The organism is Streptomyces sp. NPDC093071 (assembly GCF_044754545.1).
Classification (GTDB): Bacteria; Actinomycetota; Actinomycetes; order Streptomycetales; family Streptomycetaceae; genus Streptomyces.
Map to the genome: position 1 here is coordinate 280178 of NZ_JBIVPH010000003.1, position 56991 is coordinate 337168.

Below are 56991 nucleotides of genomic sequence, written 5' to 3' on the forward strand. Positions count from 1 at the left end.
GTTCGGACGCGGCCTGGCAGCTGGTCGGCACCTCGGTGATGATCTCGCCGGTCGCCTTCGGCGCCCTGCCCGCCCACCTCCTGGAGCCGCTCGCGGAGTTGACGGGCCTGCCGAAGGAGGGGCTCGCGGTCAACGTGGACCAGTGGGACGGCTACACGGACGACCGGAGGGAACTGCTGGCGCACCTGACGGCGCGGGGCGTCCGGAACACGGTCTTCCTGACCGGCGACATCCACATGGCCTGGGCCAACGACGTGCCGGTGAAGGCCGCGACGTATCCGCTCTCGGCCTCGGCGGCGACCGAGTTCGTGGTCACCTCGGTGAGCTCGGACAACCTGGACGACCTGCTGCACGTGGCGCCGGGAACGCTCTCGGTGGTGGCGGCGACCGCCGTGAAGGCCGCCAACCGGCACGTGAAGTGGGTGGACATGGACCACCACGGCTACGGCGTGCTGGACGTGACCGCCGCCCGCTCGCAGATGGACTACTACACGGTCTCCGACAAGGCGGACCCGGACGCGACGACGGCCTGGGCGCGCTCGTACCGGACGGCGAGCGGAACGCAGCGTGTCGAGCGGGTGTACCAGCCGGTCCTCTGAGGCCTCCGCGAGGGTCTGTTTTCAGCCATGATCCCTTCTGTTAACGGGAGATCACACGGCTACGGCGGGTGGCGAGCTCCAGCGATCGAATCCGGACACACCACCCGCCTCCCTCCCCTCGACCATTACGTCGACGTCTCAAACTCCGGAAGGCGCAGAAGATTTTCTTCCCGTTGCACCGAATTGCCCGACGGATGATTGGGCCTGATCACTCCTCAACGACGGCTGACATGGACGCGTAATCTCCCCGGCGTGGCGGAGGAAGTTCCTCCACCCACCCCCCACGAGGAGTCACCATGCGTGCTCTTGCCCGTATATCCCCGCGTATGTCACGTCGTGTCATCGGTACCGCCGTCATGGCCGGAACCCTGGCCCTGGCGCCGCTCTCCGCCCCCGTCGCCACCGGCGCGTCCCCCGCCGACCGCGTCTCCGCCGCACCCTCCGCCGAGGAGTGCGAGGACGGTGCCGTCTCCGCCGCCCGCAAGGCGCGCGGCGCCGACCACCACGCCGCCGAGCCCAACGAGGTCTCGGCCGCCCAGGCCAAGGCGATGGACGCCGACCTGAAGAAGAGACTGGCGTCGCTCTCCCCGGCCGCGACCGCCGGCGCCGGCCGCGCCGCCGCCTCGGGCCGGGCCGCCGCGGCGGTCACCATCCCCGTCTACTTCCACGTCATCCACTCCGGGACGACGGGCAAGCTCTCCGCCTCCGCGATCAACAGCCAGATCGCCGTCCTCAACGCGGCCTACGGCGGCCAGGGCACCGGCAACGTGAACACCAACTTCCAGTTCACGCTGGCCGGCACCGACTACACCAACAACTCCAGCTGGTACAACCTGGCCTCCGGCTCCAGCGCCGAGAAGCAGATGAAGCAGACGCTCCGCAAGGGCGGCGCGGGCGCGCTGAACTTCTACACCGCCAAGCTGAGCGGCGGCCTCCTCGGCTGGGCGACCTTCCCGACCTCGTACGCCTCCAACCCGAAGATGGACGGCGTCGTCGTCCTGGACGCCTCGCTCCCGGGCGGCTCGGCGGCCAACTACAACCAGGGCGACACCGGAACGCACGAGGTCGGCCACTGGATGGGGCTGTACCACACCTTCCAGGGCGGCTGCGGCGGCAGCGGCGACTCCGTGGCCGACACCCCGGCCGAGTCGAGCCCGGCGTACGAGTGCCCGACGGGCCGCGACACCTGCACCACGGCGGGGGCCGACCCGATCCACAACTTCATGGACTACACGTACGACTCCTGCATGTACCAGTTCACCGCGGGCCAGGTGTCCCGGATGAGCCAGCACTGGTCCGCGTACCGCGCGGGCTGACCGGCTCCGGGAACACACCGGGGGCGCGGCGGGAAGGGTCCCGCCGCGCCCCCGGCGCACGTCCGAGCGGAGTTACGAGGCGTCCGCCAGCTCCTCCAGGAACGCGAGCGCCACCGCCCAGGTCCGCTCGGCCGCCTCCGCGTCCCAGTCCGGCAGCTCCGGGTCCGTGTACAGGTGCCCGGCGCCCCGGTAGCGGTGGATCTCCACGTCCGCCCCGGCCCGGCCCATCTGGAGGTACCAGGCGGACAGCCAGTCGTCCGTCTCGAAGGGATCGGGCTCGGCCACGTGCAGCTGTACGGGCAGCTCGTCCGCCGACGCGTTCGGCGCCAGGTCCGAGGTGCCGTGCAGCAGCAGAAGGCCGCGCGCCTTCTCGTCGCCGAGGGCCAGGGTCTGCGCGACCGACGCGCCCAGCGAGAAGCCGGCGTAGACGAGACCGCGCTCCGAGTACGGGGCGGCGGCCAGGATCGCACGCTTCAGCAGCTCGTCCTTGCCGATCTCGTCCCGCTTCGCCATGCCCTCCTCCACCGAGTCGGTGGTCCAGCCGTCGAAGAGGTCCGGCGTCCACACCCGGTGCCCGGCGGCCCGCAGCCGGTCGGCCGCGGCCTCCACGGCCGGGCGCGCGCCGTACACCGAGTGGAAAAGCATGATGTCCATGCCCGCCATCCTGCCACCCGCGGCGGCCCGCCCCCGCTCAGCGCATACTGCGCACGTCGAGCTGGCGGAGCACCCGGTCCACCACCTCGGGGTCGGCGCCCGGCTCGCTGCGCGCCGCCAGGACCTCGTGCCGGGCGGCCGACATCAGCTCCCTCTGGATGCGCTGCACCGCCCTGAAGCGGTCCGCCCGCTCCGCGAAGGCGGCCCGCCGCTCGTCGTCCACCATGTCCGGGCTGATCCGCGCCCCGATGTCGAAGGCGCCGCGGTGGAGCCGCTCCTGCACCTCCTCCGGCAGCTCCTCGACCTCCTCGATCTCCTTGAGCCGCCGCTTGGCCGCCTTCGCGGCCCGGACCGCGAGCTCGCGCTCCAGGGCCCGCTCGGCCTCGGCGTCCGCCTTCACCCCGAGCCGCCGGACCAGGGCGGGCAGGGTGAGCCCCTGGAGGACGAGCGTGGTGAGGATCACGCAGAAGGCGATGAAGACGATCTCCGCGCGGCCGGGGAAGGGTTCGCCGTCGTCGGTGGTGAGCGGGACGGCGAGCGCGAGCGCCACCGAGGCCACCCCGCGCATCCCCGCCCACCACATGACGACGGTCTCCCGCCAGCTCACCGGGATCTCCTCGTCCACGTCCCGGAGCGTGTGCATCTTCTGTGCCAGCCAGGTCGCGGGCAGCAGCCACAGCAGCCGCACGACGACGACCGTCCCGGCCACGGCGGCGCCCCAGCCGAGCATCTCCAGGACGTGCCCGTCCGCGTACCCGAAGACGTGGACGACCTCCAGGCCGATGAGGCCGAAGGCGATGCCGGTCACGAGGGTGTCGACGATCTCCCAGAAGGTCTGCCCGGCGAGCCGGCCCATGACGTCGTCGGCGTCGGCCGCGTGCTCGGCCAGGAAGAGCGCGGTGATCAGGACGGAGAGGACGCCGGAGCCGTGCAGCTCCTCGGCGAGCACGTAGCTCACGAAGGGGACGAGGAGAGTGAGCCCGGTCTGCAGGGTGGCGTCGCCGAGGAACCCGATGAGCTTGTTGGAGAGCCAGCCGAGTCCCAGGCCGACGACCACGGCGACGACGGCGGAGAGCACCAGGGCACCGGCCGCCTCGGGCACGGAGAAGGTGCCGCTGACGGCGGCCGCGATCGCCACGTGGTAGAGCACGATCGCGGTGACGTCGTTGAAGAGGCCCTCGCCCTCCAGGATCGACACGAGCCTGCGGGGCAGTCCGAGCGAGCCCGCGACGGCGGTCGCGGCGACCGGGTCCGGCGGGGCGACGAGGGCGCCGAGCGCGATGGCGGCGGCCAGCGGGATGCCGGGCACCAGCGCGTTGGCGACGGCGCCGACGGCCGCCGTCGTGACGAAGACCAGGGCCACCGCGAGCAGGAAGATGGGCCGCTTGTTGGCCGCGAACTGGCGCCAGGAGGTCCGCTGCACGGCCGCGTAGAGGAGCGGCGGCAGCACCAGCGGGAGGATGTACTGCGGCGGGATCTCGACGTTCGGCACGAACGGCAGGAAGGCCAGCACGATCCCGACGAGGGTCATCAGGACGGGCGCGGGCAGCCCCAGCCGCTCGCCGAGCGGGACGGTGAGCAGGGCGCCGAGGAGCAGCAGGAACAGCAGGGCCAATTGATCCACGGGCCCAGCCTGCCACGCGGGCGTCTTTTCACACGTGTTGTCCCCGGGGCGCCGCGGCGGGCGGCCCGGACCGGCCCTACAGCGCCTTCCGCATGGCCCGGTGCGGGATGCCCGCGTCCGGGAACTCGGGGCCGTACGCCTCGTAGCCCAGCCGCTCGTAGAAGCCGAGGGCGTGGGTCTGCGCGTGCAGGTCGACGGCGGTCAGACCGCGCTCGCGCGCCGCCTCCTCGATGCCCCGGACCAGGGCCGCGCCGACCCCGAGGCCGCGGGCCGCCTTGGCGACCGCGAGCCGGCCGAGGGAGCCCACCGAGGCGTCGCCGCCGGTCTTGCCGAGCGCGTCGGCGCCGTGCAGCAGGCGCCCGGTGCCCAGCGGCAGGCCGTCCTCGCGGACCGCGAGGACGTGCACGGCGGTCGCGTCGTACGCGTCGTACTCCAGCTCCCGGGGCACGCCCTGCTCCTCGACGAAGACCTCGCGGCGGACCGCGAAGCAGGCCTCCCGGTCCTCGTCGCCCAGGACCTCGCGGACCTCGTACGCGGTGCTCACCGGCTCTCCGCCTCGATCCGGTCCAGGGCCTTGCGCAGGTCCTCGGGGTAGGTGCTGGCGAACTCGACCCACGAGCCGTCGCCGGGGTGCTCGAAGCCGAGGCGGACGGCGTGCAGCCACTGCCGGGTCAGGCCGAGGCGCTTGGCGATCGTCGGGTCGGCGCCGTAGGTGAGGTCGCCGACGCAGGGGTGGCGGTGGGCGGACATGTGCACCCGGATCTGGTGGGTGCGGCCCGTCTCCAGCTTGATGTCGAGCAGCGAGGCCGAGCGGTACGCCTCGATGAGGTCGTAGTGCGTGACGGAGGGCTTGCCGTCGGCGGTGACCGCCCACTTGTAGTCGTGCTGCGGGTGACGGCCGATGGGGGCGTCGATGGTGCCGCTCATCGGGTCGGGGTGCCCCTGGACCAGCGCGTGGTAGCGCTTGTCGACCGTGCGCTCCTTGAACTGGCGCTTGAGCGAGGTGTACGCGTACTCCGACTTGGCGACCACCATCAGGCCGGAGGTGCCGACGTCGAGGCGGTGCACGATGCCCTGGCGCTCGGCGGCGCCGGAGGTGGAGATGCGGTAGCCGGCGGCGGCGAGGCCGCCGATGACGGTGGTGCCGGTCCAGCCGGGGCTGGGGTGGGCGGCGACGCCGATCGGCTTCATGATGACGACGATGTCGTCGTCGTCGTGGACGATCTCCATGCCCTCGACGGGCTCCGCGACGATCTGCACGGGCGCGGCCGCGCCCGGCATCTCGACCTCCAGCCACGCGCCGCCGCTGACCCGCTCGGACTTGCCGACGACGGAGCCGTCGACCTGGACCTTCCCGGCGGCGGCCAGCTCGGCCGCCTTCGTACGGGAGAACCCGAACATGCGGGCGATGGCGGCGTCGACGCGCTCGCCCTCCAGGCCATCGGGAACGGGCAGGGTGCGGATCTCGGGACTCGTGCTCACCCGTCGAGTATGCCTTGTCAGTCCTTGTGGACGGTCCCGTCGGGGTCCAGGCCCCGGAACGACAGGATCACGATGAGGATGCCGCCGCAGACGATCGCCGAGTCGGCGAGGTTGAAGACGGCGAAGTGCGCGGGGGCGATGAAGTCGACGACCGCGCCCTCGAAGACGCCCGGCGAGCGGAAGATCCGGTCCGTGAGGTTGCCGAGGGCGCCGCCGAGCAGCAGGCCGAGCGCGATGGCCCAGGGCAGGCTGTAGAGCTTCCGGGCGAGCCGGACGATCACGACGATGACGGCGGCGGCGATGCAGGTGAAGATGATCGTGAAGGCCTCGCCCATGCCGAAGGCGGCGCCCGGGTTCCGGATGGCGTCGAAGCGGAGCAGGTCGCCGATCACCCGGATCGGCTCGCGGCCCTCCAGCTTCTCGACCACGAGGATCTTGCTGCCGAGATCGAGCAGGTAGGCCAGGAGGGCCACCACGAACAGGGCGACGACCCTGCGCCTGCCCCGGGGACGCTCCGCGGGGGCGTCCGTGCCGTCGGAGGCCGCCGACTCGTCGGCCCCTGCTGAATCCGGCGTACCGATGATGCGCTCCGCCTCTGCCACGTGAGTGAGTCCCTCGACCTCGATGCCTGACCGTGCACCGAGGGTACGGCACAGACGTACGACCCCGACGCCCGAGACCACGCCCGCGACGCCCGGAGCCCGCCGCGCCTCCACGCCCGGCCCCCGGCCACCGGAGCCGCCCGGGCCCCGGACCGCCGCAGCCGCCGAACCACCCGCCGCCGAAGCCACCCGCGCCCCGGGCCACCGGTGATCCGTCCCGTCACCCGAGGGCCCGGACCGCCGCACCCGCCAGGAGGCCGGGCGCAGCCGCCGGGCCGCCCGCCGCCGAAGCCGCCCGCGCCCCGCGCCACCGCCCGGCGTCCCCGCCGGGTCACCGGTGATCCGCCCCGTCACCCCCGGGCCCGGCCCCGTACCGGCGTCGGCGGCCCGAACGCCGGGCGCACCGCCGGAGGCCGGGTGGCCCCGCCCCGGGGCCGTACCCGGTCCCGTTCCCTCAGCCGCGCCGTTCCTGACGCTGCTTGTCCTCGACGCAGAGGGTGGCTCTCGGGAAGGCCTGCATACGGGCCTTGCCGATCGGCTTGCCGCAGACCTCGCACAGGCCGTAGGTGCCGGCGTCGAGCCGTTCCAGGGCGTGCTCGGACTGCTCCAGCATCTCCCGGGCGTTGGCCGCGAGGGCCAGCTCGTGCTCGCGGGTGATGTTCTTGGTGCCGGTGTCGGCCTGGTCGTCCCCGGCGCCGTCGCCCGAGTCCCGCATGAGGCCGGTGAGCTCCTCCTGGGAGTGGGCGAGCTCGCTGCGCAGCCGCAGCACCTCCGCCTGGAGCCCGTTGCGGGCCTCGGCGACCTCCTCCGGCGTCCAGGGGTCCTCGCCCGGACGGACCGCGAGCTCGCCGGTACGGGCCGGGGGCACCGCCGCCCCGTCCTCGACGGTCGTCACGCCACCCGCGGTCTTCTTCGCTGCCACCGTCCTGGCTCCTGTCTGCTTCCGCGCGGACGCCTTCCTGGCGGGCGCGCCCGGAGCGGCGGTGTCCTCGGCGGAGGCCGCCTCGGCGGGGGCCGCCGCTCCCGTCTTCTCCACGACGGCCTTCTTGGCCGCCGCGGCCTTCTTCGCGACCGTCTTCTTCGCGGCCGCCACCTTCTTCGCGACCGCCTTCTTGGCGCCCGCCCCGCCGGCCCCCTTCTTCTCGGGGGCCGACGGTTCCTCCGCGACCGTGGGGTGCCCGGCGACCGCCGTCCGTTTCCCGGCCGTGGTCTTCTTCGCGGCGGTCTTCTTCGCCACCATGTCGCGGCCCCTTCACATTTTGTGATCTTGCTCGCGAATCGTGCTGGGACGATAAATCGGCCCGAGGCCCGCGGCAACGGGGCACGCCGCCGTTCCCACCCGCCCCCGCTCCCCGCCGGGGCGGCCCGCATCCGTTGTGCCCCGCTCCCCGCCCGGTTATCCGCCCCTCCCCTCCCCCACATGGCCCCACACCGGGTCCGGCGCCCGCCGTGTGGCCATTCGGGTCACGGAAAACCGGTCCGCCCCCGTTCCCGGGGGCCCGTACACTGGGCTCAGCGAAAGGCTTGGATGGGGACGAGTAGCGTCGTACGCAGCCATGAGCGACCCGGGGACGGTGAGAGCCCGGGGGCGAGCCCGATGTGAAGCATCACCCCGGAGCCGCCGGAAGAAAGCCGCACCCCGGGGTGCGGCGACTAGACCCGGCGTCGCGACCCCAATGAGGGGGCTCGGGTCGGTCACGTCCGGAGCCAAGGAGGGTGGTACCGCGGGAGCAGCGCTCTCGTCCCTCCGACGGAAGCAGAACCGTCCGTCCGGAGGAGAGTCCGCCGCATGACAGCGCCGCAGTACCGCCAGGTGCCCGCCCAGGTCGACCTGCCCGCCCTCGAGCACGCCGTGCTCGACTTCTGGCAGGAGAACAAGGTCTTCGCGAAGACCCTGGAGCAGTCCGAGGGCCGCCCCGAGTGGGTGTTCTACGAGGGCCCGCCCACCGCCAACGGAATGCCGGGCGCCCACCACATCGAGGCCCGCGTCTTCAAGGACGTCTTCCCCCGCTTCCGGACCATGCGCGGCTACCACGTGGCCCGCAAGGCCGGCTGGGACTGCCACGGCCTGCCGGTCGAGCTCGCCGTCGAGAAGGAGCTCGGCTTCTCCGGCAAGAAGGACATCGAGGCGTACGGCATCGCCGAGTTCAACGACAAGTGCCGCGCGTCGGTGACCCGCCACACCGACGCCTTCGCCGAGCTGACGACCCGGATGGGCTACTGGGTCGACCTGGACGACGCGTACCGGACCATGGACCCCTCGTACATCGAGTCGGTCTGGTGGTCGCTGAAGCAGATCTTCGACAAGGACCTGCTGGTCCAGGACCACCGGGTCGCCCCCTGGTGTCCCCGCTGCGGCACCGGCCTCTCGGACCACGAGCTGGCGCAGGGGTACGAGACGGTCGTGGACCCCTCGGTCTACGTCCGCTTCCCGCTGACCTCAGGACCGCTGGCCGGCCGGGCGGCGCTCCTGGTCTGGACGACGACCCCGTGGACCCTGGTGTCCAACACGGCGGTCGCCGCCCACCCCGAGGTCACCTACGTGGTCGCCACCGACGGCGACGAGCAGGTCGTCGTCGCCGAGCCGCTGGTCGAGAAGGCGCTCGGCGAGGGCTGGGTCACCACCGGTGAGACCTTCACCGGCAAGGACATGGAGCGCTGGACGTACGAGCGCCCGTTCGAGCTGATCGACTTCCCGGAGCCGGCGCACTACGTCGTCAACGCCGAGTACGTGACGACCGAGGACGGCACGGGTCTGGTCCACCAGTCCCCCGCCTTCGGCGAGGACGACCTCCGGGTCTGCAAGGCGTACGGCCTGCCGGTCGTGAACCCGGTCCGCCCCGACGGCACCTTCGAGGAGGACGTGCCGCTGGTCGGCGGCGTCTTCTTCAAGAAGGCCGACGAGAAGCTGACCGCCGACCTGGACGCGCGCGGCCTGCTCTTCAAGCACATCGCGTACGAGCACAGCTACCCGCACTGCTGGCGCTGCCACACGGCGCTGCTCTACTACGCGCAGCCGTCCTGGTACATCCGCACGACCGCGGTCAAGGACCGGATGCTCGCGGAGAACGAGCGGACCAACTGGTTCCCGGAGTCGGTCAAGCACGGCCGCTTCGGCGACTGGCTGACCAACAACGTCGACTGGGCGCTCTCCCGCAACCGCTACTGGGGCACCCCGCTGCCGATCTGGCGCTGCGAGCACGGGCACCTCACCTGCGTGGGCTCGCGCGCGGAGCTGACCGAGCTGACCGGCACCGACCAGTCGGGCCTGGACCCGCACCGCCCGTACATCGACGCGGTCACGTTCGCCTGCCCCGAGGACGGCTGTTCCCTGGAGTCCGTCCGCGTCCCGGAGGTCATCGACGCCTGGTACGACTCGGGCTCGATGCCGTTCGCGCAGTACGGCTACCCGTACGAGAACAAGGAGCTGTTCGAGAGCCGCTACCCGGCGCAGTTCATCTCCGAGGCGATCGACCAGACCCGCGGCTGGTTCTACACGCTGATGGCCGTCGGCACCCTGGTCTTCGACAAGTCGTCGTACGAGAACGTGGTCTGCCTGGGCCACATCCTCGCCGAGGACGGCCGCAAGATGTCCAAGCACCTGGGGAACATCCTCCAGCCGATCCCGCTGATGGACCAGCACGGCGCCGACGCGGTCCGCTGGTTCATGGCGGCCGGCGGCTCGCCGTGGGCGGCCCGCCGGGTGGGCCACGGCACGATCCAGGAGGTCGTCCGCAAGACCCTCCTGACGTACTGGAACACGGTCGCCTTCCAGGCGCTGTACGCCCGTACGTCCGGCTGGGCGCCGAGCGCGGCGGACCCGGCCCCGGCCGACCGCACGGTCCTCGACAAGTGGCTGTTGTCCGAGCTGAACACGCTGGTGGCCGAGGCGACCGAGGCGATGGAGTCGTACGACACCCAGCGCACCGGCAAGCTCCTGTCGGCGTTCGTCGACGACCTGTCCAACTGGTACGTGCGCCGCTCCCGCCGCCGCTTCTGGCAGGGCGACAAGGCGGCCCTGCGGACCCTGCACGAGGTCGTGGAGACGGTCACGCGCCTGATGGCGCCGCTGACCCCGTTCATCACCGAGCGGGTCTGGCAGGACCTGGTGGTCCCGGTGACCCCGGGCGCCCCGGAGTCGGTCCACCTGGCGACCTGGCCGGAGGCGGACGCGTCCCTGATCGACGGCACGCTCTCCGAGCAGATGCTGCTCGTCCGGCGTCTGGTGGAGCTGGGCCGGGCGACGCGCGCCGAGTCGGGCGTGAAGACCCGTCAGCCGCTCTCCCGCGCCCTGGTGGCGGCCAACGGCTTCGCGGCCCTCTCCCCGGAGCTGCGGGCCCAGATCACGGAGGAGCTGAACGTCTCCTCCCTTGCGTCCCTCTCGGAGGTCGGCGGCTCGCTCGTCGACACGACGGCGAAGGCCAACTTCCGGGCCCTGGGCAAGCGCTTCGGCAAGGGCGTCCAGGACGTGGCGAAGGCGGTGGCGGCGGCGGACGCGGCGGCCCTCTCCCTGGCCCTGCGCTCCGGCGAGGCGCCCCTGGAGGTCAACGGCGAGACGATCACCGTCACCCCTGAGGAGATCATCATCACGGAGACCCCCCGCGAGGGCTGGTCGGTCGCCTCGGACGCGGGCGCGACGGTCGCCCTGGACCTGGAGATCACCCCGGAGCTGCGGCAGGCGGGCCTGGCCCGTGACGCGATCCGGCTCATCCAGGAGGCCCGCAAGAACAGCGGCCTGGACGTCGCCGACCGCATCGCCCTGCGCTGGACCTCCGGCTCCCCGGAGACCACCGACGCCCTGACGGCCCACGCGGCCCTCATCGCGGACGAGGTCCTGGCCACGGACCACGCCAACGGCGAGGCCGACGACACCTACGGCACCCCGTTCACGGACGAGTCCCTGAACCTGACCTTCCGCCTCCGCAAGGCGTAACCGGCACGACGAAGGCCCGGCTCCCCGGTTTCCTGGGAGCAGGGCCTTTCGTTTCCCCCGCCCCGCACCGGACGCCGACCCGGACGCACGGCGCCCCCGCCCCGCACTCACCCTCACCGCACTCACCCCGCCCACGGCAAAGGGCCGGCCCCCGGTTTCCCGGGGGCCGGCCCTTGTAGCCTGCCGACGGCTACGCGCTCGTCGCGCGGTCGCGCGCCGTCAGTTGTCGTCCTCGTCGATCAGGAAGCCCCGCATCGGCGCCGGAGCCTGCTGCATCGGCTGCGGTGCCTGGGGACGGACCGGAGCCATCGGCTGGGTCATCGCCGGGGACATCTGCTGCTGGCCGCCGCCGTAGGACGGGGCGCCGCCCATGGACGGGCCGCCACCCATCGTGCCGCCGCCGTAGGACGGCGCACCGGCACCGGCCGAGGCCATCGACGGGGCCGGCGGCAGCGAGGCCGCGGCCGGGGTGCGCGGCGGAGCCAGCGAGTCGTCGGCCTGGGTCTCCAGCTGGCGCAGCTGCGACTCCAGGTACGACTTCAGACGCGTGCGGTACTCGCGCTCGAAGCCCCGCAGGTCCTCGACCTTGCGCTCGAGGGTGGCGCGGGCGGACTCCAGGGAGCCCATCGCGACGCGGTGCTTCTCCTGCGCGTCCCGCTCCAGGGCGTCGGCCTTGGCGCGGGCGTCCCGCTCCAGGCCCTCGGCGCGCGAGCGCGCCTCGCCGACGATCTTGTTGGCCTCGGAACGGGCCTCCGCGATCGCCTGGTCCGCGGTCTGCTGGGCCAGCGAGAGGACACGCGCGGCGCTGTCGCCGCCGGGACCCTGCGCGGGCTGCTGCTGCATCTGCTGCGGGTGACCCATCGGGCCGCCCTGCATCGGGCCGGGACCCATCGGTCCACCCTGCATGGGCCCGCCCTGCATCGGGCCGGGACCCATGGGCCCGCCCTGCATGGGGCCGCCCTGCATGGGGCCGGCGGGAAGCTGGGGGGCACCGGAAGGCAGCTGCGGCGGGCCCATCTGCGGCGGCTGCTGCTGGACCGGCGGTCCGGATATGGCGGCGGGTACCGGAGCCCCGGGACCGACGGGACGATCCTGCTGCTCCGGGGGCTTGCGCATACCCTGCTGCTGCTGGTTCTGCGCGGCGGCGCGCGTCGCGGCGGCCAGCTTGGCGCGCAGGTCCTCGTTCTCGCGAAGCAGGCGGGTCAGCTCGGCTTCGACCTCGTCGAGGAAGGCATCGACCTCGTCCTCGTCATAGCCTTCTCGAAGGCGGACGGTCGTGAACTGCTTGTTCCGCACGTCCTCGGGAGTCAGCGGCATCTCTTCTTCACCTCTACGTAGTCGTCGGCAGTCGGCAAGACCGTATCGTCCACACGCACCTCACTCACCTCGCGAAACTGCTCACGATGGAGATCAGGATGTACACGATGATCATCAGAACGAAGAAGGACAGGTCGAGTGCCACGCCCCCGAGACGCAGCGGCGGGATGAGCCGCCGCAGAAGCTTGAGCGGTGGATCGGTGACAGTGTAGGTGGCCTCAAGGACGACCACCATCGCCTTACCGGGTTGCCATGAACGGGCGAACTGGAAGACGTAGTCCATGACAAGCCGGACGATCAGGAGGACGAGGAAGCACATCAGCACGATGTAGACCACCTGTAGTGCGACGCCCATCCCGCGTTTCCCTCTCCCCTGGCTTGCGTGCTCTCGCTCGTCCGGCCGCCCTCGCGACCGGTCCGTCCGGTTCCTGTGTTCTCAGCTCTGGTTGAAGAATCCGCCCTCTGCGATCCGGGCCTTGTCCTCCGCCGTGACATCGACGTTAGCAGGCGACAACAGGAACACCTTCTGCGTCACGCGCTCAATGCTGCCATGGAGCCCGAAGACGAGTCCGGCGGCGAAGTCGACAAGTCGCTTCGCGTCCGTGTCGTCCATCTCCGTGAGGTTCATGATCACCGGGGTGCCCTCACGGAAGTGTTCCCCGATGGTACGGGCCTCGTTGTAGGTCCGGGGGTGCAGCGTGGTGATGCGGTAGGGCTCCCGCTCGGACACGACCTTGGGCATGATCACCGGTGCGTTCTTCTCCAGGCTCGGGCGTTCGGGTGTGATGGATGCCACGGGGGCAATTCGGGCCGGACGTCCGCTTTCGGCGAGTACCGGGACGGAATGGGCGACGGGCTCCCGGGGGGCCGGGGGCTTCACCACCCGCACCGGCTCCTCGTGCTCCACCTGGCGCGGGGGGGCGTGACGCCGGTCGCGCTCCGGCTCCGGCTCCAGCTCGGGTTCGAAGTCGTCGTCGGGGTCGAAGCCCCGGCCGTCGTACCCATCGTCCTCCACGAGGCCGAGGTAGACCGCCATCTTGCGCATCGCGCCGGCCATTCTCCGATTCCTCCGCTCTGTGGTGGATCGGCCTTGTCACCAAGTGCCGGCGATCCACGGGCCGTCCCGCCGTTCTGCGGAATGACCATATTTTCTGCTGTGGTCCGACTTGCTTCGCGACGTTACCCGAGCTTCGGGCGGACTCCGAGTACCGCCGTACCGACGCGTACGTGTGTCGCCCCGGCGGCGACGGCCTCTTCGAGGTCTCCGCTCATCCCTGCCGACACCATGTTCGCAGCCGGACGGGTCGCGCGCAGGGCAGTCGACAAATCCATCAGCCGGTCGAAGGCCGTCCGGGGTTCGCCCGCGTACGGCCCGGCGAGCGGGGCGACCGTCATCAGGCCGCCGAGCCGCAGCCCGGGGGCGGCGTCCACGGCCGCCGCCAACTCCTCGATCCCGTCCGGCGCGACGCCGCCGCGGTCGCCCCGCCCGCCGGTCCCGGCGTCGAGCGCGACCTGGATCAGACAGCCGAGTTCGCGCCCCTCCTTCTGCGCGGCGGCGGAGAGGGCGGAGACGAGCTTCGCACGGTCGACGGACTGCACCACATCGGCATAACCCGTCACCGACTTGACCTTGTTCGTCTGCAACTGGCCCACGAAGTGCCAGGTGAGGTCGAGATCGGCACAGGCGGCCGCCTTGGGAGCGGCGTCCTGGTCCCGGTTCTCGGCGACGTGCCGAACGCCCAGGCCGTGGAGGATTCGCACGTCGCTCGCGGGGTAGGTCTTGGTGACCACGATCAGGGTCACCTCCTCGCGCGCGCGTCCTGCGGCGGCGCAGGCGGCGGTGATGCGCGCCTCCACCCGGGCCAGGTTCTCGGCGAGTTCCGCCGTGCGGTCCGTCATCAGCTCTTTCCTGCCGGGGATCCGGAGCCCGCGCCCCGGGAGGACGCGGCGTCCAGCCAGACATATCCCGCGAGTCGCCCCGTGGTGCGGTCGCGGCGGTACGAGTAGTGGTCGCGGGACTCCAGGGTGCAGACCCCGGCGTCCACCACGTCCCGGACCCCGAGCCGTTCGAGCTGCGCGCGCACTCCGGCGGCGACGTCGACGGCGGGGGTCCCCCAGGAGGTCTCCGCGGCGGCGGCCGGTTCGACGGCCGCGACCTCCTCGCGCATCGCCTCCGGCACCTCGTAGCACCGTCCGCAGACGGACGGTCCGGTGCGGGCGACGATCCGGGCGGGGTCGGCGCCGAGACCGGTCATGGCCTCCACGGCGGCCGGGACGACCCCGGCGACCATGCCGGGCCGTCCGGCGTGGGCGGCGGCCGCGACCCCGGCGACGGGGTCGGCGAGCAGGACCGGGACGCAGTCGGCGGTGAGGACGGCGAGGGCGAGCCCGCGCCGGGTGGTGACGAGCGCGTCGACGGAGGGGATCTCCGCGTCCCCCCAGGGGCCTTCGACCTCGGCCACGTCCGCGCCGTGCACCTGGTTCATCCAGACCGTCCGCGCCGGGTCGAGCCCGAGGGCCCCGGCGGCGAGCGCCCGGTTGGCGAGCACGGCCCCGGGGTCGTCGCCCACCGCGCCGCCGAGATTGAGCTCCTCGTACGGAACGGCGCTCACCCCGCCCCACCGGTCGGTGAAGGCGAAGTGCGCGCCGTTCGCGTCGAAGCGCCGTCCTATCACTTCAGGAAGTCCGGGACGTCCAGCTCCTCGGCCTGGCTGTCCGCGTACGGACGGGCCGGGGGGACCACCGGCGGGGCCGGGGTCAGCGGGGTCTCGTTGACGGCCGGGGCGACGGGCTCGGCCGGCGCGGGGGCCGGGTCCTCGCGCGGGGTCACCGTGCCGAGGCCGCCCAGCGGGCGGGAGGTCTCGGTGGCGCGGGGCGCCGGGGCGGGCTCCTCGCGCTTGGCGGAGACCGAGCCGATGATGTTGTCCCGGCGGGCCGGCGGCTGGCCGCCGTCGAAGCCGGCCGCGATGACGGTGACCCGGACCTCGTCGCCGAGGGCGTCGTCGATGACGGCGCCGAAGATGATGTTGGCCTCGGGGTGGGCCGCCTCGCTGACCAGCTGCGCGGCCTCGTTGATCTCGAAGAGGCCGAGGTCGCTGCCGCCGGAGATGGAGAGCAGCACGCCGCGGGCGCCGTCGATGGAGGCCTCCAGGAGCGGCGAGGAGATCGCCATCTCCGCGGCGGCCACCGCGCGGTCGTCGCCGCGGGCGGAGCCGATGCCCATGAGGGCCGAACCGGCCTCGGACATGACCGACTTGACGTCGGCGAAGTCGAGGTTGATCAGACCCGGGGTGGTGATGAGGTCGGTGATGCCCTGGACACCGCTCAGGAGGACCTGGTCGGCCGACTTGAAGGCGTCGAGCACGGAGACCTGGCGGTCCGAGATCGAGAGCAGCCGGTCATTGGGGATGACGATGAGGGTGTCGACCTCTTCGCGGAGCTCGGCGATGCCGTCCTCCGCCTGGTTGGCGCGACGGCGGCCCTCGAAGGTGAACGGCCGGGTGACCACACCGATCGTGAGGGCGCCGAGCGAGCGCGCGATGTTGGCGACGACGGGGGCGCCGCCGGTGCCGGTGCCGCCGCCTTCGCCCGCGGTGACGAAGACCATGTCGGCCCCCTTGAGGACCTCCTCGATCTCCTCACGGTGGTCCTCTGCCGCCTTGCGACCGACGGCCGGGTTCGCCCCGGCCCCGAGGCCGCGGGTGAGTTCACGGCCGACGTCGAGCTTGACGTCGGCGTCGCTCATCAACAGCGCTTGCGCGTCGGTGTTGATCGCGATGAACTCGACGCCCTTGAGACCGACCTCGATCATTCGGTTGATGGCATTGACACCACCGCCGCCGACACCGATGACCTTGATGACTGCGAGGTAGTTCTGCGGTGCTGCCACGTCGAAGGCCTCTCGCCTCGAGTTACGTGTCGCCACCGCGCGGTTGGCCGCGCTGCGACGACGGATGCCGATTGGGACGGTCCGAAACGCCGACCCAAACCCTAACGTTGAAGTTTAGGGTTACCAGTGTCTCTGTTCGCTGGACTCTTCCGAACAGGACACTAAGTCGACAAGCGGCGCACGTTCAACGAACACGCCGAACCTCCCGTTTTTCTTTTCACCCTATGTGATCACCCGTAGCGGTGGCCAACCAGGGTGCTGGCCAGCGACGATGCCCGTCAACTCCCCGACGAGGCGGGGGCCGTGGGAGCACTTACGTCGAAGTGCCCCGCTTTGGGAGCGGCCTTCATCAGGGCGGTGAGGACCCGGGCCTTGGCCGGGCCGTGCTCGCCGCTGCCCCAGAAGACGGTGCGGCCGCCGGTCAGCTCCAGGGTGACGGAGTCGTACGAGGTGACGCGGACGACACGGGTGTTCCGGGCGATTTCCGCCGGGAGTTCACCCCGGACGCGCACCGCCTCCCGGAGCAGCCGGTCCGTGCCGAAGCGGCGGAGGCTCGGGGAGGAGGCGGCGTCGAGGACCAGCAGGGGGACGCCCCGGGGGGCGGTGGCGACGGTGGCGAACCGGGCGCCGGTCATGTCCACTTCGGTGAACTTTCCGCCCTTTTCGATGAGCAGGACCGGCTTCCGTTCCGTCACCTTCAGATCGATTCCGTGCGGCCAGGACCGCTCGACCTCGATCGACTCGATCCGGGGCAGGAGCAGCCGGGCCCGGGCCGCGATCGCGTCGGTGTCGACGGAGGCGAGCGGGGTGCCGGCCGGGACGGCGGCGGCCTTCTCGACCTCGGCCGGGGTCAGGACCCGCGTGCCGGAAGTCTTCACACGTTCCACACGGAACCAGTCCGAGCCGTAGAGCGCCCAGACCGTGCCGGCGGCGGCCGCGGCGAGGCCGAGCGCGGAGAACAGCACCCGGGGCGCGGGCACCCGGAACCTTCGATTCCGGGCGCCCGGCCGGGACGGACCGTCCGGCGACCCCTTCGACCCGCGTGCGCCGCTCTTCTCGGCGGTCGTCGGTGCGGTTGCCACCCGGCGCCTCCTGTCTTCCGTCCGGAGCGCCGCGCTACGCCTGGCGGCGGGCGGCGATCGCCTCGTACACCATGCCGACGAGCAGGTCGTCGGCGTCCCTGCGGCCGAACTCGGCGGCGGCGCGGGACATCTCGTACAACCGGTGCGGATCGGCCAGTACGGGCAGGACGTTGCCCTGCACCCACTGCGGCGTCAGCTCCGCGTCGTCGACGAGGAGCCCGCCGCCGGCCTTGACCACCGGCTGGGCGTTGAGCCGCTGTTCGCCGTTGCCGATGGGCAGCGGGACGTACGCGGCGGGCAGTCCGACGGCGGAGAGCTCGGCGACGGTCATCGCGCCCGCGCGGCAGAGCATCATGTCGGCCGCGGCGTACGCGAGATCCATCCGGTCCACGTACGGTACCGGCACGTAGGGCGGCATACCGGGCATGTTGTCGACGCGCGGCATTTCGTTCTTCGGGCCGACCGCGTGCAGGATCTGGATGCCGGAGCGCTGGAGCACCGGGGCGACCTGCTGGATCACCTCGTTGAGCCGCCGGGCGCCCTGCGAGCCGCCCGAGACGAGCAGCGTCGGCAGGTTCGGGTCGAGCCCGAACGCGGCGCGCGCCTCGGGGCGCACCCGGGCCCGGTCGAGGGTGGCGATGGTGTGCCGCAGCGGGATGCCGATGTAGCGGGCGTTGCGGAGCTTGCTGTCCGGGGTGGCGACGGCGACCCCGGCCGCGTACCGCGAGCCGATCTTGTTGGCCAGGCCGGGCCGGGCGTTGGCCTCGTGGACCACGATGGGCACGCCGAGCCGCTTGGCGGCCAGATAGCCGGGCAGCGCCACGTAGCCGCCGAAGCCGACCACGCAGTCCGCCTTGGTGCGCTCCAGGACCTGCTCGGCCGCCTTGATCGTGCCGCGCAGCCGTCCGGGGACGGTGATCAGCTCGGGGGTGGGCTTGCGGGGCAGCGGTACGGCGGGGATGAGCGCCAGTTCGTAGCCCCGCTCGGGCACGAGCCGGGTCTCCAGACCCTTCTCCGTGCCGAGCGCCGTGATCCCCGTGCTGGGGTCCTGCCTGCGCAGGGCGTCCGCGAGGGCGAGCGCGGGCTCGATGTGGCCGGCGGTCCCCCCACCGGCGAGTACGACATGCACCGAAATTCACCGCTCTCCGGACGGGCGCTTCTTGACGCGCCGTCGCATCGACTTCCATCTCTTCCCGACCCGCTTGCCCCAGCCGGGGCGCCGCATGGCCAGGGCCGCTTTCGCGGCGGGTTCCTGTCGCGCGAAGGCGATGAGGAGCCCGACGGCGAACATGGTCGGCAGCAGGGCCGACCCCCCGTAGGAGAACAGCGGGAGCGGGACACCGGCGATCGGCAGCAGGCCGAGCACCGCACCGATGTTGATCACGGCCTGGGCCGTGATCCAGGTGGTCACACCTCCCGCGGCGAACCTCACGAAGGGGTCCTCCGTGCCTCCGGCCACGCGGATACCCGCATAGCCTAGAGCCGCGAACAGGGCGAGTACCGACAGCGTCCCCGCGAGGCCCAGTTCCTCACCGGTGACCGCGAAGATGAAGTCCGTGTGGGCTTCGGGGAGTTGGCCCCATTTCTCCACGCTCGCACCGAGTCCGGATCCGAACCATCCGCCCGACGCCAGAGCGTAGATTCCGTGCGCGGCCTGGAGGCAGGGGGCTCCCTCGCCGCCCGGGTCGGAGGCGCCGATGCACTGGAAGCGGTCCATCCGGTGCGGGCTGGTCTTGATGAGCAGCGCTCCGAGGGCGCCCGCCACCGCGAGCACGCCGACGAAGAGCCGGGTGGGCGCCCCGGCCGTCCACAGCAGGCCGAAGAGGATCGTCGTGAGGATGATCGCGGTGCCCATGTCCCCGCCGAGCATGATGAGCCCGAGCAGCAGGAAGGCCACCGGGACCAGCGGCACCAGCATGTGCTTCCACTGGGAGAGCAGCTTCACGTCCTGCTTGCGGGCGAGCAGGTCGGCCCCCCACAGGATCAGCGCCAGCTTGCCGAACTCGCTGGGCTGGAGCATGAACGGGCCGCCCAGCGAGATCCAGTTCTGGTTGCCGCCGATGTTGTGCCCTATGCCCGGGATCTGCACGAGGACCATCAGGAAGACCGCGCCGACCAGGATCGGGTAGGCGAGCGCCCGGTGCAGCTTCACCGGCATCCGGGAGGCGGCCAGGAGCAGCCCGGTGCCGAGGAGCGCGGCGAAGAACTGCTTCCGGAAGAAGTACGAGGGCACCAGCTCGTAGCGGAGCGCGGTGATCATCGAGGCGGAGTAGACCATCACGAGCCCGAGGGCGGTGATGAGCATCCCCGCGCCGATGATCACGTAGTACGCCGTGAGAGGGCGGTCCCAGGCCTTCCTGGCCCGCTCGTGGAGTCCTCGGAGCCCGCCGCCGCCGCGCGGTCGCCGCGGGGTCGCGGGAGGCCGCCCCCCGCCGCGTGCGGCGGAGGGCCGGCGCGTCCCGGCGATCTTGCTCGGCATGGTCGCCGTCCCCTCCGGTCGTGTCCGGTGCGGCCGGACCCTCCCACTGGTCGGGTCAGGCGTCCCCGGTGGCGGCGAGGGCGCGGACCGCGTCCGCGAAGGCATCGCCGCGCTCGTTGTAGTTGGTGAACATGTCCATCGAGGCGCAGGCGGGGGCGAGCAGGACCGTGTCCCCCGGGCGGGCGAGCCGGGCCGCCTCGCGGACCGCCTCGGACATCGCCCCAGTGTCGGTCCGGTCGAGGTCGACCACCGGGACCTCCGGGGCGTGTCGCGCCAGGGCTTCCCGGATCAGGGCCCGGTCGGCGCCGATCAGGACGGCCCCGCGCAGCCGCTTGGCGGACTTCTGGACGAGCTCGTCGAAGGTGGCGCCCTTGGCGAGGCCGCCGGCGATCCAGACGATCGGGTCGTAGGCGGCCAACGAGGCCTCCGCCGCGTGGGTGTTGGTGGCCTTGGAGTCGTCCACGTACGTGACTCCCCCGACCTCCTCGACCGGTTCGATGCGGTGCGGGTCGGGCCGGAAGGCCTTCAGTCCGTCCCGTACGGCCTTGGCGTCGACGCCGAAGGCGCGGGCCAGGGCGGCGGCCGCGAGGGCGTTGGCCACGTTGTGCGGGGCCGGGGGCCTCACGTCGGAGACCTCGGCGAGCTCCTGGGCGTTCTCCCGCCGGTTCTCCACGAAGGCCCGGTCGACGAGGAGGCCCTCCACGACGCCGAGTTCGGAGGGGCCGGGGGTGCCGAGGGTGAAGCCGATGGCCCGGCAGCCCTCCTCGACGTCGGCCTCGCGGACCAGGTCCTCGGTCGCCTTGTCGGCGACGTTGTACACGCAGGCGACCCGGTTGCCCTCGTAGATCCGGCCCTTGTCGGCGGCGTACGCCTCCATGGAGCCGTGCCAGTCGAGGTGGTCGGGCGCCAGGTTGAGGACGGCGGCCGAGTGGACGCGGACCGAGGGCGCCCAGTGGAGCTGGTAGCTGGAGAGCTCGACGGCGAGCACGTCGTACTCCCGCTCGCCGAGGACGGCGTCGAGGAGCGAGACGCCGATGTTGCCGACGGCGGCGGTCCGCAGGCCGGCCGCCTCCAGGATCGAGACGAGCATCCGGACGGTCGTGGTCTTGCCGTTGGTGCCGGTGACCGCGAGCCAGGGGGCCGCTCCGGGCCCCCTGAGCCGCCAGGCCAGTTCGACGTCGCCCCAGACCTCCACGCCCGCCTCGGCGGCGGCCGCGAAGAGCGGCTTGTCGGGACGCCAGCCGGGGGCGGTGACGATCAGCTCGGTGCCGGCCGGCAGGGTGTCCCCGTCGCCGAGGCGGACCGTGATGCCCTCGGCCTCCAGCTCGGCGGCCTGGGCCCGGGAGCGCTCGTCGTCGCCGTCGTTGACGACGGTCACGAGGGCGCCGAGGCCGTGCAGGACGCGGGCGGCCGGGATGCCGGAGACGCCGAGTCCCGCGACGGTGACCTTCTTGCCGTTCCAGTCGAGCCGTTCCGTCACTTGTCCGCTGCCCATCCCGCGTAGAAGAGGCCCAGGCCCACGATCACGCACATGCCCTGGATGATCCAGAACCGGACGACGACCAGGACCTCGGACCACCCCTTGAGTTCGAAGTGGTGCTGGAGGGGGGCCATCCGGAAGACGCGCTTGCCGGTGAGCTTGAACGAGCCGACCTGGATGACCACGGACATCGTGATCAGCACGAACAGGCCGCCGAGCAGCGCGAGGAGGAGCTCCGTGCGGGAGCAGATGGCGAGGCCGGCGAGGGCGCCGCCGAGGGCGAGCGAGCCGGTGTCGCCCATGAAGATCTTGGCGGGCGAGGTGTTCCACCACAGGAAGCCGAAGCAGGCTCCCATGAGGGCGGAGGCCACGACCGCGAGGTCCAGCGGGTCGCGGACCTCGAAGCAGGCGTTCGGGTTGGTGAGGGTCAGCGCGTTGGCACAGGACTCCTGGAACTGCCAGAGCCCGATGAAGGTGTACGCGCCGAAGACCATCACGGAGGCGCCGGTGGCCAGGCCGTCCAGACCGTCCGTCAGGTTCACGCCGTTGGACATGGCCAGGATCATGAAGAGCGCCCAGACCACGAAGAGCACCGGGCCGATGGTCCAGCCGAAGTCCGTGATGAAGGAGAGCTTCTCGGAGGCCGGGGTGAGTCCCCGCGAATCGGAGAACTGGAGCGCGAGCACCGCGAAGGCGATGCCCACGATCAGCTGTCCGGCCATCTTCGCCTTCGCCCGCAGACCGAGCGACCGCTGCTTGACGATCTTGATGTAGTCGTCGAGGAAGCCGACCAGGCCCATGCCCGCCATCAGGAAGAGGACGAGCAGGCCGGAGTACGAGACGGGTTCGCCCGTGATGACCTTGGCCAGCGCGTACGCGATGAGCGTGGCCAGGATGAAGGAGATGCCGCCCATGGTGGGCGTGCCCTTCTTCCCGGCGTGGCCGCGCGGGCCGTCGTCCCGGATGAACTGCCCGTACCCCTTGCGCGCGAGCAGCTTGATGAGCAGCGGGGTGCCGATCAGGGTCAGGAAGAGCCCGATGGCCCCCGCGAAGAGGATCTGCCTCATCGGCCGGTGACCTCGCCCTCGGTGTCGAGGAGAGCCAGGGCGACCTGTTCGAGACCGACCGACCTGGAAGCCTTCACAAGGACGACGTCCCCCGGGCGCAGCTCACTGCGCAACAGGTCGACCGCCGCCTGCGCGTCGGACACGTGCACCGACTCCTCACCCCACGAACCCTCGTTATATGCGCCCAGTTGCAGCCAGGACGCTTCCCTGTCCCCGACCGCCACGAGCTTGCTGACGTTGAGCCGGACGGCGAGCCGTCCGACCGCGTCGTGCTCGACGAGCGATGCGTCCCCGAGCTCGGCCATCTTGCCGAGCACCGCCCACGTACGAGCCCCTCGGGCCCGTGCGGCCCTGCCCATGGCCGCGAGCGCGCGCAGGGCGGCTCGCATGGACTCGGGATTCGCGTTGTAGGCGTCGTTGACGATCGTCACGCCGTCCGGACGCTCGGTGACCTCCATGCGCCAGCGCGACAGGGAGCCGGCCTCGGAGAGCGCGGTGGCGATCTCTTCGACAGGCATGCCCAGCTCGTGCGCGACGGCGGCCGCGGCGAGCGCGTTCGACACGTGGTGCTCACCGTACAGGCGCAAGGTCACGTCGCTGCACCCGGTGGGTGTGTGAAGGCGGAAAGAGGGCCTCCCGGTCTCGGTGAGGTGGACGTTCTCGGCACGTACGGCCGCTTCGTCCGCTTCTCCGAACAGGGTCACGCGGGCCTTGGTGCGGTCGGCCATCGCGCGCACGAGGGGGTCGTCGGCGTTGAGGACCGCCACTCCCCCCTCGGCCTCGGTGGGAAGCGACTCGACCATCTCGCCCTTCGCCAGGGCGATCTGCTCCCGGCCGCCGAACTCGCCGATGTGGGCGGAGCCCACGTTGAGGACGAGGCCGATGCGGGGCGGGGTGAGGGTGGTGAGGTAGCGGATGTGGCCGATGCCGCGCGCGCCCATCTCCAGGACCAGGTGCCGGGTCTCGTCGGTCGCGCGGAGCGCCGTGAGGGGCAGGCCGATCTCGTTGTTGAGCGAGCCGGGCGTCCAGACGGTGGGGGCGTGCCGCTCCAGGACCTGGGCGATCAGGTCCTTGGTGGAGGTCTTGCCCGCCGATCCGGTGAGGGCGACGACGTCGGTGCCGAGGCGTTCGACGACGGCGCGGGCGAGGGCCCCGAGGGCGGTCTGGACGTCGTCCACGACGATCGCGGGCACGCCGACGGGGCGGGCGGCGAGCACGGCCGTCGCACCCGCCTCGACGGCGCGCCGCGCGTAGTCGTGGCCGTCGACGCGCTCACCGGCGAAGGCGGCGAAGAGGCTGCCGTCCCGCACCTCGCGGGAGTCGATGACGACGGGCCCGGTGATCCGGGCGGCCGGATCCGGTATGTCGTGCGCCTGCCCGCCGACGATTTCGGCGATCTCGGCGAGGGAGAGGGCGATCACTGCTTCATCCCTGACTGTTCTGGTGGCTGGCTTCGGCACTGCCGCCCGACGGGGCGGTCGCGGCCTGCTGTTCGAGGAGCGCGGCGCGTAGGACCTCGCGGTCGTCGAAGGGGCGGACGGCCCCGGCGATCTCCTGGCCCTGTTCGTGTCCCTTGCCCGCGACCAGGACGGTGTCGCCGGGCCGGGCGCGGGTGACGGCCGCGGTGATGGCGGCGGCGCGGTCGGCGAGGACGAGCACCTCGCCGCGCTCCGCGGCGGGGACGTCGGCGGCGCCCGCGAGCATGGCGGTGAGGATGGCGAGGGGGTCCTCGGAGCGGGGGTTGTCCGAGGTCAGGACGGCGGTGTCGGCGAGCCGGGCGGCGGCGGCGCCCATCGGGCCGCGCTTGGTGACGTCCCGGTCGCCGCCGCAGCCGATGACCACGTGCAGCCGGCCCTCGGTGACCTCGCGCAGGGAGCGCAGGACCGATTCGACGGCGTCCGTCTTGTGCGCGTAGTCGACGACCGCGAGGTACGGCTGGCCGGCGTCGACGCGCTCCAGGCGGCCGGGCACGCCGGGGACGGCGGCGACGCCCTCGGCGGCGGCCTTCGGGTCGAGGCCGGCGGCGGCGAGGGTGACGATCGCGGCGAGGGTGTTGGCGACGTTGAACGGGCCGGGCAGCGGGGCGGTGGCGGCGATCCGCTCGCCCCCGGGGCCGACGGCGGTGAACGTCGAGTCGTGGGAGCCCAGGACGAGGTCCTCGGCACGCCAGTCGGCGTCGGCGCGGCCCTCGGCGGAGAAGGTGACGACCGGGACCCCGGCCTCCTTCGCGAGCCTGCGGCCGTACGCGTCGTCGAGGTTGACCACGCCCAGGCGGCTGCGCTCGGGCGTGAAGAGCCCGGCCTTGGCCCGGAAGTAGTCCTCCATGTCGGAGTGGAACTCCATGTGCTCCGGGCTGAGGTTGTTGAAGACGGCGACGTCGAAGACGCAGCCGTCGACCCGGCCGAGCACGAGGGCGTGGCTGGAGACCTCCATGGCGAGGGCCTCGACGCCCCGCTCGCGCATGACGGCGAAGAGGGCCTGGAGGTCGGTGGCCTCGGGGGTGGTGCGCTCGGACTTGATGCGTTCGTCGCCGATCCGCATCTCGACGGTGCCGACGAGTCCGGTGCGCCGTCCGGCGCCGCGCAGGCCGCCCTCGACCAGGTAGGCGGTGGTGGTCTTGCCGGAGGTGCCGGTGATGCCGATCTTCAGGAGACCGGCGCCGGGCCTTCCGTAGATCTCGGCGGCGAGTTCGCCCATCCGGGCGCGCGGATCGTCGACGACCAGGACCGGCAGTCCGGTGGCGGCGGCGCGTTCGGCGCCCGCCGGGTCGGTGAGGATCGCGGCGGCGCCGAGTCCGGCGGCCTGGGCGACGAAGTCGGCGCCGTGGAGGCGGGCGCCGGGCAGGGCGGCGTACACGTCCCCGGGGCGCACGGCCCGGGAGTCGTGGGTGATGCCCGAGATCTCGGCGTCGCCCGGGGTGTCGGTCCCCAGGTGCGCGGCCAGGTCGCCCAGGGGTGTCGGGCGGACCCGCTCCGGCCGTGGCGGGGTGGTTCGGTACTGATCAGCGTGTGGCACGGCGGTGAGCGTACCGGGCCCACCCTGTGGGGGGCCAAAAGAGCCCGGGGCCTCGCCGGAGTTCGATTTCCGGTTCCCGGAATGGGGGGTGATCGTTGTCACTGGTGCTCCCGGAGTGTCACGGGGTGGGGTCGAAGACGACCGGCAGTCGGGCGGGGTCGCTGCCCGTGGGGGCGATGTGGAGGGTCTTGAGGGCGAACTCCATGACCTTCTTGTAGATGGGTCCGCAGATCTGGCCGCCGAAGTAGCTGCCCTTGGTGGGGTTCTGGATGGCGCAGTAGACGGTGATCCTCGGTTCGTCGGCGGGGGCGAAGCCGGCGAAGGAGGCGGTGTAGCCCTTGTAGCGGCCGAGTTCGGGGTCGACGCGGTTGGCGGTGCCGGTCTTGCCGGCGACGCGGTAGCCGGGGATCGCGGCGCGGGTGCCGGTGCCCTCCTGGTCGTCGACGACGGACTCCAGCATCGTGGCGAGGGTCTTGGCGGTCTTCTCGCTGACGACCCGGGACTCCTCGGGCCGGGGGGCCGGGGCGAAGCGCCCGTCGGGCCCCTTGGTGCCGCGCACGAGGGTGGGGGCGATCCGTACGCCTCCGTTGGCGATGGTCGAGTACACGGAGGCGGCCTGCATGGCGTTGACGGAGAGGCCTTGGCCGAAGGGGATCGTGTACTGCTGCGAGGTGGACCAGTCGCCGGGCTTGGCGAGGATGCCGGGGGTCTCCCCCGGATAGCCGAGGCCGGTGGGGCTGCCGATGCCGAACTTGCGCAGGTAGGAGTGGAGCACCTCGTTGGACTCGGCCTGGGTGGCGCCGAGCCGGCCGGTGGCGAGGATGGTGCCGATGTTGCTGGACTTGGCGAGGACGCCGTTGAGCGTCAGGTACCAGGTCGGGTGGTCGACGTCGTCCTTGAAGAGCCGGTCGCCTCGGTGGAGCCGGTTGGGGACGGTGACGTGGGTGCCGGGGGCGGCCTTGCCCTCCTCCAGGACGGCGGCCATGGACATGACCTTGCTGGTGGAGCCGGGCTCGTAGGCGTCCTGGAGGGCGGCGTTGCCCATGGCGGCGGCGTTGGCGGCGGAGAGGTCGTTGGGGTCGAAGCCGGGGGCGTTGGCCAGGGCGAGGACCTCGCCGGTGCGGGTGTCCTGCACGATGACGTAGCCGCGGTCGGCCTTGGACTTCTTCACCTGTTCGGTGATGGCCTGCTGGGCGGCCCACTGGATGTCCCGGTCGATGGTCAGCTCGATGTTCGAGCCGGGGACGGCGGGGGTGCCCTGGGAGCCCGCGGTGGGCACCTGCCGGCCGCCGGACTGGGTGAAGCGGATCTTGCCGTCCTTGCCGGCCAGCTCCGGGTCCAGCATGGACTCCAGGCCGCCGGCTCCCCGGCCCTCGGCGTTCACGTAGCCCAGTATCCCGGCGGCGAGTTCGCCGTTCGGGTAGACGCGCTTGGTGCTGGGCTCGCTGAGGATGCCGCCGAGGAGGTTGATCCCGTTGCCGCCGGCGGAGGGCTGGGACTTCTGCCCGTAGACCTTCTTGAGGTCCTTGATCTGGTTCCACACCTGCGGGGTCTGCTTGCGGGCGAGCAGGGTGTAGCGGGACTTGGGGGTGCGGAGCTTCTTCGCGAGCTCGGCGGGCTGCTTGCCGAGGATCGGGGCGAGCAGGGCGGCCGCCTGCTCGGGGGCGTCGGCGACCTTGCTCTCCTGCGGGGTGAAGAGCTTGGGGTCGGCGGTGATGTCGTACGCGTCGACGCTGGCGGCGAGCGCGATCCCGTTGCGGTCGGTGATCTCGCCGCGCTCGGCGGAGAGCGTGTACTCCTGGAAGCGGTACTTGTCGGCCTTCGCGGCGTACGCGCTGGCGTCGACGGCCTGGACCTGGAGGAGCCGGACGACGAAGACCAGCATGACGAGGGTCAGGCCGAGGGAGACCAGGCGCAGCCGGGGGCGCGGGTTGCCGAGCCGGATGGTGCGGGGCCGGCGGGCCGGGGGCCGGGGCGCGGTCCGCCGGGGCGCCGGGCGCGGCGCGGGGCGGGCCGGGCGGGTCCCGCCGGAGGCCGCCTGGGCGGGCCGGGGGCGCGCGGGCCGGGCGGGGCCGGGGACGCGGCGGCGCGGGGGCTCCTTGGGGGGCACTGCTCGGTCACCTGCCGGAGGTCGTGGGAGGGGTCGCGGGCGTGGGAGCGGGGGCGGTTGCCGTCGCGGGGGCGGTCCGCGCCGGGGCGGTGCCGGTGGGGTCCGTGGCGGCGGTATTCGTGGCGGCGGGGTCCGTGGCGATGGGGTCCGCGCCGGTGCCGGTCTGTACGTCGGTGCCGGTCGTGCCCGTGTCCGCCGCCGCGCCCGTGGCCGTGCCCGGTGGCGTCGGCGGGACCGTGGAGGCGGGCGGGGTCGTGGAGGCGGGCGGCGGGTCCGCCGGGGCGGAGGCCGTCGGCGTCGGGCTCGGCTTCGGCGGCGCGACCGCGACCGAGGGCTTGCCGAGGACCTTGCCGTCCGGGCCGAGGAAGGCGGGGCTGCCGCCCGGGACCATGCCGAGCTCGCGGGCCCGGCGCTCCAGGGCGTCGGGGGCCGCGTAGTCGTCGACGTCCCGCTGGAGCGCCTGCTCCTCGTCGGTGAGTTCGGTGGTCTCGTTCTTCAGCTCGTTCAGCCGGAAGGAGCCTTGATTGAGCGCCGAGTTCAGCAGGAGCAGGCTGATCAGGCCGCCGCCGAGGAGCACGACCACGAGCAGGACGAAGGGGGTGCGGGCGGCCGTGCTGGGCCCCGACGGCATGAGCCGTCCGAGCCGTGCGGCCCGCCCTTTGAGGGGCCCCTTCGCCGTGCTCACAGGACGTCTTCCCGGATGCGCTCGACGCCCCGCAGCCGGGCCGGGGCGGCGCGCCGGTTCTCGGCGACCTCCTCCTCGGTGGGCAGCTCGGCGCCCCGGGTGAGCAGCTTCAGGCGGGGCTGGTACTTCTCGGGGACGACCGGCAGGCCGGGCGGGGCGGTGGTGGCCGCGCCGGCCGCGAAGACCTGCTTGACGATCCGGTCCTCCAGGGACTGGTACGAGAGCACGGCGACCCGGCCGCCGACGGCGAGGGCCTTCACGGCCGCCGGGATCGCCCTCTCGACGCTGTCGAGCTCGTGGTTGACCTCGATGCGCAGGGCCTGGAAGGTGCGCTTGGCCGGATTGCCGCCGGTCCGCTTGGCGGCCTGGGGCAGGGCGTCCCGGATGAGCTCGACGAGCCGGGCGCTGGTGGTGAACGGCTCCTTCTCGCGCTCGCGCACGATCGCGGAGACGATCCGCTTGGCCTGCTTCTCCTCGCCGTACGCGCGCAGGATCCGGACCAGTTCGCCGGGCGGGTAGGTGTTGAGGACCTCGGCCGCGCCGATGCCGGTCGACTGGTCCATGCGCATGTCGAGCGGGGCGTCCTGGGCGTAGGCGAAGCCTCGGTCGGCCTCGTCCAGCTGCATGGAGGAGACGCCCAGGTCGAAGAGGACGCCGTCCACCGCCGGGATGCCGAGCCGGTCGAGGACCTCGGGCAGCTCGTCGTACACCGCGTGGACGAGGGTGGCCCGGTCGCCGTAGGGGGCGAGCCGTTCGCCGGAGAGCCGCAGGGCCTCCTTGTCCCGGTCGAGGGCGACGAGCCGCACCTCGGGGAACCTCTTGAGCAGGGCCTCGCTGTGGCCGCCGAGCCCCAGGGTGCAGTCGACGACGACCGCGCCGGGGCGCTCCAGGGCGGGGGCCAACATGTCCAGGCACCGCTGGAGCATCACCGGGACGTGTCGGTCGTTGCTCAATGCGCCCTCTCAATTCGGGCGCGGGGGCACGTACCGCCGGGTCCCCGCCCGCTCGCTGGGGAGAAGCGGTCGTCCGGCGCCGGAAGGGCGCGTCGGCCGACCGGCGAGCGGGAGGAGGCCGAGCCGTAGGTACCGCCGCGCACACGGGGGAGAAACCGCGGAAATCGCTCGTTGTCTCCGTGAACTTCGCGTCACTTTAGTCCACCGGACCCGCCGGTCAATCAACCCGCTGGCGCGTCGCACGGCCCCGGCGGTCCCGTCGGACATTCCGGACGGCTCACTCGTTCGGGGCGCGGCTCTCCCTCCTGTGGGTTAGCTCACACCGGGGCTCATTGACGCTCTTTGTCCCGCTCTCACGGCGGTTCGCGGAGAGCCGTGCCCCTTACCGTCTGACCCATGCCGACCTCCGCGCGCCCCTTCCCCGAAGCCGAAGCCGACGCCGAGACCGAAGCCGGTGCCGGTGCCGGTACCGAGACCGGGACCGAGTCCGGGACCGAAGCCGTACGGTCCGGCCCCACGGTCACCGACCGCCTCGTGGCGGCGAACGCGCGCTACGCCTCCGCCTTCGCCGACCCCCGGACGGACGCGCGCCCCGTGCTGGGCGTCGCCGTCGTCGCCTGCATGGACGCCCGGCTCGACCTGCACGCGGCCCTCGGCCTCGAACTCGGCGACTGCCACACCATCCGCAACGCGGGCGGCGTGGTCACCGACGACGTGATCCGCTCCCTCACCATCAGCCAGCGCGCCCTGAAGACGCGCAGCGTGGTCCTGATCCACCACACCGGCTGCGGCCTGGAGTCGCTCACCGAGGAGTTCCGGCACGAGCTGGAGATGGAGGTCGGCCAGCGGCCGGCCTGGGCGGTGGAGGCCTTCCGCGACGTGGACCAGGACGTCCGGCAGTCGATGCGCCGGGTGCGGACCTCGCCCTTCCTGCCGCACGTCGACGACGTCCGGGGCTTCGTCTTCGACGTGACGACGGGTCTGCTGCGCGAGATCGACCCGGCCGGGGCCCCCGCCACCGACCAGGCTTAACGGTCGAAACTCCGGCATTTCCTCCGTACTTGCCGGCAGTCGAGTGACACGACCCGGCCGGGCCAACAAGAATGCCCGGGTGGACACCCCCCGACACATCCCACCGGGGGCAGGTGTCCGTGTGTTTCGGAAGGCCGAGGAGGGCCGGGTGACGACCTATGACGATCGAGCGAGCCTCACTGATCTGACCGCCACTGTGGAGCGCGTCCGCAGATCGGTGGAGAGTGTGATCGAGGGCAAGCCCGAGGTCGTACGGCTTTCGCTGACCGTACTGCTCGCCGAGGGACACCTCCTCATCGAGGACGTGCCCGGCGTCGGCAAGACCATGCTGGCCAAGACCCTCGCCCGGTCCATCGACTGCTCGGTGCGCCGCATCCAGTTCACCCCCGACCTGCTGCCCTCGGACGTCACGGGCGTGTCGATCTTCGACCAGCAGCGCCGGGAGTTCGAGTTCAAGCCGGGCGCGATCTTCGCCCAGATCGTGATCGGCGACGAGATCAACCGCGCCTCGCCGAAGACGCAGTCCGCGCTCCTGGAGTCCATGGAGGAGCGGCAGGTCACCATCGACGGGCAGACGTACGAGCTGCCCAGCCCGTTCATGGTCGTGGCCACCCAGAACCCGGTCGAGATGGAGGGCACCTATCCGCTGCCCGAGGCCCAGCGCGACCGCTTCATGGCCCGGGTCTCCATCGGCTACCCGAGCGCCGAGGCCGAGTTCCAGATGCTCGACGTGCACGGCTCGGTCTCCCCGCTGGACGACCTCCAGCCGGTGGCCCACGCCCACGACGTCCTCAAGCTGATCGAGGCGGTGCGCGCGGTGCACGTCGCCGACGCCGTGCGCCGGTACGCGGTCGACCTGGTCGCCGCCACCCGCACCCACCCCGACCTGCGGCTCGGCGCCTCCCCGCGGGCCACGCTCCACCTGCTGCGGGCCGCCCGGGCCTCCGCCGCGCTCAGCGGCCGCGAGTACGTGCTGCCCGACGACCTCCAGGCCCTCGCCGCGCCCGTCCTCGCCCACCGGCTGCTGCCGACGGCGCAGGCCCAGCTGAACCGGCGGACCGCCGAGCAGGTCGTCCACGACATCCTGCAGCGCACCCCCGTACCGGCCTCGGCCCCGCCCGCCGGGCCGCTCTACGGCCAGCAGCAGCCCGGCGCCCGGCGGCTGTGATGACGAGCGCCGCCGTGCCGGACGGGCGGCCGGAGGACGACGGGCGGGGCGGGCTGCGGGCCGCCCTGAGCGGCCTCACCACCCGCGGCCGGTCCTTCCTCGCCGCCGGGGTGGCCGCCGCCGTCTGCGCGTACGTCCTCGGCCAGGCCGACCTGCTGCGGGTCGGGCTGCTGCTCGCCGTGCTGCCGCTGGTCTGCGTCCTCGTGCTGCACCGGACCCGCTACCGGGTCGCGACCTCGCGCCTGCTCGTCCCCCAGCGGGTGGAGACGGGCACCGAGGCCCGGGTCCAGCTGCGGATGGAGAACGTCTCCAAGCTGCCCACCGGCCTGCTCATGCTCCAGGACCACGTGCCGTACATGCTGGGGTCCCGGCCCCGGTTCGTCCTCGACCGGGTCGAAGCGGGCGGGCGGCGCGAGGTGTCCTACCGGGTCCGCTCGGACCTGCGCGGCCGGTTCCCGCTCGGGCCGCTCCAGCTGCGGCTGAGCGACCCCTTCGGGATGTGCGAGCTGACGCGTTCCTTCAGCGCGTACGACACCCTCACCGTGGTGCCGAGGACTGAGGCGCTGCCGCCGGTCGGGCTCTTCGGCGAGGCTGCCGGGTACGGCGAGGGACAGCAGCGGGCGCTCGCCCTCTCCGGCGACGACGACGTCATCCCCCGCGCCTACCGCCACGGCGACGACCTGCGCCGGGTGCACTGGCGCTCCACCGCCCGCTACGGCGAGCTGATGGTCCGGCGCGAGGAGCAGCCGCAGCGGGCCCGCTGCACCGTCCTCCTCGACACCCGCGGGGTCGCCTACCGGGGCACGGGCCCCGACTCCGCCTTCGAGTGGGCGGTCTCCGGGACCGCGTCCGCGCTCGTCCACATGCTGGAGCGCGGCTACACGGTCCGGCTGCTGACCGACACCGGCAGCGCGGTCCCCGGCGAGGGCTCCGAGGGCTTCGGCGGCGCCGTGCAGGACCCGGCCGACTCGGCCGGCCTGATGATGGACGCCCTCGCGGTCGTCGACCACTCCGAGGGGGCCGGTCTCTCGCGCGCCTCGGACGTGCTGCGGGCCGGCGGCGACGGGCTGCTCGTCGCCTTCCTCGGCGACCTCGACGAGGAGCAGGCCGCGCTCGTCGCCCGGATGCGGGGGCGGACCGGCGCGGCCGTCGCCTTCGTCCTGGACTCCGGCGCCTGGCTGACCGGCGGTTCGGTCTCCGGGGCGGTCGAGAAGCGGCTGCGGCAGCTGCGCGAGGCGGGCTGGACGGCGCTCGCCGTGCCGCCCGGGGCGCGGCTCGCCGACCTGTGGCAGCAGGCGGCCGGCGTCCGCGCGGCGACCGCCGCCGACACCACCTACGGAGGATGGGCATGAGCGGGCGCGCACGGCTGACGCTGGCCTCCTGGGCCGCCACCCTGATGGCGGCCGGGGCCCTGCTCCCGCTGGTCAAGCCGGCCACCTGGATCTTCACGGCGGCCTTCGTACTGGCCCTGGTGAGCGGGGCGGGCGCGCTGGCCCGGCGGGTGCCGTCGGTCCGGCCGCTGCCCCTCCTCGCCCAGACCGCGGTCGCGCTGCTCGCGCTGACCGCGATCTTCGCCCGCGAGCAGGCGGTCCTCTGGATCTTCCCCGGTCCCCGGGCCGTGACGTACGCCGCCGAGCTGTTCCGGGCGGGCGCCGAGGACGTCGGCCGGTACGCGGTTCCCGCGCCGGACACCGAGGGCATCCGGCTCATGCTGGTCGGCGGCGTGGTCGTGATCGGGCTCCTGGTGGACGTCCTCGCGGTCACCTTCCGCAAGGCGGCCCCGGCCGGTCTGCCGCTGCTCGCCCTGTACTCGGTGGCGGCCGGCCTCTCCGGCGGCGGCGCGGGCTGGCTGTGGTTCCTCCTGGCGGGCACCGGCTATCTGCTGCTGCTCCTCGCCGAGGGCCGGGACCGGCTCTCGCAGTGGGGGCGGGTCTTCGGCGCCGCCCAGCGCACGGGCCGGCCCGGGACCACCGTCGGCAGCGGCGGCCAGGCCTTCGCGCCGGTCCGCACCGGGCGCCGGATCGGGGCGGTGGCCCTGGGGGTCGCGCTGGTGGTGCCGTTCGCGCTGCCCGGTCTGGGCGGCGGCCTCCTCCTCGGCGGCGGCGCCGGCGAGGGCTCCGGGGGCACCGGCAAGGGCGGCACGATCTCCACCGTGAACCCGCTGGTCTCCCTCCAGGACGACCTGCGCCAGCAGGAGGACCGGGAGGTCCTGCGCTACAGGACCAATGCCGTCGACACCAGCGGCATGTACCTGCGGCTCGTCGCGCTCGACCAGTTCGACGGGCTGTCCTGGAAGTCCTCGGTCCGCCCGATCGTGGACGTGCCGGAGCGCCTGCCGTGGCCGGACGGGCTCGCGCAGGGCGTCCGGGTCACCGAGGTGACGGGGAACTTCGTCGCCTCCGAGAACTACGAGCAGAAGTGGCTGCCCATGCCGTACCCGGCCGCCCGGGTCGACGTGGAGGGGCGCTGGCGGTACGAGCCGGCCGGCCGGATGCTGGTCGGCGACGACAAGCAGACCACCCGGGGCGCCCGCTACCAGGTCGCCAGTCTGGACGTGCGGCCGACGGCGGAGCAGCTGGCCGCCGCCGGACCGGCCCCGGAGCAGCTGCGCCGCGAGTACACCAAGGTGCCCGCGTCGCTGCCGGCCGACGTGCGGACGACGGCCCGGGAGGTCACCGAGGGCGCGCGCAACGACTACGAGCGGGCCGTGAAGCTCCAGGACTGGTTCGCCCGGGACGGCGGCTTCCGCTACGACGTGGACGTGCAGTCCGGCACCGGGGTGCAGGCGGTCTCCCGCTTCCTGAAGGACAAGCAGGGCTTCTGCGTCCACTTCTCCTTCTCGATGGCGGCGATGGCCCGCTCGCTGGGCATCCCGGCCCGGGTGGCCGTGGGCTTCATGCCGGGCACGCCGCAGTCCGACGGATCGGTGTCGGTCGGCATCCGGGACGCGCACGCGTGGCCGGAGCTGTACTTCGAGGGGGCGGGCTGGACGCGGTTCGAGCCGACCCCGGCGCGGGGCTCCACCCCCTCGTACGCCCGGGAGACCACGCCCTCGGGATCGGCCACCGGGCCCGCGCAGCCGCGGCAGAGCGCCTCGGCGCAGCCGTCCGCCGCGCCGAGCGCCTCGGAGAGCTGCACGCCGCAGATGCGCCGGCTCGGCGACTGCGGTCCGGAGCCGGCGGCGGCCGGGGCGTCCTCGGACGGCTCGGGTCCGGATCCGCTGGCGACGACCCTGGTCTCGCTGGGCGTGGTCCTGCTCCTGGTCCTGCCGCTGCTTCCGCTGTTCTGGCGGACCCGGGCCCGCGCCCGGCGGCTCGGTCCCGCCGGGTCGGGGGACGGGGAGGAGACGGTTGCGCCGTCCGGGCCCGTGCCCGTGGACGGGCGGTCCGGGCGGGTCGCGACGCGGGGCGCCGGAGGGACGGCGGCGCGGACGCTCGCGGTCTGGCGGGAGATCAACGACACGGCCTGGGACTACGGGGTCGAGCCGGACGAGTCGCAGACGCCGCGCGGGACGGCGGCGCGGATCGTACGCCTGGGCGAGCTGCGCGGCGAGCCCGCCGACGCGGTGCACCGGGTGGCGCGGGCGGTGGAGGAGGTGCTGTACGCGCCCCGGCCGCAGCCGGTTCCGGGGCTGGCCGAGGAGGCCGGGCGGGTCCGGGCGGGCTTCCACGCGGGCGCGGACCGGGTCACCCGTCTCCGTGCCCTCCTCGCGCCCCGGTCGGCGGTCCGGGTCCGCTGGGCGGTCTCGGCCCGCTGGGCGTCGGGGGCGGCCCGCTGGTCGGACCGGCGTCACGCCCTGACGGCCCGCTTCCGCCGGGCGCCGCACGGGGCGGGCTGAGAGAACCGGAAGAGGGAGGGGGCGAGGTCCGTTCGGACCTCGCCCCCTCCCTCTTCGCCCTGCCACGGGCCCGGGGCTTCGTCCTGATCACGGGCCCGGGGCTTCGCGTCCTGATCACGGGCCCGGAGCACGGACGAGCCCCGCAGGGCCGCTGCGCTCGGGAGCGCGGCCCTGCGGGGCTCGGTTCGTCGGAGGGGGCGGGGCTTCCGCTCAGGGGGCCGTCAGTGGCCGCCGCCCTGTTCGTCGCGGCGGCGCTGCCACCGCTCTTCGATCCGGTTCATCATGGGGCGTCGCTGCCGGGTCTGACGGCCGCCGGCCGTCGTTCCACCCGCAGGCTGCTGCTCACCCGGCTTCGGCGCCTTGCGCCATCCGGTGACCGCCAGGACCGCGCAGCCCAGCATGACGAGGAATCCCACCACGCTGATCCAGATCTGCTGTGCGACCATTCCGGCCATGAGGAGCGCGATACCCACCAGGAAGCCGGCGACTGCCTGGTAAACCCGTCGCCGGGTGTACGTACGCAGTCCGCTTCCCTCGAGCGCTGTCGCGAACTTGGGATCTTCGGCGTACAGCGCTCGCTCCATCTGCTCGAGCATTCGCTGCTCGTGCTCCGAGAGCGGCACGGAGTCCTCCTAGTCGTCGGTCGCGGGGGCGACCGGTTTGCGGCCCTTTCAGGATAGGCAGGGAATCGCCCCCGTGAAACCCGCCCACAATGCCGAATAGCCAATCCGGGCCGCCATGCGGATCGGTTGCTGAGGCGTTGATTCCCCGGGCCCCCGTCCGTCATGCCGGATGGTGTCCCCCGATCATACGGGGCCGGGGCCCGGACCGGGCGTGCTGTGGCGTACTCCATGGGGTGCCGGGGTCCGCACCGCCGAACGGGTGACCTCCCCGGATCAGGCCCGCTTCTCGCCGAGGACGTGCAACTGGGTGGCGACGGCGTGGAAGGAGGGCAGCTCCGCGGCGGCCGCCTCCAGCCGGAGGAGGGCCTCGGCCGCGCCCGGCTCGGTGTCGACGAGGACGCCGGGGACGAGGTCGGCGAAGACCCGGACGCCGTGCACGGCGCCGACCTCCAGGCCCGCTTCGTCGGCCAGCTCGGCGAGCTGCTCGGCGGTGAAGCGCCGGGGCACGGGGTCGCCCGCGCCCCAGCGGCCCGCCGGGTCGGTGAGCGCGTGCCGGGCCTCGGTGAAGTGGCCGGCGAGGGCGCGGGCCAGGACGGCGCCGCCGACCCCGGCGGCGAGCAGGCTGAGGCTGCCGCCGGGGCGGAGCGCGGCGACCGCGTTGCGCACGCCCTCGGCGGGGTCGTCGACGTACTCCAGGACGCCGTGGCAGAGCACGGCGTCGTACCCCTCGCGCCCGACCACGTCGAAGAGGCCCCGGACGTCGCCCTGGACGCCGGTGACGAGGTCGGCGACGCCGGCCTCGGCGGCCCGGCGCTCCAGCGCGAAGAGCGCGTTGGGGCTGGGGTCGACGACGGTGACCCGGTGGCCGAGGCGGGCCACCGGGACCGCGAAGTTCCCGGAGCCGCCGCCCGTGTCGAGGACGTCGAGACCGTCCTTCCCGGTGGCCTCGACCCGGCGGTCCAGGGCGTCCTTGAGGACGTCCCAGACGACGGCGGTGCGCAGGGAGGCGCGCGACGGGCGTGAGGTCGCCTCTCGTCCGAAGGCGGGGGAAGGGTCCGGCACGGCTGTTGACTCCTCGGTGACGGGTACGGACCTCCCCACCCTATGGCCTCGCTCCCGCCTTTCGGATCATCCTTCCGCGTCGTCGCCCCCGGGGCCGCGGGGCAGCACCGGCTGGAGGGCGAGCAGCCGCTCGACCAGGCGCGCGAAGTACTCGGCGTCCCTGAGGAGGTCGTCGGCCTCCCTGGGGGTGGCCGCACTGGTGATGCCCGCCTCGGCGCGGGCCCGGCGCGGCGCCCCGGCGGCGAAGTGGGCGCTCCACTCGGTCAGCTCGGGCGCCAGCTCGGCGAGCAGCTCCCAGGCGGTGCGTATCCGCTCCTTGCGACGGGGTACGGGGTCGGGGGTGCCCCGGGCGGCGAGCACCGCGGCGGCGGCGCGCAGGGCGGCGAGGTGGGCGGTGGCGTAGCGCTCGTGGGGGCGGTCGAGGGCGGCGGCCTCGGTGAGCCCGGCACGGGCCTTGGCGAGGAGGTCGAGGGCGGCGGGCGGGGCGGCGGTGCGGCGGGAGACGGGGTGGATGTCGGACGCGGGTCCGGAGTGCGCGGGGACCGGGTGGCGCCGGGGTGCGGCTGCTGCGGATGGACGTGCCATGACGAAGCCTCCTGTCGTCGCGTGACGGCGCTGTGGCCGTATGTGTCCATCGTGCCCACCCCCACTGACAATCACGCTGACCTGCGGTTTTGCGAAGGGCCCGGCACAGGGGTAACTTTTGGACTGACTGGTCAGTTCAAAAATGGGGAGTGGGGGGTGAGTCCGTGGGCGCGGAAGCAGAGGAACAGCCGCACGGCGCCGCCGTCGTCGCGGACGGCTTCGGGCTGAAGGGGCCGCGGGGCTGGGCCTTCCGGAAGGTGTCCTTCCGGGCGGAGCCGGGCACGCTGGTGGCGATCGAGGGGCCGTCGGGCTCGGGGCGCACCTGTCTGCTCCTCGCGCTCACCGGCCGGATGAAGGCCAAGGAGGGGCTCGCCGAGGTCGGCGGCCTGCCGCTGCCCCGGAAGATGGCCGCGGTGCGCCGGATCAGCGCGCTGGGCCAGGTCCCGGGCGTCAACGAGCTCGACCCCGCCTTCACGGTCGCCGAGCACCTGCACGAGCGGGCGCTGCTCCAGCACCGCTTCGACGGTTCCGTACGGGCGCTGCTGCGGCGCCCCGGCACCCGGGCGGCGGAGGCGCGGGCCCGGATCGCGGAGGCCGTGGCGGCCGCGGGGCTCGACCTGGACGCCCTGCCGAAGGGCGGGCGGACCTCCGTACGGGACCTGGAGCGGCTGGAGGCGCTGCGGCTCTCCATCGCCCTCGCCCTGATCGGGCGGCCCCGGCTGCTGGCCGTGGACGACACGGACCTGAAGCTCTCGGACGCGGCCCGGACCGAGGTCTGGACGCTCCTGCGCTCCCTGACCGCCTCCGGGACGACCGTCCTCGCCGTCTGCAGCGAGGCCCCGGAGGGCGCTCTGCGGATCACCACGGAGGCGCCCGAGGCGCCCGAAACCCCGGAGGCGCCCGAGGCTCCCGTGAAGGTCTCCACGGAGAAGGCCGCCGACGCGCCGAAGGGCACCGGCCCGGAGGACACCGCCGGGGCAACCCGCACCGACACCGGCGCGGGCGACCCCGCGTCCACGACCGAGGAGGGGGCGGCCGATGCGCTCGCCGAAACTGGCCGCTCTTGAGCTGAGGCGCTTCGGCAGGGGCAAGCTGCCGCGCGCCGCGCTCGTCGCCGTCCTGCTGCTGCCGCTGCTGTACGGCGCCCTGTACCTGTACTCGTTCTGGGACCCGTACGGCAGGCTCGACAAGATCCCCGTCGCCCTCGTCAACGAGGACCGGGGCGCCACCGCCGACGGCAAGCGGATCAACGCCGGCGACGACATCACGAAGGGGCTCCTGGAGAGCGAGACCTTCGCCTGGCACCGGGTGAGCGACGAGGAGGCGCGCAGGGGCGTCGAGGACGGCACGTACTACCTGTCCCTGACCATGCCCGGCGACTTCAGCACGCGCATCGCCTCCAGCTCCGGCGACTCCCCCGAGACCGGCGCCCTGCGGGTGCGGACGAACGACGCGAACAACTACATCGTCGGGCAGATCTCCCGGACGGTCTTCTCCGAGGTCCGCACCGCCGCCTCCACCAAGTCCTCGCGCACCTTCCTCGACAAGATCTTCATCTCCTTCTCCGACATCCACGACGCCACCGAGAAGGCCGCCAAGGGCGCGGCCGACCTCAAGCAGGGCGTGGACAAGGCCAAGAAGGGCTCCAAGAGCCTGGCGGACGGTCTCGGGGACGCCAAGACCGGCAGCGGCGACCTGGCCGCGGGCCTGAAGAAGCTCGACAAGGGCGCCAAGGACCTGGAGAAAGGTTCCCGCGAGGTCGCGACCGGCACGCAGACGCTCGCCGACAAGGTGAACGGCACCGCCGACAAGGTCCGCCCCTACCTGGCGAACAACGGCAAGTCGATCCGCGACACCGCCCGGCTCGTCTCCGACTCGGCCACCGCCGTCCAGCACAACCTCGACGTCCTGGTGAAGCGGGGCCCCCAGCTCCGCACCGCCGCGCACAAGGCCGACGCCGAGCTGGCCGCGCTGCACCGCGAGGCCTGCGTGGAGGTCCCGGAGCCCGACGCCCAGGTGTGCAAGGTGCTGAAGCGGGCCGCGGTCACCGCCGGCGACGTGGCCGTCATCGCGGACGACGTGCACGAGCTGACCAAGGACAGCAACGGCGACCTGAAGACCCTGAACGCGCGCCTGGTCACGCTGAAGAAGCAGGCCGACGAGCTGGCCGCCCGGGCGCCGCACCTCGACGAGGACGTCGAGGGCGCCATCCGGAAGATCAACGAGCTGAACACGGGCGCCAAGAAGGTCGCGGCGGGCGCGGCGAAGCTGCACACCGGCGTCACCGAGGCGAAGACCGGCTCGGTGAACCTCGACGCGGGCGTCGGCAGGCTCAAGAAGGGCGCGGGCGACCTGGACGGCGGCCTGTTCAAGCTGGCCGACGGCTCCGGCGAGCTGGCCGGCGGGCTGCGCGACGGGGTCGAGCAGATCCCGGACTACGACCAGCAGGCCCGCGACAAGCGCACGGAGGTCATGGCCGACCCGGTGCGGCTCGCCTCCCAGTCGATGCACAAGGCGCCGAACTACGGCACCGGTTTCGCCCCGTACTTCATCCCGCTCTCCCTCTGGGTCGGCGCGATGGTCGCGTACATGATCATCCAGCCGCTGAACCGGCGCGCGCTCGCCGCGGGCGGTTCCGCCTGGCGGATCGCGCTCGCGGGCTGGCTGCCGGTGGCGGCGATCGGCCTCCTCCAGGTCGCGGCCCTGATGTCGGTGCTGCACTGGGGCCTCGGCCTCCAGATGGCGCGGGCCGCCGGCACGGTCGGCTTCCTCGCCCTGGTCACCTGCTGCTTCACGGCGATCATCCAGTGGTTCAACGCCCGCTTCGGCGCGGCGGGCCGGATCCTGGTGCTCGCGGCCCTGATGCTCCAGCTGACCTCGGCGGGCGGCACGTACCCCGTCCAGACCAGCCCGGCCTTCTTCAACGCGATCCACCCCTTCCTGCCGATGACCTACGTGGTGGAGTCGCTGCGCCGGCTGATCACCGGCGGCGGGCTCGAACCCGTCTGGCAGTCCTGCGCGGTCCTGGCGGCGTTCACCCTGGGCGCCCTGGCCCTGACCGCCGTGTCGGCCCGCAGGCGCCAGGTCTGGACGCTGGACCGGCTCCACCCCGAACTGACCCTGTGAGACAGGGCCGGTACCACCCGTGACACCTGTGAGAATCGACCCCATGGACAGCAGCAGCACCAGACGCCGGGCCACGCGCGCGAAGCTCTACGAAGCGGCCGTCACGCTCATCGCGGAGCAGGGCTTCTCCGCGACGACGGTGGACGAGATCGCCGAGCGGGCCGGCGTGGCCAAGGGCACGGTCTACTACAACTTCAAGAGCAAGACCGAGCTCTTCGAGGAGCTGCTGCGCCACGGGGTGTCGCTGCTCACCGCCTCCCTGCGCACGGCGGCCGAGGAGACCGCCGGGCGCGGCGGGAGCCGGGTCGACGCGCTGGACGCGATGATCCGGGCGGGCCTCGTCTTCATCGACCGCTACCCGGCCTTCACCCAGCTGTACGTGGCCGAGCTCTGGCGCACCAACCGGGCCTGGAACTCCACGCTCCTGGTGGTCCGCCAGGAGGCGGTCGCGGTGGTCGAGGGGGTGCTGCGCGAGGGGGTCGAGGCCGGGGAGCTGAACGAGGAGATCGACGTCCAGCTCACGGCGGCGGCGCTCGTCGGCATGGTCCTCGTGGCGGCGCTCGACTGGCAGGCCTTCCAGAGCGAGCGCTCCCTCGACGACGTGCACGCGGCCCTCTCCCGGCTGCTGCACGGCCGGGTGGGCGGCCGCTAGGAACGCCGGGAGCCACGCGCACGCGTGGACACGGAAAAGCATCCGGGCACGGAAGAAGCCGGTGCGGTGAGGCTCGATCCCCCCGAGCCTCGCCGCACCGGCTTCCCGTCGTACCCCCGTACCGGAAGGCGCACCCCCGTGCCCCCGTGCCCTCCGTCACCGGCAGGTGCGCGGCCCCGTTCCGCCGCCCCGTGCCGGCGGTTCCGGAGCCGCGCCCCTTCCGTGGGCTCCACTCTCTCCTCCGGGGGCCGCCGGGCCCATCCGCGCGCCTACTCATCTCGTCCCCTAGGTACGGGTACTCAGACCTGGTTACGATCGCGGGCGTGTCCGTACTCCCCCTGGTGTTCACCAGCGGCTGGGCGAGCGGGATCAACGCGTACGCGGTGGTCCTGCTGCTCGGTCTCTTCGGCGCGACCGGTCTGACCGACGAGGTGCCCGAGTCCCTGCAGCGCACCGACGTGCTCGTGGTCGCGGGCGTGCTGTTCCTGTGCGAGGCGGTGGCGGACAAGGTCCCGTACGTCGACTCGATGTGGGACTCCGTGCACACCGTGATCCGGCCGGTCGCGGGGGCTGTCGTCGGCGCCCTGCTCGCCGGGCAGGACGGGTCGCTGCCGGAGCTGGCGGCGGCCGCGGTCGGCGGTTCGACGGCCCTCATGAGCCACGTCGTCAAGGCGGGGACGAGGATGGCGGTCAACACCTCGCCGGAGCCGTTCTCGAACATCGGGGTGAGCCTGGCGGAGGACCTCGGGGTGGCGGCGGTCGTCACCTTCGCGATCTTCCACCCGGTGGCGGCGGCGGTCGTCGCGGGCGTCCTGCTCCTGCTGGGCCTGGTGATAATCGCCTTCCTCGCGCGGCGGATCCGCCGCTTCCTGCGCCGCAGGTCCCAGCGCCGGGAGGAGCGGCGGCTCGCCGCCGGGGCCCGCACCCCGCCCCCGCCCGACGACGGGCCGCGCCGCCCCTGACCTCCCGCTCAGGGCTGTCGGAGGGGCCGGATAGGCTCGCCGGCATGGCACGGATTGTGGTGATCGGCGCGGGACTCGGCGCCATGGCGGCGGCGGCCCGACTGGCCGTGGCGGGCCACCGGGTGACGGTGTACGAGCGGGGGGCGACGCACGGCGGCGCGGTGGGCCGGTACGCGCGCGACGGCTTCGCCTTCGACACGGGCCCGGGGCTGCTGCACCTGCCCGCCGTGTACCGGGACCTGTTCGTGAAGACGGGCAAGGAGCCCCTGGAGCGGTGCGTCACGCTGACGCAGGTCGATCCGGCGGGCCGTCACGTCTTCGCCGACGGCACGCGCGTGGACCTGCCGAACGCCTCCCGGGCCGGCACGGTCGCCGCCCTGGACGCGGCGCTCGGCGCGGGCGCGGGCGAGCGCTGGGGCGACTTCCTGACGCGGGCCCGCGAGGCCTGGGACCGCACCCGCCGCCCGCTCCTGGAGGAGCCGCAGCCGGCCGACCCTGCGCCGCTCGCCCGCGAGCCGTACCCGGCCCCCAAGCCGGGCCTGTTGCGCCGCCCCACGAGGACGCTGGACCAGGTGGGGGCGCGGGAGCTGCGCGATCCCCGGCTCGCCGCCCTCCTGGACGCGTACGCGTGGTCGTACGGCTTCGACCCGGCCGACGCCCCGGCCTCGGCCGCCGTCCTGCCGTACATGGAGCAGACCTTCGGCAGCTGGTACGTGGCCGGGGGCCTGCGGGCGCTCGCCGACGCGGTGTACGAGCGGTGCCGGAAGCGGCGGGTGGAGTTCGTCTTCGACGCGCCGGTGGAGGACGTCCTGGAGAAGGACGGCCGGGCGGTCGGCGTCCGGCTCGCCGGGGGCGAGGAGGTCGCGGCCGACCACGTGGTCTCCGGGGCGCCGGTCCCCGCGCTCTACCGCGAGCACGTCGTCGCATGGGAGCGGGGCGACGAGGACGTGCCGCGCCACCAGGCCCTCGGCACGAGCCGGGTGACGGTCTGTCTGGCCCTGCGCGGCGCCCGGGAGGCGGACGCGGTCCACCGCACGGTCGTGCACGCGGACGGCGGGCGGCCCGCGGTGACCGTGCTGCGGCCGGACGACCCGGCGCTGCGCCCGGACGCGGACCACGAGGCGGTGACGGTCACGGCGACGGTCCGTACGGACCGGGAGCGGGACGGGGAGGCGTTCGCCGACCTGATGGTCGAGGCCGCCGGGCGGGCGGTGCCGGACCTCCGGGAGCGGCTGCTGTGGCGGCACGTCCGCACCCCGGAGGACGTGCGGCGGGACACCGGCGCCGCCGAGGTGCCCGGGCCCGCGCTCGCCGGGGCGGACGGGCGGCTGCTCCCGGCCGGGAACCGCTCGCCGCTGCCGGGCCTGTACTTCGCGGGCGGCTGGTCGCACCCCGGCGGCGGGCTCGCCCACGCGGGCATGTCGGGCGCGCTAGTGGCGGGGCTGATCGTGGAGGGCGCGGACTTCCGCGGCTCGCGGTGAGTCCCCGGGGCCCCGGGCGGGCCCGCGGGCCTCAGTACCGGTACTGCTCCTTGTCGTCCTGGTGCGGCTCGTACCCGTACGGCCCCGGCGCCTGCTGCTGCGGCTCCGGCTCGGTGTCGCGCTGCTGCGGGACCCAGACCCCGCCGGGCGGGGTGTCGTAGGTGTACGAGGGGGCGTAGGGGTCGCCGTAGTACGAGCCGTACTGCTGGTTGTCCGTGCCCGGGCCGATGTACGGGTCGGAGTAGGCGGCGTACTGCTGCTGCCCGGCGGTCCCGTAGTCGTAGCCCTGCTGGGGGGCGGGCTGCTCGTACCCCTGCTCGTATCCCGCCGCGTAGGGGGCGTAGGCCGCCGGATCGTAGCCGTGGTCGGCGGCGGGAGCGGCGTCGCGGCCGGTGTCGTAGACCCCGTACTGGCCGGTGTCGTCGGGCATCGGCAGGGGCTCGTAGACCTCCGCGCCCCCGGCGGCCGTCTCCCGGTGCTCCCCGGGGCCGTGGTGGGCGGCGTCCGGCTCGTCGTACGAGAGGTCCGTGACCTCCAGGGTGGGTCCGGCCTGGGCCGGTGCCCCGGACCTGCGGCGGCGGCTCGCGCCCGGGTTGCCGCCGATCGCCCAGCCGGTGGAGAAGCCCCGGCGGAACGAGAGCGTCACGTACGTCTGGCCGACGGCGAAGGCGAGCGCGCCGGCGACGATCACCGGGACCGAGGGCAGCAGGACGCCCAGGACCACGAAGAGGAAGCCGCAGAAGGCGAGCACGCGCCAGCGCAGCCGCGCCTTGTACTGGAGGAGCACCTCCCCCAGCAGCCACAGCGCGACCACGCCGAACGCGATGTAGAGGACCGTCCACCCCATGCCCCGCCGCCCCTCTCCACGGTCACCGCCGCGGGTCGGGGCGGGTACGACCGGTCACGACTGCTGGTGCAGTCCGAGATTCTCGTAGATCTCGAGTGTCGCGGTGGAGCTGTTGAGCGTGATGAAGTGCAGCCCGGGGACGCCCTCGGACAGCAGACGCGCGCAGAACTCCGTCGCGAACTCGATACCGATGGAGCGTACAGCGGCGGGATCGTCCTTGACGGCGAGGATGCGGTCTTTCACGCGCGCCGGGAAGGCGGCGTTGCTCAACTGGGGCAGCCGGTCGAGGGTCTTCACGTTCACGACGGGCATGACCTCGGGGATGATCGGGGTCTCGCAGCCCGCCTTGACCGCGCTGTCGCGGAGCCGCAGGTAGTTCTCCGGGTCGAAGAACATCTGGGTGATGGCGTAGTCGGCGCCGGCGCGGCACTTGTCCACGAAGTGCCGGATGTCCGTGTCCCAGTCGGTGGAGCGGGGGTGCATCTCGGGGAAGGCGGCGACGCCGACGCAGAAGTCGCCCGACTCCTTGATCAGCCGGACCAGGTCGGCGGCGTAACGGACGCCCTCCGGGTGCTCGATCCACTCGCCCAGCGGGTCGCCCGGCGGGTCGCCCCGGAGGGCGAGCATGTTGCGGATCCCGGCGTCGGCGTACTGGCCCAGGATGTTGCGCAGCTCGGCGACGGACTGGCCGACGGCCGTGAGGTGCGCGACGGGGGTGAGGGTGCTGTCGGAGGCGATCTTCTGGGTGGCCTTGACGGTGCCGCCCCGGGTGGTGCCGCCGGCGCCGTAGGTCACGGAGACGAAGCTGGGGCCGACCGCCTCGACCCGGCGCATGGCCTTCCAGAGGCTCTGCTCACCCTTCTCGGTCCGGGGCGCGTAGAACTCGAAGGAGTACGACGTGCCGCCGGAGGCGAGGATGTCGCGGACCGTGCGGGCGCGGTCCGAGCGGACGGAAGCGGTACCAAGGGCCATACCGGCAGGTTAGACGGGGTGCGGCGGGCCGCGTGTGCCCTGTCCGATCGGTGGACACTTTTTCGGACACGTTCCGGACGGCGGACCCGGGTCCGTCCGGGTGGTGGACGCGGGTCCGGCGGGCCTCAGTGTCCGGCGCGCTCCCGGACGCGCCGGGCGAGGGCGGCGGTCGCGGCGGCCGGGTCGTCGGCCTCGGTGATCGCCCGGACGACGACGATCCGGCGCGCGCCCGCGTCCAGGACCTCGTCGAGGTTGCTCCCGTCGATGCCGCCGATGGCGAACCAGGGGCGGTCCTGGGCCAGGCCGGCCGCGTACCGCACGAGGTCCAGCCCCGGCGCGTACCGTCCGGGCTTGGTGGGGGTGGGCCAGCAGGGGCCGGTGCAGAAGTAGTCGACGCCCGGTTCGGCGGCGGCCGCGGCCACCTCGGACTCGGCGTGGCAGGAGCGGCCGATCAGGATCCCGTCGCCGAGGATCGCGCGGGCGGCGGGGACGGGCAGGTCGCCCTGGCCGAGGTGGAGGACGTCGGAGCCGATGGCGTGGGCGACGTCGGCCCGGTCGTTCACGGCGAGGAGCTTGCCGTGCCGGCGGACGGCGTCGGAGAGGACGGCGAGGTGCTCCAGCTCCTCGGCGGCCTCCATGCCCTTGTCGCGGAGCTGTACGACGTCCACGCCGGAGGAGAGCACGGCGTCGAGGAAGGCGGGCAGGTCGCCCTGGCGCTTCCGGGCGTCGGTGCACAGGTAGAGCCGGGCGTCGGCGAGCCGCTCGCGAGGCGTGGGCATGGGTGGGTTCCCCCCGTTCGGTGCCGCCGGCGCCGTGACGGCCGGCCCCCGGGGGGACCGGCCGTCACGACACCCGCAGGTGGTGTCTTCGGTACGTGTCGGACGACGCGCGCCGGGCGGCGTGTCGCCCGGCCGTGCATGTCGGGCGGCGCGCCGGGCCGTGTGCGCCGGGCGGCGCGCGTCAGGCCGGGCGCGTCAGACGGCGAGCGCCTGGGCGCGGCGCTTCACCTCCGTGCCGCGGTTCTCGCCGAGCGCCTGCGCGGGCGTGCCCGGCAGGCTCTCGTCCGGAGTGAAGAGCCACTCCAGCATCTCCTCGTCGGTGAAGCCGTCGTCCCGCAGCAGGGTCAGGGTCCCGGTGAGGCCCTTGACGACCTTGTCGCCCTGGATGAAGGCGGCGGGCACCTGCAGCGCGTTGTTCTCTCCGCGGCGCACGGCGATGAGCTGGCCGTCCTTGACCAGCTGCCGCACGCGCGTCACCTCGACATCGAGCATCTCCGCGATGTCGGGCAGGTAGAGCCAGGCGGGGACGAGAGCATCGATCTTTGCGTCAATCTCGGTCACGTGGACAAGCCTGCCATCCCGGACCGACAGCCGGTAGTCGGGCCTACCGCACTGCCGCCTTCAGGGGTACGGAGGGGTCCGCCGCACGGGTCGGGTCGAGCGGGGTCGCCGTCTCGATCAGTCTGCGGCCCTGGGCCAGGTCGCGGGGGCGGCCGACGGTGAGGAGGGCCACCGGCACGCCGGCGCGCAGCCAGAGGACCGACCAGGTCTCGTCCGCCGGGGTGCCGCGCCACAGCAGCTCGTCCGCGCCCGCGTGGTGTCCCGCGTACTGGACGAAGTGCCCGAACTGCTCGGACCAGAAGTACGGCACGGGGTCGTACGGCCCGGGCTCGGCGCCGACGATCGCGGCGGCGACCGTGCGGGGGCCCTGGAGCGCGTTGTCCCAGTGGTGGACGAGGAGGCGCTCGCCGTAGCGGGCGGAGGGGAAGGAGGCGCAGTCCCCGACCGCGTACACGTCGGGCAGGGAGGTGCGCAGCCGGTCGTCGGCGGTGACGGCGCCGCTCGGGTCGAGGGCGATGCCGGAGCCGGCGAGCCAGGCGGTGGCGGGGCGGGCGCCGATGCCGACGACGACGGCCTCGGCGGGCAGTGCGCGGCCGTCGGCGAGGAGGACCCGGCCGGGTTCGACCGCGTCCACGCGCGCGCGGGTGAGGAGTTCGGCGCCGTTCGCCCCGTACCACTCGGCCATGGGGGCGGCGACCTCGACGGGCAGGACCCCGGCGAGCGGGAGGTCGGCGGCCTCGACGACGGTGACGGCGCAGCCCGCGCCGAGCGCGGCGGTGGCGAACTCGGCGCCGATCCAGCCGGCGCCGACGACCACGACGGCGTGGCGGCGCTCCAGGACGGGCCCGAGGCGCACGGCGTCGTCGAGGGTGCGCAGCAGGTGGACGCCGGGGACGCCGTCGGAGCCGGGCAGGACGAGCGGATGGGCACCGGTGGCGATCACCAGGGTGTCGTACGCGACGGGCCCGGCCTCGGTGTCGACCTCGTGGTCGGCGGCGCGCAGTCCGGTGACGTCCACGCCGAGCCGGAGTTCGATGCCGAGGTCCTCGAAGTCGACGTCGAAGGCGGAGTCCTCGGCCTTTCCGAGGAGGACCGCCTTGGAGAGCGGGGGCCGGTCGTAGGGCTGGTGGGGTTCGGCCCCGATGAGGGTGACGGGACCGGTGAAGCCCTGCTCGCGCAGGGCGACGGCGGTCTGGACGCCCGCCATCCCGGCGCCGACGACCACGACGCGCCGCTGGGTCTGCTTCTGCTCGCTCACACGGTCACCTTACGTACCTGACCCCCCGTCAGGAAGGGCGGGGGGCCGGGCCCCCTCGTGGCACGGGCCCGGCGGAAGCTAGTCTGGCGGGCGTAAAGCACTCGCGGGAGCCCGGACGCACCGGGCTGAGAGGGAGGCTGGACGGCCTCCGACCGTACGAACCTGATCCGGGTCATGCCGGCGAAGGGAGGGGCTGGACGCCCATGCGTTCTTCCGAAGCGCGAAGGGCTCCCGACGTCCGGGGGACCGACGTCCTCGTGGTCGGGGGCGGAATCATCGGCCTGGTCACGGCCTGGCGGGCCGCGCGGCGCGGGCTGAGCACCGCCGTCGTCGACCCGGAGCCGGGCGGCGGGGCCGCGCGGGTCGCGGCCGGGATGCTCGCCGCCGTCACCGAGCTGCACTACGGCGAGGAGACCCTGCTCGGGCTCAACCTCGCCTCCGCCGCCCGCTATCCGGCCTTCGTCGCCGAGCTGGAGGAGGCCGCCGGTCTCGACGTCGGCCACCGCGCCTGCGGCACCCTCGCCGTCGCCCTCGACGCCGACGACCGGGCGCACCTGCGCGAGCTGCACGCCCTGCAGACCCGCTGCGGGCTCGCCTCGGAGTGGCTGAGCGGCCGCGAGTGCCGCCGCCTGGAGCCGATGCTGGCGCCGGGGGTGCGCGGCGGCCTGCGGGTCGACGGCGACCACCAGGTGGATCCGCGCCGGCTCGCCGCCGCGCTCCTCGTCGCCTGCGAGCGGGCCGGGGTGGTCTTCCACCGGGTCCTCGCGGAGCGGCTGAGCGTGGTGCGGGACCGGGCGCGCGGCGTGGTCCTGGCCGGGGGCGGGGAGCTGGAGGCCGGGCAGACCGTCCTCGCGGCGGGCAGTCTGAGCGGGCGGCTGGCGGGGGTGCCGGACGAGGTGCTTCCGCCGGTGCGCCCGGTGAAGGGCCAGGTCCTGCGGCTGCGGGTGCCGGCCGCGTACGCCCCCTTCCTCTCCCGGACCGTCCGGGCCGTCGTCCGGGGCAGCCACGTCTATCTGGTGCCCCGGGAGAACGGCGAGCTGGTCGTCGGCGCCACCAGCGAGGAGCTGGGCTGGGACACGACGGTGACGGCGGGCGGGGTGTACGAGCTGCTGCGCGACGCCCACGAGCTGGTGCCCGGGATCACCGAGCTGCCGCTCACCGAGACCCTGGCCGGGCTGCGCCCCGCGTCCCCGGACAACGCGCCGCTGCTCGGTCCGACCGCCCTGCCCGGTCTGCTGCTCGCCACCGGCCACTACCGCAACGGGGTGCTGCTCACCCCGGTCACCGGCGACGTCATGGCCGAGGTGCTGGCCACGGGCGTCCTGCCCGACGAGGCGCGCCCCTTCACCCCCCGCCGTTTCTCCCCCGTCCCTCCCGTACGTCAGGAGCAGCCCGCATGAGCGCGACCCCACCCGCGAACGGCGTGCCCGCGCACGACGCGACCGCGAACGCGAACGACGCGTCCACGACCGTGACCGCGTCCGTGACCGTGACCGTGTTCGTGAACGGGGAGGCGCGCGAGCTCTCCGGCCCCGTCTCCCTCGACGCCCTCGTCGCGACCCTGACCACGGCCCGCTCCGGGGTGGCCGCCGCCCTGAACGAGACGGTGGTGCCGCGCGGCGAGTGGGCGTCGACGCCGCTCGGCGACGGGGACCGGGTGGAAGTCCTGACCGCGGTGCAGGGGGGCTGAGCGCGATGTCCGACGACGTGTTCGTCCTGGGCGGTACGGAGTTCTCCTCGCGCCTGATCATGGGCACCGGCGGGGCGCCCAGCCTCGACGTCCTGGAGCGCTCCCTGGTCGCCAGCGGCACGGAGCTGACCACGGTCGCCATGCGGCGCCTGGACCCGACCGTGCAGGGCTCGGTCCTCTCCGTCCTGGACCGGCTCGGCATCCGGGTCCTGCCCAACACGGCGGGCTGCTTCACGGCCGGCGAGGCGGTCCTGACCGCCCGGCTCGCCCGGGAGGCGCTCGGCACCGACTGGATCAAGCTGGAGGTCGTGGCCGACGAGCGGACCCTGCTGCCGGACGGCGAGGAGCTCCTGAGCGCGGCGGAGACCCTGGTCGACGACGGCTTCACCGTCCTGCCGTACACCAACGACGACCCGGTCCTCGCCCGGAAGCTGGAGGACGTCGGGTGCGCGGCGATCATGCCGCTGGGCTCCCCGATCGGCTCCGGGCTCGGCATCCGCAACCCGCACAACTTCCGGCTGATCACGGAGCGGGCGGGGGTGCCGGTGATCCTGGACGCGGGGGCCGGCACGGCGTCGGACGCGGCGCTCGCGATGGAGCTGGGGTGCGCGGCGGTGATGCTGGCGTCGGCCGTCACCCGGGCGCAGGAGCCGGTCCTGATGGCCTCGGCGATGCGGCACGCGGTCGAGGCGGGGCGGCTCGCGCACCGGGCCGGCCGCATCCCGCGCCGCCACTTCGCGGAGGCGTCGTCGCCGGTGGAGGGCCTGGCGCGGCTGGACCCGGAGCGCCCGGCGTTCTGAGCCCCGGAGCCCTCCGGCGCTCGTCACAGGTGTGCTGCGGTCCGGGGCGGGCGCACCGGACGCGTGTGCGCGGCTCGTAGACTCGTCGCCGTGGACACGACCCTTCAGGACCCCCTCGTCGGGCGGCTGCTCGACGGCCGCTACCGCGTCGACGCGCGCATCGCCGTCGGCGGGATGGCCACGGTCTACCGGGCCGTCGACACCCGCCTCGACCGCGTCCTCGCGCTCAAGGTGATGCACCCGCAGCTGGCGACCGACGCCGCCTTCGTCGAGCGGTTCATCCGCGAGGCCAAGTCCGTCGCCCGGCTGGCGCACCCCAACGTGGTGGGCGTCTTCGACCAGGGCGCCGAGGGCGCGTACGTCTACCTGGCGATGGAGTACGTCCCGGGCTGCACCCTCCGCGACGTGCTGCGCGAGCGGGGCGCCCTGGCGCCCCGGGCCGCGCTCGACATCCTGGAGCCGGTGCTCGCCGCGCTCGGTGCCGCGCACCGGGCCGGGTTCGTGCACCGGGACATGAAGCCGGAGAACGTCCTGATAGGGGACGACGGCCGGGTGAAGGTCGCGGACTTCGGTCTCGTCCGGGCCGTGGGCTCGGCGACCGCCACCACCGGCTCGGTCCTCGGCACGGTCTCATACCTGGCGCCGGAGCAGATCGAGCACGGCACCGCCGACACCCGCGCCGACGTGTACGCCTGCGGCGTCGTCCTGTACGAGATGCTGACCGGCGGCAAGCCGCACGCGGGCGACACGCCCGCCCAGGTCCTCTACCAGCACCTGAACACGGACGTGCCCGCGCCCTCGGCCGCCGTGCCGGGGCTGGCCCCGGGGCTCGACGGGCTGGTCGCGGCCGCTGCGGCCCGCTCCCCCGAGGCCCGTCCGCACGACGCCGTCGCCCTGCTGGGCCTGGTCCTGGAGACCCGGTCCGCGCTCACCGACGGGCAGCTGGACGCGGTGCCGCCGCAGGCGCGGTCCGGCGCCCGGGACACCGCCGACGACCGGACGAGCGTGATCGCGCGTGCCGTGCCGGCCGAGGAACGCACCAGCGTGATCGACCTGCCGCTGCCGGAGGAGAGCGGCGCCCCCCGGGTGTCGCACACCGGCCGGATGCCGGCGCCCGAGCCGCCCGCGGCCCCCGGCGCCCGCCGGCTGCCGCCGCGCGGCCCGCTGCTCGTGATCGCCGCCGTCCTGCTCGTCCTCGGTCTGGGCGGCGGGGTCTGGTACATCAACTCCGGCCAGTTCACCCGCGTCCCGGCCGTCCTCGGCCAGACCGAGGCCGCCGCGACGGAGCGGATCACCGGCGCCGGCCTGGAGGTCGGCACCACGAAGCGCGCCTTCAGCGACGTGTACGAGCGCGGCACCGTCATGGCCGTCGACCCGGCGCCCGGCGAGCGCCTGCGGGGCAACGGCACGGTCGTCCTCACCCTCTCCCGGGGCCCGGAGATCGTGAAGGTGCCCAACCTCCGGAACAAGCCGCTCGCGGAGGCCAGGAAGGCCCTGGAGAAGGAGGGCCTGGTCGCGGGGGTGGTCACCCGCGAGTTCAGCGACTCCGTCGCCCGGGGGGCCGTGATCGGCTCCGACCCCGAGCCCGGCACCGAGCGCGCCCCCGACTCGGCGATCGCCCTGGTCGTCAGCAAGGGCTCCCCGATCGACGTGCCCGATGTGACCGGCGAGACCGTCGCCGACGCCACGGCCGCGCTCCAGGAGGCCGGGCTCACCGTCCGGGTCGCCCCCGAGCGGATCAGCTCCCCCGAGGACGCCGGCTCGGTCGCCGCCCAGTCCCTCGCGGAGGGCAGCCGCGCCGCCGAGGGCGACACCATCACCCTCACCGTCTCCAAGGGCCCCGAGCTGATCGAGGTCCCCGACGTCACCGGCGAGCCGACCGAGGACGCGCGCGCCGCCCTGGAGGACGCGGGCTTCGAGGTGAAGGTCGAGAAGACCTTCCCGTACCTCGGCGACACGGTGGCGGACCAGTCCGTGGAGGGCGGCTCCACCGCCCCCGAGGGCTCCACGATCACCCTCACGATCAAGGGACTGTAGAAACCCATGCGCAACCCCGTCGGCGGCCACGTCCCCGTGGCCGGCGGTCTCGCCACGGTCGGCCTGGGCTACGCCCGCGAACTGGGCGCCGAGACCGTGCAGGTCTTCGTCGCCAATCCGCGCGGCTGGGCCACCCCGGCCGGCAGTCCGGCCCAGGACGAGCGGTTCAGGGCCGAGTGCGCGGAGGCCTCGCTGTCGGCCTGGGTGCACGCCCCGTACCTGATCAACTTCGGCTCGCACACCGAGGCCACCGCCGAGAGGTCGGTGGAGTCGCTGCGGCACTCGCTGCGCCGGGGCCGGGAGATCGGCGCGAAGGGCGTGGTGGTGCACACCGGCTCGGCGACCGGCGGCCGGCCGCGCGAGGTGGCGCTCGCCCAGGTGCGGGAGCGGCTGCTGCCGCTGCTCGACGAGCTGACGCACCCGGACGACCCGGACCTGCTCCTGGAGTCGACGGCCGGTCAGGGCTCCTCGCTCTGCTCGCGGACCTGGGACTTCGGCCCGTACTTCGACGCCCTCGACCGCCACCCCAAGCTGGGCGTCTGCCTGGACACCTGTCACGTGTTCGCCGCCGGGCACGACCTGACGGGCCCGTCCGGGGCGGCGCGGACCCTCGACCTGCTGGTGGAGACCGTCGGCGCGGGGCGGCTGAAGCTGATCCACGCCAACGACTCGAAGGACGTCGTGGGCGCCCACAAGGACCGGCACGCGAACATCGGCGCCGGTCACATCGGCGAGGACGCCTTCCGGGAACTGCTGCGCCATCCGGCGACGGAGGGGGTGCCGCTGGTCATCGAGACGCCGGGCGGCAAGGAGGGACACCGGGCGGACGTGGAGCTCCTGAAGAAGCTGCGCCCTTGAGGAATACCCCTAGGGGGTATACGGTTCCTTCGGGCGGGAACCGCCATCCGACGTTGGGGGCCTCATGCGCCACGGGGAACACACCGGACACGCCGAACAGCACGACGACGGAGAGCACGCCGGGCACGGGCCGCACCGCTCCCCCGGCGGGGCGAGCTGGTCCACGGCGGCCCGGGCCACGCTGCACTGCCTGACCGGCTGCGCCGTCGGCGAGGTCCTCGGCATGGTGATCGGCACCGCGCTCGGCTGGGGAAACGTGCCGACGACGATTCTCGCCGTCGTCCTCGCCTTCTTCTTCGGCTACGCGCTCACCCTGCGCGGCCTCCTGGCCGCCGGCCTCGGCTTCCGGGCGGCGCTCAAGGTCGCCCTGGCCGCCGACACCCTCTCCATCGCGGTCATGGAGCTGATCGACAACGGCGTCATCGCCCTCTGGCCCGGCGCCATGGACGCGCACCTGTCCGATCCGCTCTTCTGGACCGTGCTGGCCCTCGCCCTCGCCGCCGCCTTCGTGATCACCACGCCGGTCAACAAGTGGATGATCGGCCGAGGCAAGGGGCACGCGGTGGTCCACCCGTACCACCACTGACCCACAGGAGGGTCCGTCAGAGCTCGGGGCCGTCCCCGGGCTCCTCCTGGTACGAGTAGCGCTGCTCCCGCCACGGGTCGCCGAGGTTGTGGTAGCCGCGCTCCTCCCAGAAGCCCCGCCGGTCGGCGGCCATGTACTCCACGCCCCGGACCCACTTCGGGCCCTTCCAGGCGTACAGGTGGGGGACGACGAGCCGCAGCGGGAAGCCGTGCTCGGCGGTGAGCAGCTCCCCGTCCTTGTGGGTGGCGAAGATCGTGCCGTCCGAGGCAAAGTCGGCCAGCCGCATGTTGGCGCTGTAGCCGTACTCGGCCCAGACCATCACATGGGTGACCTGGGGCGCGGGCGGGGCGAGCTCCAGGACCGTCCGGGCGGGCACGCCGCCCCATTCGGCCCCGATCATGCTGAACTTCGTGACGCAGTGCAGATCGGCCGTGACCGTGGAGAACGGGAGGGCCGAGAACTCCTCGTGGTTCCAGCACCGCTTGTCGCCGTCGGCCGTCGCCCCGAAGACGCGGAACTCCCAGCGGTCCGGCTTGAACTTGGGTACGGGCCCGTAGTGGGTGACCGGCCAGCCGCGCTGGATCCGCTGCCCCGGAGGGAGATCCGCCGGAAGGTCCGGCGAACGATCCGACCGATCCGCTTCCCGGTGTGCTCCGCTCTCCGGCTGACCCATGGCATCCATGGTGACAGACCGCAAGGGGTGGTCATGACCAGGCGACCACCCCGGCACCCCCCATCGGGGCAACTCCCACTAAGCCTGTACTTACTGGACGCCCCCCATTCGGGGTGCGAGGATGCGGCCATCCTGCCCAGTTACGGCACAGACACACAACGTGGAAGTGGAAGGAGTCTCTGCGATGCAGGGCGACCCCGAGGTCCTCGAGTTCCTGAACGAGCAGCTGACCGGCGAACTCACCGCCATCAACCAGTACTGGCTGCACTACCGCATCCAGGACAACAAGGGGTGGACGAAGCTCGCCAAGTACACCCGTGAAGAGTCCATCGACGAGATGAAGCACGCGGACAAGCTGACCGAGCGCATCCTGATGCTCGACGGCCTGCCCAACTACCAGCGGCTCTTCCACGTGCGGGTCGGCCAGACCATCACCGAGATGTTCCAGGCGGACCGTCAGGTCGAGGTGGAGGCGATCGACCGCCTCAAGCGCGGCATCGAGGTCATGCGCGCCAAGGGGGACATCACGTCCGCCAACCTCTTCGAGGAGATCCTCGCGGACGAGGAGCACCACATCGACTACCTGGACACGCAGCTGGAGCTGATCGAGTCCCTGGGCGAGGCGCTCTACATCTCGACGCTCATCGAGCAGCCGAGCTGACCCCGTCCCGGGACCGGGCTCCCGGGGTCAGGCGGCTTCGCCGAGGACGGTGACGGGAGCGACGGCGGTCTCGGCCGCCAGGGCGGGAACGCCCCGGTCGACCAGCTCGCGCCGGGGGCAGTTGCCGCGCCCGAGAATGGCCTGAATGCGACGGACGCAGGAACCGCAGTCCGTTCCGGCCTTGCAGGCGGAGGCGATCTGGCGCGGTGTGTGGGCGCCCGCGTCCGCGTGCTCCTTGACCTGCTTCTCCGTGACACCGAAGCATGAGCAGACGTACACGCGGTTCACCTCCCGCCGAGATCGTTTAGGTTAACCTAACCTTACCCGGCGGACCGAGGCCGTAAAAGACCTGAAAACGAGGATGGGGCGCGGATCACAAGGATCCGCGCCCCGTCGTCGTAGGAAACCACTTACTGATCGCGGTACATCTCCGCCACCAGGAACGCCAGGTCGAGCGACTGGCTGCGGTTCAGGCGCGGGTCGCAGGCCGTCTCGTAGCGCTGGTGCAGGTCGTCGACGAAGATCTCGTCGCCGCCGCCCACGCACTCGGTGACGTCGTCGCCGGTGAGCTCGACGTGGATGCCACCGGGGTGGGTGCCCAGCTCCTTGTGGACCTCGAAGAAGCCCTTGACCTCGTCCAGGACGTCGTCGAAGCGGCGCGTCTTGTGGCCGGAGGCGGCCTCGAAGGTGTTGCCGTGCATCGGGTCGGTGACCCAGGCGACGACCGCGCCGGAGGCGGTGACCTTCTCGACCAGCTCGGGGAGCTTGTCGCGGACCTTGTCGGCGCCCATGCGGACGATGAAGGTCAGCCGGCCCGCCTCGCGGTCCGGGTCGAGACGGTCGATGTAGGTGAGCGCCTCGTCCACCGAGGTGGTCGGGCCCAGCTTGATGCCGATCGGGTTCGCGATCCGCGAGGCGAACTCGATGTGGGCGTGGTCGAGCTGGCGGGTGCGCTCGCCGATCCAGACCATGTGGCCGGAGGTGTCGTACAGCTTGCCGGTGCGCGAGTCCGTACGGGTCAGGGCGCCCTCGTAGTCGAGCAGCAGCGCCTCGTGGGAGGCGTAGAACTCGACGGCCTTGAACTCGGCCGGGTCGGTGCCGCAGGCCTTCATGAAGTTCAGGGCGTTGTCGATCTCGCGGGCGAGCGCCTCGTAGCGCTGGCCCGACGGGGACGACTTCACGAAGTCCTGGTTCCAGGCGTGCACCTGGCGCAGGTCGGCGTAGCCGCCGGTGGTGAAGGCGCGCACCAGGTTGAGCGTGGAGGCGGAGGCGTTGTACATCCGCTTCAGGCGCTCGGGGTCCGGGACGCGGGCGGCCTCGTTGAAGTCGAAGCCGTTGACCGAGTCGCCGCGGTACGTCGGCAGGGTCACGCCGTCGCGGGTCTCGGTCCCCTTGGAGCGGGGCTTGGAGTACTGCCCGGCGATGCGGCCGACCTTCACCACGGGCACGGAGG

The 56991-nt window shown here is 73.1% G+C and carries 52 protein-coding genes and 1 riboswitch (2 of these 53 only partly in view); of the genes, 19 read left to right on the forward strand and 33 right to left on the reverse strand.

All coding sequences use genetic code 11. The features are described 5' to 3' along the window. Positions 1-599, forward strand: partial view of an alkaline phosphatase D family protein gene (locus ACIQD7_RS12575; protein WP_402441547.1) — the 3' portion only. 1051 nt of this gene lie to the left of the window's left edge; the window shows 599 of its 1650 coding nt (coding positions 1052-1650); its start codon lies beyond the left edge, outside the window; it ends in the stop codon at positions 597-599. A gap of 326 nt (positions 600-925) precedes the next feature. Next, positions 926-1915 carry a zinc metalloprotease gene (locus tag ACIQD7_RS12580; protein ID WP_402441548.1) on the forward strand — a complete coding sequence of 330 codons (990 nt, stop codon included), beginning with the start codon at positions 926-928 and terminating at the stop codon, positions 1913-1915. A 72-nt stretch (positions 1916-1987) separates the two neighbouring features. Here the strand turns inward: ACIQD7_RS12580 and ACIQD7_RS12585 are convergent, their stop codons facing one another. The 6 genes from ACIQD7_RS12585 to ACIQD7_RS12610 all read right to left on the reverse strand — a co-directional run bounded on the left by ACIQD7_RS12585 (position 1988) and on the right by ACIQD7_RS12610 (position 7517). After that, the gene (locus ACIQD7_RS12585) at positions 1988-2569 is read right to left on the reverse strand and encodes a dienelactone hydrolase family protein (RefSeq protein ID WP_383410959.1); all 582 of its coding nucleotides are present in this window, start codon (positions 2567-2569) and stop codon (positions 1988-1990) included. A gap of 37 nt (positions 2570-2606) precedes the next feature. Beyond that, positions 2607-4193, reverse strand: a complete 1587-nt coding sequence (locus ACIQD7_RS12590) for a Na+/H+ antiporter (RefSeq protein ID WP_402441549.1) — start codon at positions 4191-4193, stop codon at positions 2607-2609. A gap of 76 nt (positions 4194-4269) precedes the next feature. Beyond that, positions 4270-4737: a GNAT family N-acetyltransferase gene (locus ACIQD7_RS12595; protein ID WP_121833681.1), complete on the reverse strand. Its 468-nt coding sequence runs from the start codon at positions 4735-4737 to the stop codon at positions 4270-4272. After that, positions 4734-5675, reverse strand: a complete 942-nt coding sequence (locus ACIQD7_RS12600) for an RluA family pseudouridine synthase (RefSeq protein ID WP_121833682.1) — start codon at positions 5673-5675, stop codon at positions 4734-4736. Before ACIQD7_RS12600 ends, ACIQD7_RS12595 begins: the two co-directional genes overlap by 4 nt. A gap of 17 nt (positions 5676-5692) precedes the next feature. After that, positions 5693-6277, reverse strand: a complete 585-nt coding sequence (gene lspA / locus ACIQD7_RS12605) for a signal peptidase II (RefSeq protein WP_402441550.1) — start codon at positions 6275-6277, stop codon at positions 5693-5695. Positions 6278-6731: 454 nt separating this feature from the next. Further along, the gene (locus ACIQD7_RS12610) at positions 6732-7517 is read right to left on the reverse strand and encodes a TraR/DksA family transcriptional regulator (RefSeq protein WP_402441551.1); all 786 of its coding nucleotides are present in this window, start codon (positions 7515-7517) and stop codon (positions 6732-6734) included. Between the two features lie 549 nt (positions 7518-8066). Here ACIQD7_RS12610 and ileS point away from each other — a divergent pair. Further along, positions 8067-11210 (forward strand): isoleucine--tRNA ligase, encoded by a 3144-nt coding sequence (gene ileS, locus ACIQD7_RS12615; RefSeq protein WP_402441552.1) that lies wholly within the window; start codon positions 8067-8069, stop codon positions 11208-11210. A 219-nt stretch (positions 11211-11429) separates the two neighbouring features. On the opposite strand, the gene ACIQD7_RS12620 is transcribed toward ileS, so the two are convergent. From ACIQD7_RS12620 to rsmH, 16 genes are all read right to left on the reverse strand, one after another. Continuing rightward, the gene (locus ACIQD7_RS12620; RefSeq protein ID WP_351973847.1) at positions 11430-12527 is read right to left on the reverse strand and encodes a DivIVA domain-containing protein; all 1098 of its coding nucleotides are present in this window, start codon (positions 12525-12527) and stop codon (positions 11430-11432) included. A 64-nt stretch (positions 12528-12591) separates the two neighbouring features. Continuing rightward, the gene (locus ACIQD7_RS12625; RefSeq protein ID WP_017238790.1) at positions 12592-12882 is read right to left on the reverse strand and encodes a YggT family protein; all 291 of its coding nucleotides are present in this window, start codon (positions 12880-12882) and stop codon (positions 12592-12594) included. Positions 12883-12963: 81 nt separating this feature from the next. Beyond that, positions 12964-13584 carry a cell division protein SepF gene (locus tag ACIQD7_RS12630; RefSeq protein WP_121832120.1) on the reverse strand — a complete coding sequence of 207 codons (621 nt, stop codon included), beginning with the start codon at positions 13582-13584 and terminating at the stop codon, positions 12964-12966. Between the two features lie 122 nt (positions 13585-13706). Next, on the reverse strand, positions 13707-14426 hold the full coding sequence (locus ACIQD7_RS12635) for a YggS family pyridoxal phosphate-dependent enzyme (protein ID WP_402441553.1): 720 nt from the start codon (positions 14424-14426) through the stop codon (positions 13707-13709). Beyond that, a complete protein-coding gene (gene pgeF, locus ACIQD7_RS12640) occupies positions 14426-15202 on the reverse strand; it encodes a peptidoglycan editing factor PgeF (protein WP_121832116.1) in 777 nt (258 codons plus the stop codon). The genes ACIQD7_RS12635 and pgeF overlap by 1 nt, the downstream gene beginning before the upstream one ends. After that, positions 15199-16416: a cell division protein FtsZ gene (ftsZ, locus tag ACIQD7_RS12645; RefSeq protein ID WP_161371707.1), complete on the reverse strand. Its 1218-nt coding sequence runs from the start codon at positions 16414-16416 to the stop codon at positions 15199-15201. Before ftsZ ends, pgeF begins: the two co-directional genes overlap by 4 nt. Before the next feature lie 278 nt (positions 16417-16694). Further along, positions 16695-17498: a cell division protein FtsQ/DivIB gene (locus ACIQD7_RS12650; RefSeq protein ID WP_402441554.1), complete on the reverse strand. Its 804-nt coding sequence runs from the start codon at positions 17496-17498 to the stop codon at positions 16695-16697. A gap of 34 nt (positions 17499-17532) precedes the next feature. Then, positions 17533-18627: an undecaprenyldiphospho-muramoylpentapeptide beta-N-acetylglucosaminyltransferase gene (gene murG / locus ACIQD7_RS12655; RefSeq protein WP_121832108.1), complete on the reverse strand. Its 1095-nt coding sequence runs from the start codon at positions 18625-18627 to the stop codon at positions 17533-17535. A gap of 6 nt (positions 18628-18633) precedes the next feature. Beyond that, positions 18634-19977: a putative lipid II flippase FtsW gene (gene ftsW / locus ACIQD7_RS12660; protein WP_402441555.1), complete on the reverse strand. Its 1344-nt coding sequence runs from the start codon at positions 19975-19977 to the stop codon at positions 18634-18636. Positions 19978-20032: 55 nt separating this feature from the next. Continuing rightward, entirely contained in the window at positions 20033-21472 is a 1440-nt protein-coding gene (murD, locus tag ACIQD7_RS12665) for a UDP-N-acetylmuramoyl-L-alanine--D-glutamate ligase (RefSeq protein ID WP_402441557.1), read from the reverse strand. Then, positions 21454-22524: a phospho-N-acetylmuramoyl-pentapeptide-transferase gene (gene mraY, locus ACIQD7_RS12670; protein WP_376243172.1), complete on the reverse strand. Its 1071-nt coding sequence runs from the start codon at positions 22522-22524 to the stop codon at positions 21454-21456. Before mraY ends, murD begins: the two co-directional genes overlap by 19 nt. Next, on the reverse strand, positions 22521-23945 hold the full coding sequence (gene murF, locus ACIQD7_RS12675; RefSeq protein ID WP_402441558.1) for a UDP-N-acetylmuramoyl-tripeptide--D-alanyl-D-alanine ligase: 1425 nt from the start codon (positions 23943-23945) through the stop codon (positions 22521-22523). The genes mraY and murF overlap by 4 nt, the downstream gene beginning before the upstream one ends. 4 nt (positions 23946-23949) lie before the next feature. Beyond that, positions 23950-25641, reverse strand: coding sequence for a UDP-N-acetylmuramoyl-L-alanyl-D-glutamate--2,6-diaminopimelate ligase (locus ACIQD7_RS12680; protein WP_402441559.1), 1692 nt, complete (start codon positions 25639-25641; stop codon positions 23950-23952). A gap of 16 nt (positions 25642-25657) precedes the next feature. Then, positions 25658-27649: a peptidoglycan D,D-transpeptidase FtsI family protein gene (locus ACIQD7_RS12685; protein WP_402441560.1), complete on the reverse strand. Its 1992-nt coding sequence runs from the start codon at positions 27647-27649 to the stop codon at positions 25658-25660. Positions 27650-27656: 7 nt separating this feature from the next. Next, positions 27657-28334 carry a septum formation initiator family protein gene (locus ACIQD7_RS12690; protein WP_402441561.1) on the reverse strand — a complete coding sequence of 226 codons (678 nt, stop codon included), beginning with the start codon at positions 28332-28334 and terminating at the stop codon, positions 27657-27659. Continuing rightward, complete coding sequence (gene rsmH / locus ACIQD7_RS12695) at positions 28331-29287, reverse strand: 16S rRNA (cytosine(1402)-N(4))-methyltransferase RsmH (RefSeq protein WP_121832507.1); 957 nt, start codon at positions 29285-29287, stop codon at positions 28331-28333. Before rsmH ends, ACIQD7_RS12690 begins: the two co-directional genes overlap by 4 nt. Before the next feature lie 396 nt (positions 29288-29683). On the opposite strand from rsmH, the gene ACIQD7_RS12700 reads away from it, so the two are divergent. The 4 genes from ACIQD7_RS12700 to ACIQD7_RS12715 all read left to right on the forward strand — a co-directional run bounded on the left by ACIQD7_RS12700 (position 29684) and on the right by ACIQD7_RS12715 (position 35325). Beyond that, entirely contained in the window at positions 29684-30319 is a 636-nt protein-coding gene (locus ACIQD7_RS12700; protein WP_402441562.1) for a beta-class carbonic anhydrase, read from the forward strand. 148 nt (positions 30320-30467) lie between these two features. Next, positions 30468-31487: a MoxR family ATPase gene (locus tag ACIQD7_RS12705; protein ID WP_121832509.1), complete on the forward strand. Its 1020-nt coding sequence runs from the start codon at positions 30468-30470 to the stop codon at positions 31485-31487. Then, entirely contained in the window at positions 31487-32839 is a 1353-nt protein-coding gene (locus tag ACIQD7_RS12710; RefSeq protein ID WP_402441564.1) for a DUF58 domain-containing protein, read from the forward strand. The genes ACIQD7_RS12705 and ACIQD7_RS12710 overlap by 1 nt, the downstream gene beginning before the upstream one ends. Beyond that, on the forward strand, positions 32836-35325 hold the full coding sequence (locus ACIQD7_RS12715) for a transglutaminaseTgpA domain-containing protein (protein ID WP_402441565.1): 2490 nt from the start codon (positions 32836-32838) through the stop codon (positions 35323-35325). The genes ACIQD7_RS12710 and ACIQD7_RS12715 overlap by 4 nt, the downstream gene beginning before the upstream one ends. 221 nt (positions 35326-35546) lie before the next feature. Here ACIQD7_RS12715 and ACIQD7_RS12720 read toward each other — a convergent pair whose 3' ends face one another. From ACIQD7_RS12720 to ACIQD7_RS12730, 3 genes are all read right to left on the reverse strand, one after another. Beyond that, entirely contained in the window at positions 35547-35948 is a 402-nt protein-coding gene (locus tag ACIQD7_RS12720; RefSeq protein ID WP_121832512.1) for a DUF3040 domain-containing protein, read from the reverse strand. Between the two features lie 273 nt (positions 35949-36221). After that, the gene (locus ACIQD7_RS12725; RefSeq protein WP_161374933.1) at positions 36222-37010 is read right to left on the reverse strand and encodes a methyltransferase; all 789 of its coding nucleotides are present in this window, start codon (positions 37008-37010) and stop codon (positions 36222-36224) included. A 66-nt stretch (positions 37011-37076) separates the two neighbouring features. Further along, a complete protein-coding gene (locus tag ACIQD7_RS12730; RefSeq protein ID WP_121832514.1) occupies positions 37077-37595 on the reverse strand; it encodes an SAV_6107 family HEPN domain-containing protein in 519 nt (172 codons plus the stop codon). Between the two features lie 164 nt (positions 37596-37759). On the opposite strand from ACIQD7_RS12730, the gene ACIQD7_RS12735 reads away from it, so the two are divergent. The 5 genes from ACIQD7_RS12735 (at position 37760) to ACIQD7_RS12755 (ending at position 43816) form a co-directional block, all read left to right on the forward strand. Then, positions 37760-38662, forward strand: a complete 903-nt coding sequence (locus tag ACIQD7_RS12735) for an ATP-binding cassette domain-containing protein (RefSeq protein ID WP_402441566.1) — start codon at positions 37760-37762, stop codon at positions 38660-38662. After that, entirely contained in the window at positions 38634-40721 is a 2088-nt protein-coding gene (locus ACIQD7_RS12740; protein ID WP_402441567.1) for a YhgE/Pip family protein, read from the forward strand. Before ACIQD7_RS12735 ends, ACIQD7_RS12740 begins: the two co-directional genes overlap by 29 nt. A gap of 43 nt (positions 40722-40764) precedes the next feature. Then, positions 40765-41373: a TetR/AcrR family transcriptional regulator gene (locus ACIQD7_RS12745; RefSeq protein WP_402441568.1), complete on the forward strand. Its 609-nt coding sequence runs from the start codon at positions 40765-40767 to the stop codon at positions 41371-41373. 323 nt (positions 41374-41696) lie between these two features. After that, positions 41697-42335 (forward strand): DUF4126 domain-containing protein, encoded by a 639-nt coding sequence (locus ACIQD7_RS12750; RefSeq protein WP_402441569.1) that lies wholly within the window; start codon positions 41697-41699, stop codon positions 42333-42335. A 44-nt stretch (positions 42336-42379) separates the two neighbouring features. Further along, positions 42380-43816 (forward strand): phytoene desaturase family protein, encoded by a 1437-nt coding sequence (locus ACIQD7_RS12755; protein WP_402441570.1) that lies wholly within the window; start codon positions 42380-42382, stop codon positions 43814-43816. A gap of 31 nt (positions 43817-43847) precedes the next feature. On the opposite strand, the gene ACIQD7_RS12760 is transcribed toward ACIQD7_RS12755, so the two are convergent. From ACIQD7_RS12760 to ACIQD7_RS12780, 5 genes are all read right to left on the reverse strand, one after another. Next, entirely contained in the window at positions 43848-44663 is an 816-nt protein-coding gene (locus tag ACIQD7_RS12760; RefSeq protein WP_161374935.1) for a hypothetical protein, read from the reverse strand. A gap of 54 nt (positions 44664-44717) precedes the next feature. Next, positions 44718-45635 (reverse strand): methylenetetrahydrofolate reductase [NAD(P)H], encoded by a 918-nt coding sequence (gene metF, locus ACIQD7_RS12765; RefSeq protein WP_121832521.1) that lies wholly within the window; start codon positions 45633-45635, stop codon positions 44718-44720. A gap of 125 nt (positions 45636-45760) precedes the next feature. Then, positions 45761-46414 (reverse strand): thiamine phosphate synthase, encoded by a 654-nt coding sequence (gene thiE / locus ACIQD7_RS12770; protein ID WP_402441571.1) that lies wholly within the window; start codon positions 46412-46414, stop codon positions 45761-45763. Positions 46415-46609: 195 nt separating this feature from the next. Next, positions 46610-46975, reverse strand: a complete 366-nt coding sequence (locus tag ACIQD7_RS12775) for an Rv2175c family DNA-binding protein (RefSeq protein ID WP_383417821.1) — start codon at positions 46973-46975, stop codon at positions 46610-46612. Between the two features lie 43 nt (positions 46976-47018). Continuing rightward, entirely contained in the window at positions 47019-48233 is a 1215-nt protein-coding gene (locus ACIQD7_RS12780) for an NAD(P)/FAD-dependent oxidoreductase (RefSeq protein WP_402441572.1), read from the reverse strand. A gap of 93 nt (positions 48234-48326) precedes the next feature. Further along, positions 48327-48439: riboswitch (TPP riboswitch) on the forward strand. Here ACIQD7_RS12780 and thiO point away from each other — a divergent pair. The 6 genes from thiO to ACIQD7_RS12810 all read left to right on the forward strand — a co-directional run bounded on the left by thiO (position 48437) and on the right by ACIQD7_RS12810 (position 54204). Next, entirely contained in the window at positions 48437-49633 is a 1197-nt protein-coding gene (gene thiO / locus ACIQD7_RS12785; protein WP_402441573.1) for a glycine oxidase ThiO, read from the forward strand. Its footprint overlaps the riboswitch before it by 3 nt. 71 nt (positions 49634-49704) lie before the next feature. Next, positions 49705-49923, forward strand: a complete 219-nt coding sequence (gene thiS / locus ACIQD7_RS12790) for a sulfur carrier protein ThiS (protein WP_402442334.1) — start codon at positions 49705-49707, stop codon at positions 49921-49923. A gap of 5 nt (positions 49924-49928) precedes the next feature. Further along, on the forward strand, positions 49929-50723 hold the full coding sequence (locus ACIQD7_RS12795) for a thiazole synthase (protein ID WP_402441574.1): 795 nt from the start codon (positions 49929-49931) through the stop codon (positions 50721-50723). 90 nt (positions 50724-50813) lie between these two features. Beyond that, positions 50814-52760 (forward strand): Stk1 family PASTA domain-containing Ser/Thr kinase, encoded by a 1947-nt coding sequence (gene pknB / locus ACIQD7_RS12800; RefSeq protein ID WP_402441575.1) that lies wholly within the window; start codon positions 50814-50816, stop codon positions 52758-52760. A gap of 6 nt (positions 52761-52766) precedes the next feature. Beyond that, positions 52767-53618, forward strand: a complete 852-nt coding sequence (locus ACIQD7_RS12805; RefSeq protein ID WP_402441576.1) for a deoxyribonuclease IV — start codon at positions 52767-52769, stop codon at positions 53616-53618. A 64-nt stretch (positions 53619-53682) separates the two neighbouring features. After that, on the forward strand, positions 53683-54204 hold the full coding sequence (locus ACIQD7_RS12810) for a DUF4396 domain-containing protein (RefSeq protein WP_402441577.1): 522 nt from the start codon (positions 53683-53685) through the stop codon (positions 54202-54204). 16 nt (positions 54205-54220) lie between these two features. Here ACIQD7_RS12810 and ACIQD7_RS12815 read toward each other — a convergent pair whose 3' ends face one another. Further along, complete coding sequence (locus ACIQD7_RS12815) at positions 54221-54877, reverse strand: sulfite oxidase-like oxidoreductase (protein ID WP_383410573.1); 657 nt, start codon at positions 54875-54877, stop codon at positions 54221-54223. A gap of 184 nt (positions 54878-55061) precedes the next feature. Here ACIQD7_RS12815 and bfr point away from each other — a divergent pair, with 184 nt between their 5' ends. After that, the gene (gene bfr, locus ACIQD7_RS12820) at positions 55062-55538 is read left to right on the forward strand and encodes a bacterioferritin (protein WP_015032978.1); all 477 of its coding nucleotides are present in this window, start codon (positions 55062-55064) and stop codon (positions 55536-55538) included. Positions 55539-55565: 27 nt separating this feature from the next. On the opposite strand, the gene ACIQD7_RS12825 is transcribed toward bfr, so the two are convergent. Both ACIQD7_RS12825 and ACIQD7_RS12830 read right to left on the reverse strand, forming a co-directional pair. After that, positions 55566-55826: a bacterioferritin-associated ferredoxin gene (locus tag ACIQD7_RS12825; RefSeq protein ID WP_121828491.1), complete on the reverse strand. Its 261-nt coding sequence runs from the start codon at positions 55824-55826 to the stop codon at positions 55566-55568. 122 nt (positions 55827-55948) lie between these two features. After that, positions 55949-56991 carry the 3' portion of a class II 3-deoxy-7-phosphoheptulonate synthase gene (locus tag ACIQD7_RS12830; RefSeq protein WP_121828490.1) on the reverse strand. Its footprint extends 310 nt past the window's final position, so the window shows 1043 of its 1353 coding nt (coding positions 311-1353); its start codon lies beyond the right edge, outside the window; the stop codon is at positions 55949-55951.

Coding starts and splice junctions, on each gene's coding strand:
- ACIQD7_RS12580 (WP_402441548.1), top strand. CDS start 926: ATGTCACGTCGTGTCATCGGTACCGCCGTCATGGCCGGAACCCTGGCC.
- ACIQD7_RS12585 (WP_383410959.1), bottom strand. CDS start 2,569: ATGGACATCATGCTTTTCCACTCGGTGTACGGCGCGCGCCCGGCCGTG.
- ACIQD7_RS12610 (WP_402441551.1), bottom strand. CDS start 7,517: ATGGTGGCGAAGAAGACCGCCGCGAAGAAGACCACGGCCGGGAAACGG.
- ileS (WP_402441552.1), top strand. CDS start 8,067: ATGACAGCGCCGCAGTACCGCCAGGTGCCCGCCCAGGTCGACCTGCCC.
- ACIQD7_RS12620 (WP_351973847.1), bottom strand. CDS start 12,527: ATGCCGCTGACTCCCGAGGACGTGCGGAACAAGCAGTTCACGACCGTC.
- ACIQD7_RS12625 (WP_017238790.1), bottom strand. CDS start 12,882: ATGGGCGTCGCACTACAGGTGGTCTACATCGTGCTGATGTGCTTCCTC.
- ACIQD7_RS12630 (WP_121832120.1), bottom strand. CDS start 13,584: ATGGCCGGCGCGATGCGCAAGATGGCGGTCTACCTCGGCCTCGTGGAG.
- ACIQD7_RS12635 (WP_402441553.1), bottom strand. CDS start 14,426: ATGACGGACCGCACGGCGGAACTCGCCGAGAACCTGGCCCGGGTGGAG.
- ftsW (WP_402441555.1), bottom strand. CDS start 19,977: ATGCCGAGCAAGATCGCCGGGACGCGCCGGCCCTCCGCCGCACGCGGC.
- murD (WP_402441557.1), bottom strand. CDS start 21,472: ATGGGCAGCGGACAAGTGACGGAACGGCTCGACTGGAACGGCAAGAAG.
- mraY (WP_376243172.1), bottom strand. CDS start 22,524: ATGAGGCAGATCCTCTTCGCGGGGGCCATCGGGCTCTTCCTGACCCTG.
- ACIQD7_RS12700 (WP_402441562.1), top strand. CDS start 29,684: ATGCCGACCTCCGCGCGCCCCTTCCCCGAAGCCGAAGCCGACGCCGAG.
- ACIQD7_RS12710 (WP_402441564.1), top strand. CDS start 31,487: ATGACGAGCGCCGCCGTGCCGGACGGGCGGCCGGAGGACGACGGGCGG.
- ACIQD7_RS12715 (WP_402441565.1), top strand. CDS start 32,836: ATGAGCGGGCGCGCACGGCTGACGCTGGCCTCCTGGGCCGCCACCCTG.
- ACIQD7_RS12730 (WP_121832514.1), bottom strand. CDS start 37,595: ATGGCACGTCCATCCGCAGCAGCCGCACCCCGGCGCCACCCGGTCCCC.
- ACIQD7_RS12740 (WP_402441567.1), top strand. CDS start 38,634: ATGCGCTCGCCGAAACTGGCCGCTCTTGAGCTGAGGCGCTTCGGCAGG.
- ACIQD7_RS12745 (WP_402441568.1), top strand. CDS start 40,765: ATGGACAGCAGCAGCACCAGACGCCGGGCCACGCGCGCGAAGCTCTAC.
- ACIQD7_RS12755 (WP_402441570.1), top strand. CDS start 42,380: ATGGCACGGATTGTGGTGATCGGCGCGGGACTCGGCGCCATGGCGGCG.
- ACIQD7_RS12760 (WP_161374935.1), bottom strand. CDS start 44,663: ATGGGGTGGACGGTCCTCTACATCGCGTTCGGCGTGGTCGCGCTGTGG.
- metF (WP_121832521.1), bottom strand. CDS start 45,635: ATGGCCCTTGGTACCGCTTCCGTCCGCTCGGACCGCGCCCGCACGGTC.
- thiE (WP_402441571.1), bottom strand. CDS start 46,414: ATGCCCACGCCTCGCGAGCGGCTCGCCGACGCCCGGCTCTACCTGTGC.
- thiO (WP_402441573.1), top strand. CDS start 48,437: ATGCGTTCTTCCGAAGCGCGAAGGGCTCCCGACGTCCGGGGGACCGAC.
- ACIQD7_RS12795 (WP_402441574.1), top strand. CDS start 49,929: ATGTCCGACGACGTGTTCGTCCTGGGCGGTACGGAGTTCTCCTCGCGC.
- ACIQD7_RS12805 (WP_402441576.1), top strand. CDS start 52,767: ATGCGCAACCCCGTCGGCGGCCACGTCCCCGTGGCCGGCGGTCTCGCC.
- ACIQD7_RS12810 (WP_402441577.1), top strand. CDS start 53,683: ATGCGCCACGGGGAACACACCGGACACGCCGAACAGCACGACGACGGA.
- ACIQD7_RS12815 (WP_383410573.1), bottom strand. CDS start 54,877: ATGGGTCAGCCGGAGAGCGGAGCACACCGGGAAGCGGATCGGTCGGAT.
- bfr (WP_015032978.1), top strand. CDS start 55,062: ATGCAGGGCGACCCCGAGGTCCTCGAGTTCCTGAACGAGCAGCTGACC.